Annotated in this window: 43 protein-coding genes (2 of these 43 cut by a window edge); 27 read left to right on the forward strand and 16 right to left on the reverse strand. The window is 63.4% G+C overall.

The genetic code is table 11. From position 1 onward, the window contains the following. From KZJ38_RS10705 to KZJ38_RS10750, 10 genes are all read left to right on the forward strand, one after another. Positions 1-521: the 3' portion of an undecaprenyl-phosphate glucose phosphotransferase gene (locus tag KZJ38_RS10705; RefSeq protein ID WP_219800005.1), read on the forward strand. The gene continues 904 nt to the left of window position 1, outside the view; the window shows 521 of its 1,425 coding nt (coding positions 905-1,425); its start codon lies off the left edge, out of view; the stop codon is at positions 519-521. A 170-nt stretch (positions 522-691) separates the two neighbouring features. Next, the gene (locus tag KZJ38_RS10710) at positions 692-2,110 is read left to right on the forward strand and encodes a UDP-glucose dehydrogenase family protein (protein ID WP_219800006.1); all 1,419 of its coding nucleotides are present in this window, start codon (positions 692-694) and stop codon (positions 2,108-2,110) included. A gap of 142 nt (positions 2,111-2,252) precedes the next feature. Next, positions 2,253-2,696 carry an arsenate reductase/protein-tyrosine-phosphatase family protein gene (locus KZJ38_RS10715; protein WP_219800007.1) on the forward strand — a complete coding sequence of 148 codons (444 nt, stop codon included), beginning with the start codon at positions 2,253-2,255 and terminating at the stop codon, positions 2,694-2,696. Continuing rightward, a complete protein-coding gene (locus tag KZJ38_RS10720) occupies positions 2,690-3,868 on the forward strand; it encodes a polysaccharide biosynthesis/export family protein (RefSeq protein WP_219800008.1) in 1,179 nt (392 codons plus the stop codon). Before KZJ38_RS10715 ends, KZJ38_RS10720 begins: the two co-directional genes overlap by 7 nt. Positions 3,869-4,065: 197 nt before the next feature. Then, a complete protein-coding gene (locus KZJ38_RS10725) occupies positions 4,066-6,300 on the forward strand; it encodes a polysaccharide biosynthesis tyrosine autokinase (protein ID WP_425518341.1) in 2,235 nt (744 codons plus the stop codon). A 68-nt stretch (positions 6,301-6,368) separates the two neighbouring features. After that, positions 6,369-7,313 (forward strand): glycosyltransferase family 2 protein, encoded by a 945-nt coding sequence (locus KZJ38_RS10730; RefSeq protein WP_219800009.1) that lies wholly within the window; start codon positions 6,369-6,371, stop codon positions 7,311-7,313. A 208-nt stretch (positions 7,314-7,521) separates the two neighbouring features. Continuing rightward, complete coding sequence (locus tag KZJ38_RS10735; RefSeq protein ID WP_219800010.1) at positions 7,522-8,730, forward strand: glycosyltransferase; 1,209 nt, start codon at positions 7,522-7,524, stop codon at positions 8,728-8,730. Positions 8,731-8,733: 3 nt separating this feature from the next. After that, entirely contained in the window at positions 8,734-10,200 is a 1,467-nt protein-coding gene (locus KZJ38_RS10740; RefSeq protein WP_219800011.1) for a glucose-6-phosphate isomerase, read from the forward strand. After that, on the forward strand, positions 10,197-11,423 hold the full coding sequence (locus tag KZJ38_RS10745; protein WP_219800012.1) for a glycosyltransferase family 4 protein: 1,227 nt from the start codon (positions 10,197-10,199) through the stop codon (positions 11,421-11,423). Before KZJ38_RS10740 ends, KZJ38_RS10745 begins: the two co-directional genes overlap by 4 nt. Positions 11,424-11,594: 171 nt before the next feature. Continuing rightward, positions 11,595-12,773, forward strand: coding sequence for a glycosyltransferase family 4 protein (locus tag KZJ38_RS10750; RefSeq protein ID WP_219800013.1), 1,179 nt, complete (start codon positions 11,595-11,597; stop codon positions 12,771-12,773). Between the two features lie 76 nt (positions 12,774-12,849). Here the strand turns inward: KZJ38_RS10750 and KZJ38_RS10755 are convergent, their stop codons facing one another. Together KZJ38_RS10755 and gmd are read right to left on the reverse strand one after the other, a co-directional pair. Continuing rightward, positions 12,850-15,558: a hypothetical protein gene (locus tag KZJ38_RS10755; protein ID WP_219800014.1), complete on the reverse strand. Its 2,709-nt coding sequence runs from the start codon at positions 15,556-15,558 to the stop codon at positions 12,850-12,852. Between the two features lie 356 nt (positions 15,559-15,914). Then, a complete protein-coding gene (gene gmd, locus KZJ38_RS10760; RefSeq protein WP_219800015.1) occupies positions 15,915-16,958 on the reverse strand; it encodes a GDP-mannose 4,6-dehydratase in 1,044 nt (347 codons plus the stop codon). Between the two features lie 734 nt (positions 16,959-17,692). On the opposite strand from gmd, the gene KZJ38_RS10765 reads away from it, so the two are divergent. The 3 genes from KZJ38_RS10765 (at position 17,693) to KZJ38_RS10775 (ending at position 24,127) form a co-directional block, all read left to right on the forward strand. Continuing rightward, the gene (locus tag KZJ38_RS10765; RefSeq protein ID WP_425518342.1) at positions 17,693-19,933 is read left to right on the forward strand and encodes an NHL repeat-containing protein; all 2,241 of its coding nucleotides are present in this window, start codon (positions 17,693-17,695) and stop codon (positions 19,931-19,933) included. Positions 19,934-20,057: 124 nt separating this feature from the next. Next, positions 20,058-21,536 (forward strand): oligosaccharide flippase family protein, encoded by a 1,479-nt coding sequence (locus KZJ38_RS10770; protein WP_219800017.1) that lies wholly within the window; start codon positions 20,058-20,060, stop codon positions 21,534-21,536. Continuing rightward, positions 21,533-24,127, forward strand: a complete 2,595-nt coding sequence (locus KZJ38_RS10775; protein WP_246641713.1) for a glycosyltransferase family 4 protein — start codon at positions 21,533-21,535, stop codon at positions 24,125-24,127. The genes KZJ38_RS10770 and KZJ38_RS10775 overlap by 4 nt, the downstream gene beginning before the upstream one ends. 166 nt (positions 24,128-24,293) lie before the next feature. Here KZJ38_RS10775 and KZJ38_RS10780 read toward each other — a convergent pair whose 3' ends face one another. Then, a complete protein-coding gene (locus KZJ38_RS10780; protein ID WP_219800019.1) occupies positions 24,294-25,517 on the reverse strand; it encodes an acyltransferase family protein in 1,224 nt (407 codons plus the stop codon). A 320-nt stretch (positions 25,518-25,837) separates the two neighbouring features. On the opposite strand from KZJ38_RS10780, the gene KZJ38_RS10785 reads away from it, so the two are divergent. Together KZJ38_RS10785 and galU are read left to right on the forward strand one after the other, a co-directional pair. Beyond that, positions 25,838-25,996 (forward strand): hypothetical protein, encoded by a 159-nt coding sequence (locus KZJ38_RS10785; RefSeq protein ID WP_219800020.1) that lies wholly within the window; start codon positions 25,838-25,840, stop codon positions 25,994-25,996. A 284-nt stretch (positions 25,997-26,280) separates the two neighbouring features. Next, positions 26,281-27,174: a UTP--glucose-1-phosphate uridylyltransferase GalU gene (gene galU, locus KZJ38_RS10790; protein WP_219800021.1), complete on the forward strand. Its 894-nt coding sequence runs from the start codon at positions 26,281-26,283 to the stop codon at positions 27,172-27,174. 235 nt (positions 27,175-27,409) lie between these two features. Here the strand turns inward: galU and KZJ38_RS10795 are convergent, their stop codons facing one another. Continuing rightward, on the reverse strand, positions 27,410-28,564 hold the full coding sequence (locus KZJ38_RS10795) for a glycosyltransferase family 4 protein (protein ID WP_219800022.1): 1,155 nt from the start codon (positions 28,562-28,564) through the stop codon (positions 27,410-27,412). A gap of 340 nt (positions 28,565-28,904) precedes the next feature. On the opposite strand from KZJ38_RS10795, the gene KZJ38_RS10800 reads away from it, so the two are divergent. Beyond that, positions 28,905-29,858 carry a glycosyltransferase family 2 protein gene (locus KZJ38_RS10800; RefSeq protein ID WP_219800023.1) on the forward strand — a complete coding sequence of 318 codons (954 nt, stop codon included), beginning with the start codon at positions 28,905-28,907 and terminating at the stop codon, positions 29,856-29,858. On the opposite strand, the gene KZJ38_RS10805 is transcribed toward KZJ38_RS10800, so the two are convergent. Next, positions 29,855-30,532, reverse strand: a complete 678-nt coding sequence (locus KZJ38_RS10805; RefSeq protein WP_219800024.1) for a phosphoribosyltransferase — start codon at positions 30,530-30,532, stop codon at positions 29,855-29,857. The genes KZJ38_RS10800 and KZJ38_RS10805 overlap by 4 nt on opposite strands. A gap of 345 nt (positions 30,533-30,877) precedes the next feature. Between KZJ38_RS10805 and KZJ38_RS10810 the strand changes: the two genes are divergently transcribed. Then, positions 30,878-31,159, forward strand: coding sequence for a DUF6723 family protein (locus KZJ38_RS10810; RefSeq protein ID WP_219800025.1), 282 nt, complete (start codon positions 30,878-30,880; stop codon positions 31,157-31,159). A 91-nt stretch (positions 31,160-31,250) separates the two neighbouring features. Here KZJ38_RS10810 and KZJ38_RS10815 read toward each other — a convergent pair whose 3' ends face one another. Beyond that, positions 31,251-32,642, reverse strand: a complete 1,392-nt coding sequence (locus KZJ38_RS10815; RefSeq protein WP_219800026.1) for a cation:proton antiporter — start codon at positions 32,640-32,642, stop codon at positions 31,251-31,253. A gap of 325 nt (positions 32,643-32,967) precedes the next feature. Here KZJ38_RS10815 and KZJ38_RS10820 point away from each other — a divergent pair, with 325 nt between their 5' ends. Next, positions 32,968-35,049, forward strand: a complete 2,082-nt coding sequence (locus KZJ38_RS10820; RefSeq protein ID WP_246641714.1) for a hybrid sensor histidine kinase/response regulator — start codon at positions 32,968-32,970, stop codon at positions 35,047-35,049. A 203-nt stretch (positions 35,050-35,252) separates the two neighbouring features. Further along, positions 35,253-35,540: a hypothetical protein gene (locus tag KZJ38_RS10825; protein WP_219800027.1), complete on the forward strand. Its 288-nt coding sequence runs from the start codon at positions 35,253-35,255 to the stop codon at positions 35,538-35,540. Between the two features lie 31 nt (positions 35,541-35,571). On the opposite strand, the gene KZJ38_RS10830 is transcribed toward KZJ38_RS10825, so the two are convergent. The 3 genes from KZJ38_RS10830 to KZJ38_RS10840 all read right to left on the reverse strand — a co-directional run bounded on the left by KZJ38_RS10830 (position 35,572) and on the right by KZJ38_RS10840 (position 38,671). Further along, the gene (locus KZJ38_RS10830) at positions 35,572-36,471 is read right to left on the reverse strand and encodes a heme-binding protein (RefSeq protein ID WP_219800028.1); all 900 of its coding nucleotides are present in this window, start codon (positions 36,469-36,471) and stop codon (positions 35,572-35,574) included. Positions 36,472-37,040: 569 nt separating this feature from the next. After that, positions 37,041-37,667 (reverse strand): flagellar biosynthesis sigma factor, encoded by a 627-nt coding sequence (locus KZJ38_RS10835; protein ID WP_219800029.1) that lies wholly within the window; start codon positions 37,665-37,667, stop codon positions 37,041-37,043. Then, positions 37,664-38,671, reverse strand: coding sequence for a DUF2515 family protein (locus tag KZJ38_RS10840; protein ID WP_219800030.1), 1,008 nt, complete (start codon positions 38,669-38,671; stop codon positions 37,664-37,666). The genes KZJ38_RS10835 and KZJ38_RS10840 overlap by 4 nt, the downstream gene beginning before the upstream one ends. Positions 38,672-39,542: 871 nt before the next feature. Between KZJ38_RS10840 and KZJ38_RS10845 the strand changes: the two genes are divergently transcribed. Both KZJ38_RS10845 and KZJ38_RS10850 read left to right on the forward strand, forming a co-directional pair. Beyond that, a complete protein-coding gene (locus KZJ38_RS10845; RefSeq protein ID WP_219800031.1) occupies positions 39,543-39,797 on the forward strand; it encodes a hypothetical protein in 255 nt (84 codons plus the stop codon). Between the two features lie 335 nt (positions 39,798-40,132). Next, on the forward strand, positions 40,133-40,591 hold the full coding sequence (locus tag KZJ38_RS10850; RefSeq protein WP_219800032.1) for an MEKHLA domain-containing protein: 459 nt from the start codon (positions 40,133-40,135) through the stop codon (positions 40,589-40,591). A gap of 76 nt (positions 40,592-40,667) precedes the next feature. Here the strand turns inward: KZJ38_RS10850 and KZJ38_RS10855 are convergent, their stop codons facing one another. Then, the gene (locus KZJ38_RS10855; protein ID WP_219800033.1) at positions 40,668-41,207 is read right to left on the reverse strand and encodes an Lrp/AsnC family transcriptional regulator; all 540 of its coding nucleotides are present in this window, start codon (positions 41,205-41,207) and stop codon (positions 40,668-40,670) included. Between the two features lie 155 nt (positions 41,208-41,362). Between KZJ38_RS10855 and mdeB the strand changes: the two genes are divergently transcribed. Then, complete coding sequence (gene mdeB, locus KZJ38_RS10860; protein WP_219800034.1) at positions 41,363-44,230, forward strand: alpha-ketoglutarate dehydrogenase; 2,868 nt, start codon at positions 41,363-41,365, stop codon at positions 44,228-44,230. Positions 44,231-44,433: 203 nt separating this feature from the next. Here the strand turns inward: mdeB and KZJ38_RS10865 are convergent, their stop codons facing one another. The 4 genes from KZJ38_RS10865 to KZJ38_RS10880 all read right to left on the reverse strand — a co-directional run bounded on the left by KZJ38_RS10865 (position 44,434) and on the right by KZJ38_RS10880 (position 48,725). Next, on the reverse strand, positions 44,434-45,153 hold the full coding sequence (locus tag KZJ38_RS10865; protein ID WP_219800035.1) for a J domain-containing protein: 720 nt from the start codon (positions 45,151-45,153) through the stop codon (positions 44,434-44,436). Positions 45,154-45,442: 289 nt separating this feature from the next. Continuing rightward, entirely contained in the window at positions 45,443-46,138 is a 696-nt protein-coding gene (locus tag KZJ38_RS10870; RefSeq protein WP_219800036.1) for a hypothetical protein, read from the reverse strand. A 318-nt stretch (positions 46,139-46,456) separates the two neighbouring features. Then, positions 46,457-46,900, reverse strand: coding sequence for a hypothetical protein (locus KZJ38_RS10875; protein ID WP_219800037.1), 444 nt, complete (start codon positions 46,898-46,900; stop codon positions 46,457-46,459). Positions 46,901-46,973: 73 nt separating this feature from the next. After that, positions 46,974-48,725, reverse strand: a complete 1,752-nt coding sequence (locus tag KZJ38_RS10880) for a cholesterol oxidase substrate-binding domain-containing protein (RefSeq protein WP_246641715.1) — start codon at positions 48,723-48,725, stop codon at positions 46,974-46,976. A gap of 477 nt (positions 48,726-49,202) precedes the next feature. Here KZJ38_RS10880 and KZJ38_RS10885 point away from each other — a divergent pair, with 477 nt between their 5' ends. Further along, positions 49,203-49,700 carry a nuclear transport factor 2 family protein gene (locus tag KZJ38_RS10885; RefSeq protein WP_219795924.1) on the forward strand — a complete coding sequence of 166 codons (498 nt, stop codon included), beginning with the start codon at positions 49,203-49,205 and terminating at the stop codon, positions 49,698-49,700. A gap of 29 nt (positions 49,701-49,729) precedes the next feature. On the opposite strand, the gene KZJ38_RS10890 is transcribed toward KZJ38_RS10885, so the two are convergent. After that, positions 49,730-50,299: a cytochrome b gene (locus KZJ38_RS10890; RefSeq protein WP_219795925.1), complete on the reverse strand. Its 570-nt coding sequence runs from the start codon at positions 50,297-50,299 to the stop codon at positions 49,730-49,732. 345 nt (positions 50,300-50,644) lie between these two features. Between KZJ38_RS10890 and KZJ38_RS10895 the strand changes: the two genes are divergently transcribed. Then, on the forward strand, positions 50,645-51,394 hold the full coding sequence (locus KZJ38_RS10895; RefSeq protein WP_219795926.1) for an acetolactate decarboxylase: 750 nt from the start codon (positions 50,645-50,647) through the stop codon (positions 51,392-51,394). 386 nt (positions 51,395-51,780) lie between these two features. After that, a complete protein-coding gene (locus KZJ38_RS10900) occupies positions 51,781-52,848 on the forward strand; it encodes a helix-turn-helix domain-containing protein (RefSeq protein WP_219795927.1) in 1,068 nt (355 codons plus the stop codon). A 100-nt stretch (positions 52,849-52,948) separates the two neighbouring features. Here the strand turns inward: KZJ38_RS10900 and KZJ38_RS10905 are convergent, their stop codons facing one another. Then, on the reverse strand, positions 52,949-53,662 hold the full coding sequence (locus KZJ38_RS10905; RefSeq protein ID WP_219795928.1) for a cation diffusion facilitator family transporter: 714 nt from the start codon (positions 53,660-53,662) through the stop codon (positions 52,949-52,951). A gap of 202 nt (positions 53,663-53,864) precedes the next feature. On the opposite strand from KZJ38_RS10905, the gene KZJ38_RS10910 reads away from it, so the two are divergent. Together KZJ38_RS10910 and KZJ38_RS10915 are read left to right on the forward strand one after the other, a co-directional pair. Continuing rightward, positions 53,865-54,101 (forward strand): AtaL-like protein, encoded by a 237-nt coding sequence (locus KZJ38_RS10910; protein ID WP_219795929.1) that lies wholly within the window; start codon positions 53,865-53,867, stop codon positions 54,099-54,101. 153 nt (positions 54,102-54,254) lie between these two features. Beyond that, on the forward strand, positions 54,255-57,671 hold the 5' portion of the coding sequence (locus KZJ38_RS10915; protein WP_219795930.1) for a trifunctional serine/threonine-protein kinase/ATP-binding protein/sensor histidine kinase. The gene runs 2,166 nt beyond the window's last position; 3,417 of the gene's 5,583 nt are visible here — the first part of the coding sequence; its start codon is at positions 54,255-54,257; the stop codon falls past the right edge of the window.

Here is a 57,671-nt window from a genome sequence, read left to right on the forward strand (position 1 = left end):
TGGTCGTGATCGCGCTGTTTGTGAAGCTGTCGTCGCCAGGGCCCGTGTTTTTCCGGCAGAAGCGCAAGGGCATCGACGGCAACGAGTTCGAGATCTACAAGTTCCGCTCGATGAAGATGCACAAGGAGCAGGCGGGCAAGGTGACCCAGGCGACCAAGCGCGATCCGCGCATCACGCCGGTCGGCGCCTTCCTGCGCCGTACGAGCCTCGATGAACTGCCGCAGTTTATCAACGTGCTGAAGGGCGAAATGTCGGTAGTCGGGCCGCGTCCGCACGCACTCGAGCACGACGACATCTACAAGGATCTGGTGCGCGGCTATATGCACCGCTACCGGATCAAGCCGGGCATCACCGGCTGGGCGCAGATCAACGGTTACCGCGGCGAAACGGACCGCATCGAAAAGATGATGGGCCGCGTGAAGCTCGATCTGTACTACATGCAGCACTGGACGTTCTGGCTCGATATGAAGATCGTCGTGCTGACTTTCTGGAAAGGTTTCGTCGGCAGCAACGCATATTGAAGCGGCTGAAACGGCCCACGGCGGCAAGCGCCGCCGACGCACGAATGCGTGGGACGCCCCGCGTTGGGACGCCCCGTGTTTCCGCTTCGACGCGGCGCCGTGACTTCATTCGTTATTCGGTTGTGTCATTCGTGTCCACGGTGGACTACTCACTATTTGAGGTGTGATTCATGAACGTGACGATCATTGGAACCGGCTATGTCGGCCTTGTGACGGGCGCCTGTCTTGCCGATATCGGCAACGACGTGTTCTGTCTCGACGTCGATCAGCGCAAGATCGATGTGCTGAACAACGGCGGCGTGCCGATCCATGAGCCTGGTCTTCTCGAGATCATCGCCCGCAACCGCAAGGCGGGCCGCCTCACGTTCTCGACCGACGTCGCGGCTTCGGTCGCGCACGGCGACATCCAGTTCATCGCGGTCGGCACGCCGCCCGACGAAGACGGCTCCGCGGACCTGCAATACGTGCTCGCGGCCGCCCGCAACATCGGCAAGCATATGGACGGCTTCAAGGTGATCGTCGACAAGTCGACGGTGCCGGTCGGCACCGCGCGCCGCGTCGCCGCGGCCGTGTCGGAAGAGCTCGCCGCGCGCGGCTCGAAGCAGATGTTCTCGGTGGTTTCGAACCCCGAGTTCCTGAAGGAAGGCGCGGCCGTCGAAGACTTCACGCGGCCGGACCGCATCGTGATCGGCTGCGACGAAGACGTGCCCGGCGAAAAAGCGCGCGACATGATGAAGCGCCTCTATGCGCCGTTCAACCGCAACCGCGAGCGCACGCTGTACATGGACGTCGGCTCGGCCGAATTCACGAAGTACGCGGCCAACGCGATGCTCGCGACGCGCATCTCGTTCATGAACGAACTTGCGAATCTCGCGGACCGCGTCGGCGCCGATATCGAAGCGGTGCGCCGCGGCATCGGCTCGGATCCGCGCATCGGCTACGACTTCCTGTATGCGGGCTGCGGCTACGGCGGCTCGTGCTTCCCGAAGGATGTGCAGGCGCTGATCCGCACCGCTAACGAACGCGGCGAGGGACTGCAGATTCTCGAAGCCGTCGAAGCAGTCAACGACGCGCAGAAGAAGATTCTCGCGAACAAGATCGTCGCGCGTCTCGGTGGCGATCTGTCGGACCGCACGTTCGCGGTCTGGGGCCTCGCGTTCAAGCCGAATACCGACGATATGCGCGAAGCGCCGAGCCGTCCGCTGATTGCCGAACTGCTCGCGCGCGGCGCGAAGGTCAAGGCCTACGACCCGGTCGCGATCGATGAAGCGAAGCGCGTGCTTGCGCTCGATCTCGAATCGATGCCGCAGCGTCATGCGCGCCTGTCGTTCGTCGACGAGGAAATGGAGGCGCTCAATGGCGCCGATGCGCTCGTGATCCTGACCGAATGGAAGGTGTTCAAGAGCCCCGATTTCGACAGCCTGAAATCGAACCTGAAGACGCCGCTAATTTTCGACGGCCGCAATCTGTATGAGCCCGATTCGATGCGCGAGCTCGGCATCGAGTATCACGCGATCGGCCGCCAGCACGCTCAGCAGGATGCGAGCGTGCGCGATGGATCGAAGGCGATGGCTGCGACTGCAATCTAGGCATCGGCGCCGGCGCCGCAGCCTTGCAAGCTTTCACGCATGCAAGGCTGCACCCAGGTTTTTTTGACAAACCGCTTGAGAACTTTTGACCACTATCGGACAAAGAACCGTTCAACCTAGCAAGACATCCACGGATATCGACATGTTCGCCAATGTCCTGATCGTCTGCCACGCCAACGTCTGCCGGTCGCCTGCGGCAGAAATGCTGTTCAAGGCGTGTCAGTACCGACAACCGGGCGCGCCAATTGCGTTCCACTCCGCCGGCATCCGCGCGGTGGACGGCGACGGGATGGATCCCATCATGCGGCGCCTGCTCGCCGAACGCGGCATCACCGCCGGCGAACATCATGCGCGGCGCCTGAACAAACGGATGGTGCGCGACGCGGACCTGGTGCTCGTGACCGAACGCCGCCAGGTCAAGGACGTCGAAGCGCTGGACCCGGCTGCACGCGGCAAGGTCCACGCGCTCGGCAAATGGGAGGGCTCCGACGTCGTCGACCCACACGGCGGCGAAGAGCGGGAGTACCGCGAAAGCCTCGTCCTTATCGAACATCTGGTCATGGGATGGCTCAACAAAATATGCTGAAGCGAAATATCACCTTTGTTTTTCTCCTTGTGCTGGCGTCCTTTTTGTCAGCGTGCTCGATTGCGCCCGGTAACCACCTCGACACGTCGCGTCTGAACGAACAGGCGCCGACCGGCCCCGCGCCGACCTACGACGTGAAGCTGATCGACGCGCAACTGATCGTCGAGCAGGCCAAGTTCACCGCGGCGATGGCGCCGCCGCCGCTGCCGCCGTCGCAATACACATTGCAGGACTATGTCTATCACGTCGAGCCGCAGGACATTCTCGGCGTCACCGTGTGGAATCACCCGGAGCTGACGACGCAAAGCGGCACATCGCTCTCGACCGGCGGCAATACCACGCAGACCATCTCGAGCGTGCTGCAGCAGCCGTACACGACCGCGCTGCCGGGCCAGGCCGATCCGTTCGGCCAGACCGTGACCCCCGACGGCACGATCTTCTTCCCGTTCGTCGGACGCATTCGCGCGGCCGGCAAAACCACCTCGCAGATTCGCGACGAACTCTCGATCGGACTCCGGCCGTTTATCAAGGACCCGCAGGTCGATGTGCGCGTGCTCGCGTTTCGCAGCCAGCGCGTCGACGTGACGGGCGAAGTGAAGACGCCCGGGCCGCTCGCAATCAGCGACGTGCCGCTGAAACTGGTCGATGCGATCACGCGCTCGGGCGGTACGAACCCCGATGCCGACCTGCAGCGCGTGCGCCTGACGCGCGCCAAGAAGCTCTACATCCTGAACGCGGACGCGATGCTCGATCGCGGCGACACCTCGCAGGACGTGCTGCTGCAACCGGGCGACGTGATCAACGTGCCGGACCGCACCGACAGCCGCATCTTCGTGATGGGCGAGGTGAAGACCCCGGCCACGCTGAATATGCTGAAGGGCCGCTTCACGATCGCCGATGCGCTGACCGGCGCGGGCGGCATTCTCGATACCGATGCGAACCCTCGGCAGATCTTCGTGATGCGCGGCATGCGCGACAACCCGACCTCGCCGCAGATTTTCCGGCTCGACATGACGCAACCCGACGCGGTGATGCTGAGCTCGCAATTCCAGCTGCAGCCGCTCGACGTGGTGTATGTCGGAACTGCCGCCGGCGCAACGTTCAACCGCATGATCCAGCAGATTCTGCCGGCCCTGCAGTCCGTGTTCTTTATCAAGGAGCTGACGAACTGATCGCCCCTTGCGGCCGGGGTTGCGCCGCCCGAAGCTGATTCGACGATGGTCGAACCGACGACGGCGGCAGCCTGAATACGCAGCTAACGGGCACACGCAACCCGATCGCCGGCGGCCGGGCCCTGCATCGCGCAGGCCGGCCGCCCCCGAAATCGCAGTACCCCGAACCGAGCGGGGATTAACCCGGGGATTGAACCGTGAGTACTCAAGTCAACACGCATCTGGCCATTCAGGGCCGAACCGAGGAAGAGGACGTCGTCCTCGGTCAGCTGATCCAGACGATCATCGACGACGTCTGGTGGCTGGTCGCGATCGCCGCGACGATCGTCGCGATAGCGGGCGTGTACTGCTACATCGCAAAGCCGGTCTATTCGGCCGACGCGCACGTGCGCGTCGAACCGCAGGACAACACGTCGCAGGCGCTCACGCAGAACCAGACCGGCGCGGCCATCACGACCGGCGCCGGCGGCGGCTCGGCCGCGCTGCCGACCGATGCCGAGATCGAAATCATCAAAAGCCGCGGCGTGCTCGGGCCCGTCGTGCAGCAGATGAAACTGAACTTCTCGGTCACGCCGAAGACGTTCCCGTTTCTCGGCCGGCTCGCCGCGCGTCTGCATCATGCCGATGGGCTCGCGAAGCCGTGGTTCGGTCTGAACTCCTATGCATGGGGCGGCGAGCAGGCGACCGTCGACTCGGTTGAAGTGACGCCCGCGCTCGAAGGCAAACAGCTCACGATGACCGCGCTCGCAGGCAATCAGTACGAGCTGCGCGCACCGGACGGCCAACTGCTGTTGCACGGCCAGGTCGGCGAAACCGCGCAGGGCGGCGGCGTGACGATCGTGGTCGACAAGCTCGTTGCGCGGCCGGGCACGCAGTTCACCGTGGTGCGCTCGAACGATCTCGACGCGATCGCTGGTTTCCAGGGGGCCATCAAGGTGGCCGAGCAGGGCAAGCAGACGGGCGTGATCCAGATCTCGCTCGAAAGCGGCGACCCCGATCAGGCCGCGGCAATCGCGAACGCGGTTGCGCAGTCGTACCTGCGCGAGCATATCCAGACGAAGCAGGCCGACGCGAGCCGCATGCTCGACTTCCTGAAGAGCGAGGAGCCGCGCCTGAAGTCCGAGCTCGAGAATTCCGAGGCCGCGCTGACCGCCTATCAGAGCAAGTCCGGCTCGATCAACGCATCGGATGAAGCGACCATCTACCTGAACGGCGCGGTCGACTACCAGAAGCAGATCGCCTCGCTGAAGATGCAGATCGCCTCGCTGCAGCAGACCTACGCGAACGATCACCCGATCCTCAAGGCCGCGCGCGAACAGATGGCCGAACTGCAGGCGCAGGAAGCCCGCTATTCGGCGCGTTTCCGCGATCTGCCGGCGACCGAAGTGCGCGCCGTGCAGCTGCAACGCGATGCGAAGGTCGCGGAAGACATCTACGTGCTGCTGCTCAACCGCGTGCAGGAACTCTCGGTGCAGCGCGCCGGGACCGGCGGCAACGTGCATATCGTCGATGCGGCGCTGCGCCCGGGCGAGCCCGTCAAGCCGAAGAAATTCCTGATCCTGTCGGCGGCGACCATTCTCGGTTTGATCGCGGGAATCGGCTTTGTGCTGGTCCGCCGGAACATGTTCAAGGGCATCGACGATCCTGAACACGTCGAGCGCATCTTCCATCTGCCGGTGTACGGTCTCGTGCCGCTGTCGGCCGAGCAGGCCGTGCTCGAAAACCAGGTTTCGCGCGGCGCCTCGCGCGAGCGCCAGGTGCTCGCCAACGCAAAGCCGAAGGACGTCTGCGTCGAAGCGCTGCGCAGCCTGCGTACGTCGATCCAGTTCACGCTGATGGACGCGCGCAACCGCATCATCATGCTGACCGGACCGATGCCGGCGGTCGGCAAGAGCTTCCTGACGGTCAACCTCGCCGTGCTGCTCGCGCACTCGGGCAAGCGCGTGCTGATGATCGACGGCGATATGCGGCGCGGCTCGCTCGAGCGGCACCTCGGCGGCACGCAGGCGAACGGCCTATCGGAACTGCTGTCCGGGCAGATCTCGCTCGAAGAGGCGATTCGCCAGACCGACACGCCGGGCCTGATGTTTATCTCGTGCGGCGTGCGTCCGCCGAACCCGTCGGAGCTGCTGATGTCGCCGCGTCTGCCGCAGTATCTCGACGCGCTGCAAAAGCGCTACGACGTGGTGCTGATCGATACGCCGCCGGTGCTCGCGGTGACCGACGCGTCGATTATCGGCGGCTATGTCGGCTCGACTTTCTTCGTGGTGCGCTCGGGCATGCATACCGAGAACGAGATCAGCGATTCGCTCAAGCGTCTGAGCGTGGCCGGCGTGCACGTGCAGGGCGCGATCTTCAACGCGATGCCGACCCGCGCGCGTGGCGGTTACGACCGCAGCTACGCGGCCGTTCAGGAATACCTGAGCACGTGATCAAGACAGGGTGAGGTTGAAACTGAGCTTGCAACCGAGCTCGAGACTGAGCCTGAGCGGAGGAAAGGATGAAAATTACGGTGCTGGTTCCGACCTTTCGCCGTCCGGACGATCTGACGCGCTGTCTTGCCGCCCTCGAGCGGCAGCACCGCGCGCCGGACGAAGTGGTGGTGGTCGTGCGTCCCGACGACCACGCGACGCATGCGTGCCTCGACGCGCATGTGGCAAAGAATGTGGCCCAGCATGTGGCCAATAAGCGGCTGCCGCTCGTGGTCGCGCCGGTGGAGCTGCCGGGACAGGTGGCCGCGCTGAACCGCGGCCTCGATGCGGCGATGGGCGACGTGATCGCGATTACCGACGACGACGCGGCGCCGCACGCCGACTGGCTCGCGCGCATCGAAGCGCACTTCGCCGCCGACCCGAAGCTGGGCGCGCTCGGCGGGCGCGACTGGGTGCACGAGAAGGGCGGCGTGCTGAACGGCTCGCGCGAGCAGGTCGGCAAACTGACGCGCTCGGGCAAGCTGATCGGCAATCACCATCTCGGCGTGGGCGGCGCGCGCGAAGTCGACATGCTGAAGGGCGCGAACATGAGCTACCGGCGCGCGGCGATCCGCACGCTGCGTTTCGATACGCGGCTGCGCGGCGCGGGCGCCCAGGTTCACAACGACATGGCGTTCAGCATGAGCGTGAAGCGCGCGGGCTGGAAGCTGGTCTACGACCCGCACGTGGCCGTCGATCATTTCCCGGCCGAGCGTCACGACGATGACGGCCGCGACGCGCAGACGATGACCGCGCTCGGCAACGCCGCCTACAACCTGCATCTGATTTTGCGCGCGCACCTGACGCCGTTGCACCGCGAGACCGCATGGTGGTGGTATGCGCTGGTCGGCACGCGCGCCTACCCGGGCTTCGCCCATGCGCTGCTTGCGATGGCATCGCGCAAGCGCGTGCAACTGTCGCGCTGGAAGGCGGTGCGCAGCGGCGCACGCGAAGCGCGCCGCGCCTTGCCGTAACGGCGCGCGGCGAACCGCCGCCCTGGTGAACTGCCGTCCGGCGGATCGCCGCCCGACGGATTCGCCGCGCGACGGATCGCCGCGATTGTTTTGTCGCTGTCGCGTATTCCTGCATCGCGTGGTTCACATCGCATTTTCGTTGCGCGCCGTTGCGCCGATCGTGCCGATGTCCGCGATGTGCCTCTGAACACGCAGACCGGGAGCCTGCATGAGCATCAATGTCAACGTCCATCTTTTTTACGGCGCGGACCCCCGCACTTATCGCAAGGGCGACAACATCGGCTGCCTGTACGGCTATCACCATGCCGAATCCGACGAGTTCCGCCTGACGTACTCGGAGGACGCGCGCGAAAGCAAGCCCGTGAAGCTCATGCGCCGCGCACTGAAGGCGCTCGCCGGCTTCGACATGATCCACACGTGGCGCAACCGCGAGCAGATTCTCGGCTCGGACGTCGTCTGGACGCACACCGAGCACGAGCACCTCGCCGTCGCTTTGCTGCTGATGCTGCACGGCCAGCGTTTTCGCGGGCGCGCCGCGCCGCTGCTGCTCGCGCAAAGCATCTGGCTGCTCGACAAATGGGCCGACTACGGCATGCTGCGGCGCTGGTTCTACCGCAAGCTGGTCGCGCGCGCGGACGTGCTCACGACGCACTCGAGCGTGAATGCCGCGCTGTGCCGCCGCTACCTGCAGCGTGAAGCGACCCAGGTGTTCTACGGCCTGAACACGCACGATTTCCCGGTGCACCAGCCCGACGCGTGGCAGCCGCATACGCCGCTGCGCATCGCGGCGATCGGCAACGACCGCGACCGCGACTGGCGCACGCTGATCGAAGCGTTCGGCAACGATGCGCGCTACGAAGTGAAGCTCGCGACGCGGCGGCGCATTCCGTCGTCGCTGCGCGCGCCGAACGTCGAGATCGCATCGGCATCGGGTATCGCCAAACAGCGCGATCTGTATGCGTGGGCCGACGTGATCGTGGTGCCGCTGCGGCATAACTCGCATGTCTCCGGGCTGACGGTGACGCTCGAGGCCGCGGCGGTCGGCAAGCCGATGATCGTGACCGACGTCGGCGGCCTGAATGAGTATTTCTCCGCGCAGGCGGCGAGCTACGTGCCGCCGTTCGATCCGCGGGCGCTGCGCGAGGCCGCCGATCGCCTCGCCGCGTCGCCGGACGCGGCCGTGCGCCAGGCGCGCGCGGCAGCGTCCGAATTGCTGGCGCGCGATTTCACGACGCAGCAGTTCGCGCAGCAGCATGTGACGATCACACGCGATCTGCTGCAGCGTCGCATGCGCGCATCGGGCAGCGGCGTGTCGGCAAGCGGCGCGGGCGGCGGTGTCGGTGGTGGCGTCGGCGGTGGTGTCCGCAGTGGTGTCGACAGGGCCGCCGCAGCGCGCGGCAATCGCGGAGGCGCGTAAGCGATGGCCTCGCTTCTGCATGCCGGCGCGTCGGGCGCACGCGGTCTCGTCAGCGGCGATCGCACTGAATGGATGCCGCCGGCGCTGCTGTGGCTGATCACGGCGGTGCTGATCATCGGCCACCAGGGCACCGCGCTTACGTACGGCTTTCCGCTGCTGTCGGTGCTGGTCGGCGCATGGCTCTATTTCCGGAGCCCGGCGCGCTATGTCGGTTTCGTCTGGTGGCAGTGGTTCCTGAGCCCCGAGGTGCGGCGTCTTGCCGACTGGTCGAAAGGCTCCTACACGCCGACCAGCCTGATCCAGATCGCGCCGCTCGCCGTCACGATGATCTGCGGCCTGTCGCTGTTGCGCTACTACCCGATCCTCGCGCAGCGGCGCGGTCTTCCCGTGCTGCTGATCCTGTTTGGGCTCGCGTATGGCCTGCTGATCGGCATCGTGTCGGCGGGGCCACTCGCCGCACTGTACGACCTCGCGAACTGGCTGTATCCGATCCTGATCGGCTTCCACATCATGGTGAATACGCGCGACTACCCGAAGTTTCGCGAGACGATCGTCAATACGTTTATCTGGGGCATGCTCGTGATGGGCGTCTACGGCGTCGTGCAATTTTTCATCATGCCCGCATGGGACGTGCTGTGGATGCTCGGTTCGCAGATGAGCTCGCAAGGCGACCCGGTGCCGCAGGGCGTGCGCGTGTTCAGCACGATGAACTCGTCGGGCCCGTTTGCGCTCGCGATGCTCGGCGCGATGGTGTTCGTGCTCGCCGCGCAGCACAAGGTGCGCTGGATTGCCGGCGCGTTCGGCTTTATCTCGTTCGCGCTTTCGCTCGTGCGTTCGACATGGGGCGGCTGGATCATTGCGCTCGTCATGCTGCTCGTCAAGTCGAACAACAAGGTGCGCTTTCGCATCATCGCGAGCGGCGTGCTGCTGGTCGGCCTCGGCGTGCCGCTGCTCGCGATCGGGCCGGTTGCCGACCGCATGCAGACGCGTCTGCAGACGCTTACCGATCTCGACAGCGACCCGAGCTATCAGGCGCGTAACCAGTTCTATGCGACCTTCGCGAAAACCGCGTTTACCGACGTGGCCGGCGAAGGGATGGGCGCCACCGGTACCTCGACCAAGCTGGCGGCCGGCAACGACGGCCAGCAGGGCCAGTACGGCAGCTTCGATAGCGGCGTGATGAACGTTCCGTTCGTGCTCGGCTGGCCCGGCACGCTGCTGTATGTGATGGGTATCGCGTGGCTCGTGATGCGCGCGGTATTCGCCACCTTCAAGCTCGGCGACGACAAGTTCGTCGCGTCCTGCCTGTCGCTGTCGCTCGCGATTCTCGCGATGATCGTGTTCACGAACACGCTGGTCGGCACAGGCGGCGCATTGCTATTCATGAGTCTGTTTTCGATCCTCTCCGCGGCGCATTACGACAAGCAGCACCGCAGGGCGAGGGTCGTTCTTCACGGAGTTACCGATTGAGAGTCGCGATTGTCACGCATGTCGTGCGTCATAACGACGGACAGGGCCGCGTCAACCACGAGATCGCGCGCGCCGCGCTCGACGCGGGCATCTCGGTCACGCTCGTGGCGTCGCATGTGGCGCCGGAACTGCTCGAGCATCCGCTCGTCCGCTGGGTGCCGATGAAGATCGGCCGATGGTGGCCGACCAATCTGCTGCGTCAGCAGGTGTTCGCGCTGAAAAGCGCGCAGTGGCTGCGCGCGCATCGCAGCGAATACGACGTATTGCATGTGAACGGCTTTATCTCGTGGACGGAAGCCGACGTGAACACCGCGCACTTCGTGCATAGCGGCTGGTTCGCGAGCAAGTACTACCCATTCGGTATTACCAAAGGCGCGTGGTCCGGTTACCAGTACGTGTACACGCGGGTGAACGCGATGCTCGAGCGCTGGGCGTACCGGCGCTCGCGCGTGATTACGGCGGTGTCGCAAAAGGTCGCCGCCGAAATCCGCGCGATCGGCCTTACGCCGCGCAACCGCGTCGACGTGATCTACAACGGCGTCGACACGCGCGGTTTCGCCGCGGCGAGCGGCGATCGCGCGAAGTTCAGGCTGCCGGCGCACGCGTTTCTGCTGCTGTTCGTCGGCGACCTGCGTACGCCGCGCAAGAATCTCGGCACCGTGTTGCGCGCGTTGCAGCACCTGCCGCATCACGTGCAGATCGCGGTGGCCGGCTATCTGCCGGGCAGCCCGTATCCCGAAGAAGCGCGCGCGCTCGGCATTGCAGACCGCGTGCACTTTCTCGGGCTCGTCAAGGATATGCCCGTGCTGATGCATTCGGTCGACGCGTTCGTGTTTCCGTCGCGCTACGAAGCGATGAGCCTGTCGCTGCTCGAAGCGATGGCCGCCGGTCTGCCGGTCGTCACGGCGCGCACCGCGGGCGGCGCGGAAATCATCACGCCCGAGTGCGGCATCGTGCTCGACGACCCCGACGATCCGCGCACGCTTGCGGACGCCATCGGACGTCTTGCCGATGACGACGACATGCGGCGCGCGATGGGCGCGGCCGCCGGCGAACTCGCGGTCGGCTTCGGCTGGGCGCGCATGGCTGAGCAGTACATCGCGCTGTACCGGCAGATCGCCGGACCGCGCGAGGACCGCAGCCGCAACGGCGCAAGCCGCGACGCCGACATCACGACGCCGGGGCTGCTCGCGGGCACGCCGCGCGGTGTGGATGGCGCATGAGTAGGACACATACGCAGACACACTCGCGGGCGCCACAAGCGGCGCACATAAGCGCGCGAACCCGAAGCGCATGAACCCGAAGCGCATGAACCCGAAGCGCATGAACCCGAAGCGCATGAACCCGAAGCGAATGATCCTGAAGCAACACGACGAACACCTATAGGAATGGCCATGACTCACACTTCGATCAAATCTTTGCAGATCGGCATGCACTGGTTTCCCGAGCGCGCGGGCGGCCTCGACCGGATGTACTACTCGCTGATCGGCGCGCTGCCCGGTGCGGGCGTAGAGGTGCGCGGCGTGGTGGCCGGCTCGCCGCGCGTCGCGGCCGACACCAACGGTGCGATCCAGGGCTTCGGGCCGGCCGCGCAATCGCTGCCGCTGCGCCTGATGGCCGCGCGCCGCGCGCTGCGCCGCGAAATCCAGACGCAGCGCCCCGATGTGATCTCGTCGCATTTCGCGCTCTATACGTTTCCGGGGCTCGACGTCACGCGCGGCATTCCGCAGGTGTCGCATTTCCAGGGACCGTGGGCCGACGAAAGCCACGTGGAAGGGGCCGACTCGCTGGGCCAGCGCGCGAAGCGCTATCTCGAGCAGACGGTCTACGCGCGCTCGTCGCGGCTGATCGTGCTGTCTGACGCGTTCGGCAAGATTCTGACGTCGCGCTTCGGCATTTCGCCGGATCGCATCCGCGTGGTGCCGGGCTGTGTGAACGTCGACCAGTTCAATCTGCCGCTCACGCAGAACGAAGCGCGCCTGAAGTTGCAACTGCCGCTGGGCCGGCCGATCGTGCTCGCGGTGCGGCGTCTCGTGCGCCGCATGGGCCTCGAGGATCTGATCGACGCAATGAAGATCGTCAAGCGCCGCGAGCCCGAGGTGCTGCTGCTGATCGCGGGCAAGGGACGCCTCGAACTCGAACTGCAGGAGCGCATCGACGAAGCCGGTCTCACCGACAACGTGAAGCTGCTCGGCTTCGTGCCTGACCACCATCTGGCGACGCTGTATCGCGCGGCAACGCTCAGCGTCGTGCCGACCGTCGCGCTCGAAGGCTTCGGGCTGATCACGGTGGAATCGCTCGCGTCGGGCACGCCGGTGCTGGTGACGCCGGTCGGCGGTTTGCCGGAGGCCGTCGCGGGCCTATCGCAGGATCTCGTGCTGCCGTCGACCGGCGCGGATGCGATCGCGGAAGGCGTCTCGAAGGCGCTCGACGGCACGCTGAAGTTGCCGGACGCCGATGCATGCCGTGCCTACGCGCGCGCGCATTTCGACAATCCGGTGATCGCGAAGCGCGTCGCGGCGGTGTATAGCGAAGCGATCGGCGAAGCGAACGCGTCGGGTTCGGTGCATTGACGCGACGGGGGCGGCTCGCCTTGCATCACGCGCTGGACGGGCGCCTTTGCATTTGCGCTGCCGAGCGGGCAACCGGTCACGCCGTTTTCTGTTTTTTTGCGGGCGGTGGACCGGCAACGACTTCCTCTGCGGTCGGTCCTTCAGGCTTCACCTCCACCGTTTCGCCGCTGTAAATATTTTTCGCAACCTCCTTTTTGGTCACCGGTATTTCGACGAGACGCAAGCCGATGCGAGGTTTCTCCTCCGGACTGGTCGGAGGGCGGAGTCCGACTTCCTCGACCCGAAATAGCGAGTTGGGACGAAATAGCCATTCCCGTTCTGCCGGAGCCTTCGTGGTCATTCCGTATATGAAGGGCCGCGGGGACGTGGCGCGAATGTCGTAGACGGCGATCGCGGGTTGCTCGGTGCCCGCGACCGCGGCCTGATCCCACATGGCATAGGTCGCGAATTGCTTGTCACTTGATGCGGACATGAAGGCCGGACTGTTCGTTACCAGATCACCTGGCTTGAATCGACTTGCATAGTCCGCAGGAACGTCGGCCACCCGGAGAAGTTTTACCTCTTTGGGCGACGCCGGCAGAGCGGTAAGACCATCCGTCAGGTTTTTCACGTCCTTTGCCATGCCCTCGTACGGTTTGTTCGTGTAGAGCGCCTGGTTCAGCTCGTAGTTCTTTGAACTGCCCGCGCTGCCGCCGCTGGTGCCGCTGCCGGTACTGGAGCCGCTGTCGCTGTCGCTGCCACTGCCGCTTTCACTGCTGCTGCCTTCATCTACTGCAGTCCATTGATTGATGATCTTTTTCTGATCGGCGGACAGCCTCTGGTACGCGTTCTTGTATGTCTGTTTGTAGACTTCGTCGTCGAGAAGGGCATCCGAATCTGATTTCCAGTCTTCAACTTCCAGCGCGGTCCTGAGGTCGTGCGACATGCCGGACGACGAAGAAGTCCCGGCTCCGGCCACTCCTGAAGAGGGCCCGGCTTGAGCATCATCTCCTGCTCCTCCCTTGAGGCCGATATCACCATTGACTTCCCACTGGTTGTTCGCATTTCGGCGAACCGGGTAGCCATACCTGAACCGGTTGTCCGGATCGTAAACCCGGTACGTCTGGTAATCGTTGTCCTTGTAGACGGGATAGGCACGGCCGTCGATGGGCACATAGGTCTGGTTGTTATCGTCGACAAGCAATCCGGGCACGTCAGAAGACGGCTTCATTGAGCTGGGGGCGATCTCGCTCGCGTATTCCGTCGGAATGCCGATCGGCCGGCCGGCGATGCGCTGCTCGAGGCCGATATCCCGCGACAGGAGAGCGGGCGAGAGCGGCTGATTTGCCTTCGCTGCCGCCCCCGCGATTTCCTTGGCGCCACCGCCGATTTCGGTGGCGGCATGGTCGATCTGCTTGATCGCCTGCGAGAAGAGCTTGCCTTCGGAGAAGGCCTCGCTAGCCGCATTGGCCGGGTCGATTGCCATACCGACTACGTTTGCTGCCAGATCAATGCCGATGCGCGCGCCCGGCGGCAACAGCGAATGCTCGTCGAGCGCCGAGGACAATGGAGCCAATGGCGTCATCCCGAGCAGAACGCGAGCCGTTCCCTCGAGGATCTGCCCGGCCAGTTTCTTCGCGCGTTCCTCCGGCGTGATCGAGCGGTTCTTTGTTGTGGCGTCGTTGAGCACCGCGTCGTAACGGTCCGCGAGATCACGCACGTAATCGGGGCCGGCGGCGGGCAGATCGTCGAGGATGTCCTGGTAGCGCTTCGGTCCACCGACCGCATAACTGTTGAGCGGTTTCGCCGCGTCGGTATACCACTTCGAAAGCTTGTCGCGCAGCGCCGGGTCGTCTTGCATGCGCTGCGTGAACGCGAGAATGCGCCGGTCCTCGAACGGATCTTCACCGCTGCCCGGGTTCGACGTATGGAGTTGACGCGCAATGACCTCGTAACGCTTGCCCGGATCGTTCGTGATGGCCTCGGCTTCCTTCAGGATACGGTCGACGTCTTTGTCCGCTTCCTTCCAGCTTGCCGCTTCCTTCGCGCTGTAGCGGCCAATGGCATCGGAAGCCTGCGCCTGCAACCTTGTTTTGAGCGACAGCGCCGACTTGAGCACGCTATCGCGCTGTTCCGGCGTGGTGGCCCCGAGGAAGCGATGGCGCATATTCGCGAGCAGGCTGATTCTGTATTGCCCCTCCTTATCCAGGTAGCCGGCGCCGGCGGGCTTGTTGAATACGCCCAGCACGCGTTGCAACGGATCGCTGATCGCCCGGTTGTATTCATCGTGAACCGCTTTTTCCAGTTTGCCGAATTGATCGCTCAGCGTCGCGCGTTCTTCGGGCGTCGCAATCTGATAAGCGGAGTGCAATGTTGCGGCACTGGCCCCGTAAGCCTGTGTTTCGTTCGCAGGCAGTACAGCGATCTGCCCGAGCAGATCGGCAAAGCGTGGCTCGAAGCGTGCAATGTCGGGCGGATAGCCCTTGAGATCCTGGACCGCCGCATCCGCCATCTTTTTCGCGTTTTCCGCGTCGGCGACCAGCAGCGGCGTCTTCGACCGGTCGTCCTGCTGGCCTTGTATCCCATAGGTCTGAGCGAGGTGATCGAGCTCGTTCGAGGTCAGGCCGCGCAGCGGGCCGGTCCCGGCCCCTTGCGCCGGCGTCGCGGGTGGTGAATTTTTCTGCGGGGCGTTGCTCTTCGCGCGCGGCGTGCCGGTAGTTCGAGCTGCCCGTGTCGGATTTGCTGAATCTTCGTAGTACCGCGCATCTTGCTCTATGGGCCGACGCATTGCCGATGTGAGATCCATCTTCTATGTTCTCCACGATAGTTAAACGATGCTGCCTTCTCGTCTGCGAGCAGCGATCTTCAACCGGCGTACATAAAGACGGGTCATGCATGCGCACTGTCTGGACAGTCGCAGCGCGACGAGCCCGACGCGGCGTCAGGCCGCGCGGGCTTCGTGTCGAACGAATGCAATGAAAAGAGGAAGGAATGAACGCCCGAAGATGAACCGATCACCGAGCGAGGATTGCGCGGCGGCGATCCTGCAGGGCGGGCGCCGGGCCGGGAAGCGTGCGGCAAAGGTCTTGCTGGCCGGCGCGTCCTTCGCAGACACACGACCTTAAAAGAGCGCACGCATGGCGGTGTTTATGTCACGCGCGCTCAGAACGTTTCGCGAATCCGGTTACGCGCAATATCGGCGTTGACCATCATCTGGCACAACTGCTCGAGCGTGGTTTGCGGTTCCCAGCCGAGCTTCGCCTTCGCTTTATCGGCGCAGCCAATCAGCAGATCGACTTCGGCCGGCCGGTAGAACCGCGGATTGATACGCACGAGCGTTCGGCCCGTTGCGACGTCGATGCCGGTTTCGCCCTGATTCTTGCCTGACCACTCGAGCTGCGTGCCGGCCGCGGCGAAGGCCATTTTCACGAAGTCGCGTACGGTCTCGGTGCGGTTTGTCGCGAGCACAAAGGTGTCTGGTTCGTCGATCTGCAGCATGCGATGCATGCCGTCGACGTATTCGAGCGCGAAGCCCCAGTCGCGCTTCGCATCGAGATTGCCGAGCTCGAGCACATCCGCCTTGCCGAGATGGATTTTCGCCACCGTATCGGTGATCTTGCGCGTCACGAATTCGCGGCCGCGCAGCGGCGATTCGTGATTGAACAGAATGCCGCTCGTCGCGAAGATGCCATAGGACTCGCGATAGTTGACCGTGGTCCAGTGCGCGAACAGCTTCGACACACCGTACGGACTGCGCGGATAGAACGGCGTGTCTTCGCGCTGCGGAATGGCCTGCACCATGCCGAACATCTCGGAGGTCGACGCCTGGTAGTAACGCATCTTCGGGTTCAGGATGCGGATGCCTTCGAGCAGATTCAGCGCGCCGACGGCCGTAACCTGTGCGGTAGTCGCGGGCTGATCGAACGACACGCCGACGAAGCTTTGTGCGGCGAGGTTGTAGAGCTCGTCGGCCTGCGCGGATTCGAGCAGGCGCAGCGTCGAGCCGAGGTCGGTCAGATCGTGTTCGACGAGCTTCAGGTTCGGATGGTCGAGCACGCCAAGTTCTTCCATGCGCCAGAAGTTCACCGAGCTCGTGCGCCGGTAAGTGCCGGTCAGCTGATAGCCCTTGCCGAGCAGCAGCTTGGTCAGGTAGGCGCCGTCCTGGCCGGATACACCGGTAATGATGGCTTTGCGTTGGGTCGTCATCGTTTGCCTTTCTCGTTGCCTGGAAACCTGATTGATGCGCGGATGGATGCGCGAGTTGATGCGCGGCTAATCGCGCGTCACCGCCATGAATGACCACACTGATTGACCACCATGAGTGGCCAACATAAGTGACCATTCATTCTAGAAAGAGAAAATCGATGAAAAAATTGGAAGGAAAACGATTATTCATCGACCATGCGAATCGATCGACGTCGGACCGCAAAAGCGTGCGTCGTAGCGCCCTTTAGCTGCTCTTTACGCACGCGGCCGGCACAAAGTATCCAATCGAGAGGAGTGCTGCGAGAGGTAACTTCTACTGCCGGATATTTGTCTGGCAAAAGATACGGATTACGAAAGGCTTGGTAGCCGTATTTTCGGCCGCGAATTTAAACATTAAGTTCGCAATATGCCGCTTGCGGTGAGGCCCGTTACCGCTTGTTTGTGGCTCGATTTGCCGGTTAAGTTCCGCTTCGATTGGCGCTGAATTATTTTGAATTTTTTGGATTTATTTTGCGCAGTCGCTTTCCGCTTAATCTGAAGCGCGGACTTCCCTGCGTCCGCCAGTGCTTTTCGCGCTGTTTGCGTGCTGTTTTGCGTGCCATGAAGCACGCTGTTTCGCGGTGTTTCGTGAGCCGCGCCTCAAACGCAGCAACATCTTTCGTTCATCAAGCAATCCGGCGCGGCGGCTGCCGCAAGGTGGGTCAGCCCCGGGTTCCGACTGTGGAGAAGTGCCTTTGATCCGAGCCCTGTTTGCCGGAGCGCTTTGCGTTTGCGCATCGCTGGTCGCGATTTCGGGTGTGTGCGGACAAAACCCCGTGCAGGAGTCGCCGGACGGCGCGGCGACACTCAACGCACAGACATCGTGGATCGGCAACACCTTCGGCTACGGCAACGGCACCTGGACGCAGATCAATATGACCGCGATCGCGGTCGCGCCCGACGGCAAGGTCTATACGGACGCGCCGTGGGATGAAAGCGGCGCCGAATCGGGTATCTATCAGGACGGCAAAATGCTCGGGTACGCGAACGGTACGCATGGTTGGGGCAACGGCGGCGGCAACGCGGTCGCGGTCAACCATCGCTATGCGTTTATCGCCGTGAGCGTCAACACTGAACGCGATCACCTGATCGGCAAAGGTGTGTGGCCGCAGAAGGGCCATATCTGGTACGGCGTGTCGCGGCGCGAGATCGGCGACCCGCAGCGCACGGCGCCGTTCCAGCCGGTCGCGAACGCAACCGATCCGCGCGCGCGCCTCGCGGCGAGTCTCGCGATCGTCAGCGATGTCGCATGGAACGTGCATAACGAAGTGACGGGTCTCGCGGCGAACGACAAGGTGCTGTACGTCGCGACCGCCGCGCTCGACCGCGTCGATCTCTACGATCCGGATTCGATGATGCGCAAGGGCTCGTTCAAGGCGCACGAGCCCGGTCATCTCGCGCTCGCGGCCGACGGCTCGCTGTGGGTGCTGACCGATACGCTCTCCGGCAAATCGAAGCTCGTGCATTACTCGGCAAGCGGCGAGGCACTCGACGACACCTTGCCGCTGCCATCGGACAGCGTGCCGGCCGACGTCACGATCGACGCGCAAGGGCGCGTGCTGGTCGCCGACAACGGCCCGCGTCAGCAGGTGCTGTTCTTTAGCCGCCAGAACGGCCGTTACGTGGCGTCGGGCTCGCTCGGCGAGCGCGGCGGCATTTTCTCGGGCGTGGCGGGACGGCCGGGTCCGCAGCGTTTCAACGGCCTGACCGGTGTCGGTGTCGATCAGCGCGGCAATATCTATGTATCGACCAACGGCATCGGCCCGAATTTCTCGCCGCCGGGATCGGGGTTCGGCGCCGCGCTCGGCGCGGGTCTCGGCACGACGCTCGAGAGCTATTCGCCCGACGGCAAGCGGCTATGGATCGTGCAGGGCCTGCTCTTTGTCGACGGCGCATGGATCGATCCCGCGCGTCCGAATAGCGTCTATACGGGCAACAAACGCTTCGAACTCGATCTGTCGAAGCCCGCGGGCCAGCAGTGGACCTACGTCGGCTTCCTGTCGAACCGCTTCAAGTATCCCGAGGATCCGGTCTTCCACACCGACCAGTGGCCCGGCATGCCGATCGCGCGGCAGGTGAAGGGCCATACGTTCCTCTATCTGACCGACATGTACGCCGATCACCTGAAGATCTACCGCTTCGATGCGGCGCGCGATGGCGAAACGGCGATTCCATCGGGCCTGTTCGGCGGGCGCGGCATGCGCGACCCGAAGGCGATTCCGGCCGCGCCGCCCGGCGGCGACTGGATCTGGCGCGATTCGAACGGCAACGGCCGTTTCGACGAGGGCGAATTCTCGCGCAATACGACGGGCAAGCGGCTCGTCGGCGGCTGGGGCTGGTGGGTCGATACAGCCGGCGATGTCTGGCGCACGGTCGATTCGCACGGCATCTACCGCTTCCATTTCGGCGGGCTCGATAAGGCGGGCAACCCGATCTACTCCTACGACGACATGCAGGCGTATGCGGTGCCGGCGCCGTTCACGCAGGCGCAGCGCGCGATCTACGACGCGTCGACCGATTCGCTCTACGTAACCGGCTATACCGACGATGCGCCGCCGCAGAAGCAGCAATGGAAGGAAGTCGGCCGCGTGCTCGTGCGCTACGACAAGTGGTCGAGCGGCAAGCCCGACGCGCGTTACACGCTGAAGCTGCCATGGGACACGAATGCGAAGCCGATCTTCACGATCATTGGCCTCACGGTGGAAGGCAAATACATCTTCGCGGTCGAGCCCGCGGGCGTCGTGCACGTGTACGACAAGGACAGCAGCAAGCAGATCGGCGTGATCCGTCCGGGCCCGGAAATAGGCCGTGCATCGGGCTGGGTCGACGTGGCGAACGGCGTGAGCGCGGCGCGCCGCAGCGACGGCGAGTATCTGATCTTCGTCGAGGAAGATGCGCGCGGCAAGGTGACGATGTATCGCTGGAAGCCGTCGTAATGGTGCGGTGCGCTACTTGCTAACAGAGGCCAATGCGACGATTTTTTTCGCGCTGCACAAGCGCTGCGGCGCCCATTTTTAACATGGGACGATTGACGTTGACGACTGACGCAAAGGGTACCGGATGGATAAGAGCATCCTGAAGAACATAGGGATCAACTTCATCGGCCTGATCCTGCCCACGTTCGTCTCGCTCGTGACCGTGCCGGCGTATATCAAGGCGCTCGGCGTCGAACGGTACGGCGTGGTGAGCCTCGTCTGGGTGCTGATCGGTTACTTCGGCATTCTCGATCTGGGCATGAGCATGGCCGCGCAGAACCAGATTTCGAAGGCGCGCGCGTCGGCGGACAAGGAAGAATGCGCGCGCGTGTTCTGGAGCGCGACGTGGCTCAATCTGGGCACCGGTGCGGTCGGCGGTCTGCTGATCTATTTCGGCACGTTCATCTATACGGCGTACTTCTCGAAGGTGCCGCCCGAACTGCATCACGAAGTGATCGGCGCGTTGCCGTGGCTCGCGCTCGCCATTCCGATCGCGAATGTGTCGTGGGTGTTTGCCGGCGCAATCAGCGGCGCCGAAAAGTTCGGCAGCTACAACACGAACCAGACGATCGGCACGTTCCTGTTTCAGTTGCTACCGCTCTTCGCCGCGTGGTGGATCGGCCCGACCTTGCCGAATGTGCTCGCGGCCGCTGTGGCGGCGCGCATTATCGCCGCGGTCATGCTGGGCCGCTCCGCGCTGAAGGTGCTCGACATCCGCAAGATGCTGCCGCCGCAGTTCGGCGTCGCGAAGGGCCTGTTCAGCTTCGGCGGCTGGATGCTCGTCACGTCGACGCTGCAGCTGATGGGCGATTCGATCGACCGCGTGCTGGTCGGCTCCGCGCTTGGCGCGCGTTTCGTCACGTATTACTCGGTGCCGCAAAACCTCGTCTGGCGTCTCGGCGTGATCCCGAGCGCGATGATGCGCACGCTGTTTCCGCGTCTGTCCGCGCTCAATCGCGAGAACGCCGACATGGTCCTGCGGCAGTCGATCGAATTTCTGAACGGCGTATTCACGCCCGTCATGCTGGTCGCGATGCTCGTGCTCGAGCCGTTCCTGCATCTGTGGGTCGGCAATGAAGTGGCGAGCGCGGGCGCGCCCGTGGGCCGCATTCTGATCATCTTCGTGTGGCTGACGGGCCAGTCGAACCTCGCGCGCATCATGATCCAGGCGCAAGTGCATCCGGCTGTGGCGGCGCGCGTGAGCATCATCGAAACGCCGCTGTTCGCGGGCGCGATCTGGGCCGGCGTGCATTACTTCGGGCTGACCGGCGCGGCGCTTGCGGTGGCCGCGCGCGGCTTCTTCGATTACTTCGTCCTGCTCAGACTGTCGCGTGTGCACGCGCGGCCGATCGTGATGGATATGCTGCCGCACCTCGCGTTTCTCGTGGCGGCGATGTGGATCGCCACGATCGCGACGACCATCCCGCTCGCGGCCGCGGCGGTGGTGCTGATGGGCAGCGCGAACGTCGCATGGTCACTGACGATGACACCGGCGCTGCGCGATCTGGCGCGCTCCGTGCTCGGCAGGCTCTCGAGACTGTATTCAAGGAAGAGCGCATCATGAACCACGATACCGCTGAAGACACACGCGTGCCGAACCGAACGCGCACGCTCGCGGATTCCGCCGCGTCGGCGGCGCGGTCGGTGCCATTCGCGCCCGCGGGTCACGCCACCCTCGACCGGCCGGTAACGGTCCCGCCACCGGTCTCGACACCGGTCCCGACGCTGCGCGCGACGCCGCATGCGGGGCATGCCGCGCAACGCGTGCGCGTGGCGATCGTGCACGACTGGCTCGTCACCTATGCGGGCGCCGAGCGCGTGCTCGAGCAGATCATCGCGTGCTTTCCCGATGCGGATCTGTTCGCGCTGGTCGATTTTCTCGAGGACCGCAGCTTTATTCGCAGCAAGCCGGTTACGACCTCCTTTATCCAGAAGCTGCCTAAAGCGAAAACGAAGTACCGCTCGTATCTGCCGCTGATGCCGCTCGCGATCGAGCAGCTCGATCTTTCGGCCTACGACGTGGTGATTTCGAGCAGCCACGCGGTGGCGAAGGGCGTGCTGACCGGTCCGGACCAGGTGCACGTGAGCTATGTGCATTCGCCGATCCGCTATGCGTGGGATCTGCAGCATCAGTATCTGAACGAGTCGAAACTGACGGCCGGGCCGAAGTCGGCGCTCGCGCGTGTGATCCTGCATTACATCCGCAACTGGGATGTGCGCACGGCCAATTCGGTCGACTCTTTCGTATCGAATTCGGACTTTATCGCGCGCCGCATCAAGAAGGTTTATCAGCGCGACGCAGACGTGATCAACCCGCCTGTCGACGTGGAAGCGTTTTCGGTGCTGGAGGAGAAGGAAGACTTCTATCTGACCGCATCGCGCATGGTGCCGTACAAGAAGATCGATCTGATCGTCGAAGCGTTTGCGAAGATGCCGGAACGCCGCCTCGTCGTGATCGGCGACGGGCCGGACATGCAGAAGATCCGCGCGAAAGCGGCGCCGAACGTCGAGATCATGGGCTATCAGCCATTTGCGGTGCTGCGCGACCGCATGCGCCGCGCGAAGGCCTTTGTGTTCGCCGCCGAGGAGGACTTCGGTATTTCGGTGGTCGAAGCGCAGGCCTGCGGTACGCCGGTGATCGCGTACGGCAAGGGTGGCGCACTGGAAACGGTGTGCGATCCGGCCGATCCGCGGCCGACGGGCCTTTTCTTCGACGAGCAGACGGCCGAAGCGATCATTGCCGCCGTTGAGAACTTCGACGCGCAGCCGGGTCGCTTTATGTCCGCGCATTGCCGCGCGAGCGCCGAGCGCTTTTCGGCGGCGCTGTTTCGCGAGCGTTTCTTCGCCCACGTGCGTGGGCACGTGCCCGCGCTGCAGGGCGCGACGCTGCCGCCGTACGATCCGCCGGTCAAGGGCGCGGCCGCAAATCCGGCTTCGTCGCTGCGCGTGCTCGCGGTCGACCAGAGCGGCGTGCTCGGCGGCGCGGAGCTGTCGCTGCTCGAAATCGTCAAGGCGCTGCGCGCGCGCATGGACGTCGTGCTGTTCGACGACGGTCCGTTTCGCGCGGCGCTGGACCACGCGGGCGTGCCGGTCACGGTACTCGACGCGGGCGCGACGCGCGATATGCGCAAACAGGGCGCCTCGCCGCCGCTTGGCCGCGCGCTGAAAAGCGTCGGGTCGCTCGTGCGCGCGACGGCCGCGCGCGCGCGCAACAACGACGTGATCTATGCGAATACGCAGCGCTCGATGGTGGTTGGCGTGCTGGCCGGCAAGCTCGCGCGCAAGCCTGTGGTCTGGCATTTGCGCGATATCGTCAGCGCCGAGCATTTCGGCAAGCGTCAGCTAGCGGTGATCAAATGGTGCGCGCGCTTCGGGCTCGCCCACGTGATTGCGAACTCGGGTGCTTCCGCACGCGCGTTCAAGCAGCTGACGAAGTTCGACGACGACAAGGTCGACGTCGTGTTCAACGGCATTGCGAGCGCGCCGTTCGATGCGCTGCGCGATACGCCTCAAGCGGCCGTGCGTGCGCGCCTGAACCTGCCGCGCGATGCGTTTCTGGTCGGCTCCTTCAGCCGCCTTGCGCGCTGGAAGGGGCAGCATGTGCTGCTCGAGGCGCTGGTGCGTAGCGACGCCCGTTTGGACCCGCAACTGCACGCGGTATTCGTCGGCTCCGCGCTCTTCGGCGAGGATGCCTACGAGGCGGAACTGCGCGCGTTCGTCGCGCAGCATGGGCTCACGGAGCGCGTGCATTTCCTCGGCTTCCAGCACGATATCGCGGCCTGCATGTGCGCGATGGACGTCGTCGCGCATACGTCGATCACGCCGGAGCCGTTTGGACGCGTGATCGTCGAAGGGATGCTCGCGCGGCGGCCGGTCGTCGCGGCGCGCGCGGGCGGCGTGACCGAAATCGTCCACGATGGCGAGAACGGCATGCTCTGCGAACCGGGCGACGCCGGCGCGCTCGCTGAAACGCTTGCTGAGTTGCACGCGAACCGGACGCTGCGCGACCAGCTCGTTACGCACGGCTATCAGACCGCGATCGAGTCGTTTGGGACGACGGCGTATGTCGACGGAGTCGAGCGGATTCTGAAGCGGGTGGCCGCGGAGGGGCGGCGTGGTGGGCGAGGGCAGGCGGAGCGGAAGAAGGTCGCCTGATCGAGAGGTTGGCTGCGCTTGAGCAAGACCGGCTGAGGCGCAGCGAGATTGAGTTGAGCGTGAGGCCGTGAGGCGCGAGGCGCCCGACACTGTTTGAGCGGCGCGCTCATCGCGAAGTTGGCCGTACCAGTTGCCGCGCTTCAGGTATCCCGCTCAGGTAACGTGCTCACGCAACCCGCACGCCCGAGCCTTCCACCTTTGCGCGCGACTTCGGCTTCAGGCTCGCCGACCACTTCATCGCGGGCAGCTCGACGAGCCGGTAAAACCCATACGCGACCGGAATCGCCACGCACATATAGCCGAACGACGGCCAGATCGACATCTGCAGCTCGGAGCGGTAGATCAGCGACGACAGCAGCACAAACACCGGCAGGTGGATCAGATAGAGCGAGAAGCTGAAGTCGCCGAGGCGCGATAGCAGCCGCATCGGCGCCGCCGGCGCGGCCAGGCGGCGCGTTTCAAGCGCCTTGTACAGATAGCACGCGAAACCGATCGCCCACAGCTGGAACGCAAGGTACTGGCCGACATAGAACGCGGCGCAGCCCGCGAGCGTGAAGAGCGCCGCAAGCCCGTACCAGACCAGCGCCGAGCGCGGCGGCCGCGCGCGTGTCGCGCCGGCCTGCGCCTCCGCAATCCATGCGCCGAGCAGCCACGAAAACCAGTACGACGGGAAGAACTGGATATCGTGCCGCTCGAGCACGAGCGCCGACACGATATTGACGAGCGCGACCCCCACCAGGATCGCGTTCATGCCGAAACGGCGGCGCAACGCGAACAGCAGCGGATAGACCGCATAGAACTGCACTTCGAGCGACAGCGTCCAGAGCGCGCCGTTCGAACCATACGTATGGCCCGCCACGCCTTGCAGCGAGAACAGATTGACGAGGAACGGATAGAGGCCGATCTCGCGGATCTTGTGGTTGACGGGCGGCAGAGACAGGCTGACCGCATCGAGCACAAGCGTGAGCAGCAGCGCGGCGAGCAGCACCGGATAGATGCGCGCGAAGCGGCGCATCCAGAAATTGCCGGCATCGAGCCGGTATCTCGGGTCCTGCGCGAGCTTGAACGCGGCGCCGCGGTGGATGCAGTAACCGCTGATCACAAAAAAGATTGGCACACCTGCGGAACCCCAGGCAATCGGAAACGTCGCATACGCAATGAGCGAGCTCGGCGCGAGCGACGTGCCGACAGCGTGGTGAAAGCTCTGCATACCGACCCATACCACCTGGCGGCAGTGAAAGTAAGCGACGAGCAGGGCGGCGAAGCCGCGCATCGCGTCGATCACATGTTCTTTGCCGGCGCTTGCGACATGCGCGTCGCCGGAAGGCGCGGTGGAGAACGTCAGCGATTCTCGGGCGGCCGTGGTGGCGTTCAGCGCGGTGTCACTCATGCGGTCCTCGTGACTGCGTGCCGGCACGGTGGCGCGACAGGTGGATGAAAGCGGGTGCGCGCGGTATCGAGTTCGATCGATGCGGCGGCATCGGCGCGGGCCAATAGCTCAGGCCGCGCGAGCCGCACGTTCCTATGCTAATGCACCATGTTTGAAATAAAAGCGATAAAAAAGTGCTGGAAAATATGCGCAATTGATCTACAACGGACACTGTCACGGCAGTGTCAAGATTAAATATTGCGGGTAAATACTGTTCGCGTTATCCACTACTTTTTTTGTGATAACTTGGACTAGCCAAATTCTTGACGAGGGGGTTGTCAATGAGCGTACATGTGCTGGCTGGAGTCATCGTCCTGCTCGTGCTGGTAGCAGTCTCGGCATACCGTGAAGCGTTGCGCAACGAGCCCATCGGCCGTTTCCGCATCAACCCGGGGAAGCTCCCGCAGTTCGATGAAAACGAAGAGTCCGCTCTTCAATAATTTCCGATGGAAAGTCGGCGGTCGGCAATATTTACATAATTGCCGACCGTCGGCCAGCGTTTATGCAGTAAGCAACGCGGCATTATCGGTTTTTATGAGTACGGCTGCGGTAAATCTGCGAAAGCCACTCGAAGAAATTAGCGTGTCTTTAACGAAAATCCTATTATTTTTCCGCTACGCTTCTTTCACATCAGATTCTGCGCCGGGTCTGCGCGGAGGCGGGTCGATGCCCGCTCCGGGAACCGGCGGCTGCCAACGTCATCAACCGAGTGGGAATGCATACCATGCTGAAAGTCACCAAAGCCGTGTTTCCTGTGGCGGGTCTCGGCACGCGCTTTTTGCCTGCCACCAAGGCGAGTCCAAAGGAAATGCTGCCGATCGTCGATAAGCCGCTGATCCAGTACGCGGTTGAAGAAGCGATCGAAGCCGGCATTACCGAGATGATCTTCGTGACGGGCCGCAGCAAACGCGCGATCGAAGATCACTTCGACAAGTCGTATGAGATCGAAGCGGAACTCGAAGCGCGCGGCAAGGAAAAGCTGCTCGAACTCGTGCGCGGCATCAAGCCGGCCAATGTCGACTGCTTCTACGTGCGCCAGGCGGAAGCGCTCGGCCTCGGTCACGCGGTGCTGTGCGCCGAGAAGCTGGTCGGCGACAGCCCGTTCGCCGTGATCCTCGCGGACGACCTGCTGCACAGCGAAAAGCCGGTGATGAAGCAGCTCGTCAACGTGTTCAACCACTATCACAGCTCGGTGGTCGGCGTCGAAACGATCGCGCGCGAAGATAGCCGCTCGTACGGCGTGGTCGAAGGCCGCGAGTGGGAAGAAGACGTGATCAAGCTGTCGGGCATCGTCGAAAAGCCGGCGCCCGAAGTCGCGCCGTCGAACCTTGGCGTGGTGGGCCGCTACGTGCTGATGCCGACCATCTTCCGCCATATCCGCGCGCTCAAGCCGGGTGCAGGCGGCGAACTGCAGCTGACCGACGCGCTCGAGTCGCTGCTGACTGAGGAACAGGTGCTCGCGTATCGCTACTTCGGCACGCGTTTCGATTGCGGCAGCAAGCTCGGCTATCTGAAGGCGACCGTCGAATTCGCGCTGCGTCACCCGGAAGTACGCGCCGATTTCGAGGAGTACCTGCAGAGCTATCTGCCCGCGCATCTTACAGCGGCCGCCGCCTGACTGGCAGCGCCGCCGTTGCTTTGCGTCCATCTGTCTACGCCTGGCCGGGTCAGTTACCGGCCCGCGCGCGCCCGGCGCCGCTGGGCGCGCATGCGCATCGCGCGTGCGCGGCGGCGCGCGTCATTTCGTTAAAGTAAGGTAGTCGCGCAACTAGCCGACACACCAGGCCGACACGAGCATACGGCGGGGCGGCGGCGTGAGTGCGCCGCCTGCCATACCGCCGCCCGCGGTTGGTTCAGATCTGCGATCCCGCCAGCACCCGTTGCGCGTCGTGCGGCGCCGCGACCGATCGAAAGACTTCGAACACGCGCCGCGTGTTGGTCCTCGCGTTGAATTCCCGTACCGCCTTTTCGTAACTCGCGTGGCGCATCCGCGTGCGCATGGCGGGGTTGTCGATCAGCGTGCCCAGATACTGGCGCAACGCGTTTCGATCGCCCGGCGCAATCAGAAAGCCATTGGCGTCATGGTCGATCATTTCGGGAATGCCGCCGATATGCGTTCCGATCAGCGCGAGCCCCGATGCGGCCGCTTCCTGGAACACCATGCCGAGCGCTTCGGCGTGGCTCGTCATGACGAAGATTTCGGCTTCCTCATAGAGCCGGTGCCACTCGGGCGTATAGGACGAGACACCCCGATGGACGAACACCGACTTGCCCGAGGGCACGTCACGGTCGTTCGTCATCAGATGCAGCTCGGCCTTGTGCGCAAAGTGCTCGGAAAATACGGCGATCAGATCGTCGCCGCCTTTGCGGCGGAATTCATTGCCCACAAACAGGATTTTCGGTTTCTCGACTGAGCCCGATTCGAATTGCGGCTGATGGAAGGCTTCCTTCAATACGCCGGGCGTGATGACCGACACGCGCTCCGGCGCAATGCCGTGCTCGTTGATCACGGAATCGCGAGCCCAATCGGAAAACGCGACGATATGCGCCGCGTGCTCGAACACATGGCGCTCCATCAGCACGTTCGGGCGATACGTCCACCCGGGGCCGGAGCCATGCTCGCGCATCAGCTGGAACGCGGTCATATCGATGGTGATGACCGTCGGGATGGACTTCATCAGGCTCACGCTGCCGAACGCCGCGGTTTGCGTGTGGAAGTGCAGTACGTCGTAGTCTTTCAGATCGGCCTTTTTGCGCGCCAGCTTGGAACCCATGTTGCCAGTCGCCCACTCCGCGCGCGCGCGGCGGAAATCGAGGTTGCGCCGGTTCAGCCTCGGCACGCGGAATTCGGCCACTCTGCGCACGACTTTCGTCATGGCGGAGCGTTCGTCATCGACCCAGAACGAATCGACATGGATATCGGTTTCATAATCGGACGTGTCGCGAATCAGTTTCGCGTAAGTTTTATGACCGACTGCACGCATCTGGATAGACAGTACTCCAGTCATGTGTGTATCCATATAGAAATTACCGCGAGTCAGTTGAGAGTGATGCGTAAAAGATTCAGCCAGAATCTAGCCGTATTCGGCCAGGATCGGCCTTGATTCGCGCAGATCGCCCGCAACAGCGGGGCAGGAAGCGGGGAGCGCCGCGCAAGGCGTCCCGGCAATGACACGCCGAGATTAGTTTATGGAAAAAATAAATCGACCCATCAAAGAAAAATTAAACAAATTGTTGCTTGCGTTGACGCACTTCCATGCGCGAATCATACTCAGCCACGCTGATATATATGGCGTAACCGCCATTCAGCCTGAACAACGGCATGACGAAGCATAGGGGGTCGCATTCATGACAACAGGAATCAAGGTTTCGATTTGCCTGCCGACCTACCAGCGCCCGGAGCTGATCGCGCAATGCCTCGATTCATGCCTGTCGCAGACGCACACGAACATCGAGGTGCTGATCGGCGACGATTCGAAAGACGATCGCACCCGGGCGCTGATCGCTTCGCAGTACGCGGCGGATCCGCGCGTGCGCTACTTCAGGAACACGCCGTCGCTCGGACAGGCGCGCAATGTCGATAGTCTCTTCACGCATGCGACCGGCGACAAGATCCTGCTGATTCACGACGACGATTTCCTCGCCGAAAACGCGGTCGAACGGATGCTGTCGGCCTGGCGTGCGCATCCCCAGGTTCAGGTTGCGTTCGGCGATCAGTATGTGACCGATTCGCGCGGCACGGTGCTTCCGGCCGCCAGCGCGCATCTGAATCGCGCCTATCACCGCACGCGCGATGTGGCGGGACTGCAGCAGCAGCCGGGGCGCACCGGGCTCGTGCAGATGTTCCCGAATAACGGCTGGATGGGCGATGCGGATCTCGTCAAGCGCATCGGTTACCGGGAACAGAACGGCGTCGCCTGCGACTACGTGTTTGGCACCGAGATCTGTCTCGCAGCAAAGGGCGTGTATTACCTGAACGAGTACGTGTCGTACAACCGCCGCACGGAAGTGTCGATTACCACGTCGACGCGCACCTCGACGAGCGCGTCGACGCTCGTCGCGTACAACTTTCTCATGGCGCTAACATTGCCGCCGCAACTCGAACCGGCGCGCCGGATTGCGCTACGACGCATGGTGCCGATCGTCGTGTCGATTCATGCGCGAAATCACGCGCCGCTGGAAAGCCTCAAGATCGCGCTTTCGCATCTGTCCGCGTACAACTACGGCTTTAGCCGGCGGCTTTACTTTCATCTGCTAATCATGGCGAAAGCGTTGCTGACGCAACGTAAAAGCGCGTTCTAGCCACACGGCGAGGTACACGGCACGCCGCGCGGGTCGGTTTTCGCAAGCAATGCGCGTACGTCGTCATCGGTGGTTTCGCTGAAGTCGGCATAGAACTGGCCGACCGCATAGAAGTTCGCCGGCGTGAGTGCGCAGACGAATTCATCCACGTCTTTTTCGAGCCTTTGCGTCGCGCCTGGCGGCGCGACCGGCAGCGCCGCGACGATTTTCGCGGGCCGGCGCGCGCGCAAGGCGCGCACCGCCGCTTTCATCGAGGCGCCGGTGGCCACGCCGTCGTCGACAACGAGCGCGACGCGGCCTTCGATTTCAACCGGCATTCGATGCTGCACGCGATACGACTGCTCGCGCCGTTCGAGTTCGGCGCGCTCGCTCGCGAGCACGCGATCGAAGGCGGTCTGCGGCAAACCGATCTCGCGCACGAGCGCTTCGTCGACATAGAGCGCGCCGCCCGATGCGATCGCGCCCATCGCGAGTTCGGGCTGCCACGGCACGCCGAGCTTGCGGACCACGAGCACGTCGAGCGCGACGCCGAGCGTACGTGCGACTTCATAGGCGACCGGGACGCCGCCGCGCGGCAGCGCGAGCACGACCACGTCATTGCGCTGCGCATAGGCGTCGAGCAGACCCGCGAGTGTGCGGCCGGCCTCGGCGCGATCGGTAAATGCACGTTCCATGATGCTGTGCTCCCGTCGCTGCGGTGATTGACAGTGTGCCACGCCGCCCGGGCGCTGCGATCAGCCTGGCCGTCACGCGTTGCAAACATAGGCGACCGATGTAACTTTTCGCGCAAGCCCGCCGCCGCTCGCCCGAGCGCGATACGGACGGTGGTCCGGCCGGCGCGCATGTCCCGTCACGCTTGTCTGGTGCGGCGCATCCGGCGATCCCGGCGCGTTGCCGCGCGAATCCGCTTATTGCCAGCGGCCGCGTACGCGATACGGGCACATCGCTTGCGGTCCGTTTGCAAAGCCCTTTCTGCTGGCGGGGGACGCCGGCGTGCGTATTGGATGCGGAGCGGCAACATGACGAGGCCACGAATGATTTTCCCCAAGTCGCGAGACACTGCGACTTCGCGTGCCGAATCGGAAACGGATTATGAGATCTATGCAACCTATCGGCGGACGACGGAAGGCGCTTTCGTCGGACTGCTGAAAGTCGTGCGCAAGACCGACGGCCGGCTGCTGTTTCCGTTCGCCGGCGCGCCCGATATCGGCCCGTTCGACAGCGGCCGGGAGGCGCGCGATGCGGCGCGGCGCTATGGCGAAAACGTCGTGACCGGCGATCTGCAGAATCCCGAAGCATAGGCAGTACGCGTCGAGTCACACTCGGGGGCGCAAAACCGTCGCGCGTTGCGACTCGTTGCGAGTGCAGGTTCGTCGCTGTGCCCGCAACGCATCACGGTTCGCGCGGCGCGCGCAGATACCGTTCGAGCAGCAGCGTCGCCGACACACCGTGCAGCAGCACCGACCCGACGATCGCGGCCATGACGACCGCCAGCGCCGCGTCCTGCGCGACGCGCCGCAGGTGTTCGATGGCAAACAGCAGGTAGTAGAACGCGCCGACACCGCGTATGCCGAGCCATCCGGCAAGAAACCGCTGCGGCCAGGTCGCGCTCGAACCGGCAAGCGCGACGAGCGTGCAAAGCGGCCGCACGACAAACAGCAGCGCAAGCGCAGGCCAGATAGCGTGCCATTGCAGCAATTCGCGCCAATGCGCGGACACGACGCTGCCGATCAGCAGCATCAGCACGAGCTCGACGGTCTGCTCGATCTCGACCGCAAACGCCATCATCGATTCCGCGACATAGGCATGTGCGAGTTCCGGTGTGCGCGCGGCCTTGTCGCGCTCGCCGTGCTCGACCTTTTCGAGCGCGGCGGTGGGCGCCGTGTGCTTGCCGGTTGCGCGTAGTTCCTGATGGCGCAGCGCGACGCCGGCGACGAATACCGCCACGAACGCATAGCCGTGCAGCAGTTGCGCGGCGCCATAGCACGCTGACATGAGCCCGAGCGCGAGAAAGCCTTCGACGCCGAGTGCGAGATCGAACCGCAGCCGCAGGCGCGTCACCAGCGCGACGACGCCCGCGCCGAGCACCCAGCCGATGGCGAGCGCGCTGACGACGCCCCAGGCGACGCTCGCCGCGAAGCCCGTAAAGCTGAGGATCTGACCGTTCGCGTTGCCGCTGTGCGCGCCGCCGAGGATGACGCCGGCGAGGTCGATGCCCGTCACGCCGGTCATGCCGCCGACTTCGACGCCGCATAGCGCGAGGCCGAGCAGCATGAATGGCCACGCGGCGCCGTCGTTGCAGCCGCCTTCGCCCGATAGCGCGAAGCGCAGCGGCTCCGAATCGCCAGCTGCGCGCGGGCGCAATTCGTTGGCGAGCACCGGATCGGTCGGCGCGAGCGCGGCTGCGACGATCAGCGCGAGGCCGGGCGCGAGCCCAAGCCCGTAATAGCCGATCGCGGTCATCGCGGCGATCGTCAGCAGCATCGCGCCGACGCCGAGGCGCAACGGCAGCCGCCACAGCCGGTCGCGCAGCGGCACGCGCAGATGCATGCCGATCGCAAACAGCGAGATGACGAGTCCGGCCTCGGTGACGATGCGCAGCACCGACGCGCCGCTCGTGACGTCGAATGTCAGTAGGCCCGTGCCCGTCGGGCCGAGCACGAAGCCGACCGCCAGATAGACCATCGCGCCCGTCATCGGCAGGTGTGCGATCAGCTTGCGCGCGAGCGCCATCGCGATCAACAGGGCGCCGATGATCAGATACCACGTCGCTTCGATGGTCATGAGTGCGTGGGGCCTCGTGCGAAATGCCCTTTTAGCTTCCCGTCAGTTAGATAAGAATGGTGTGAGTGCTGCAAGCAAGGGCCGTACCGCTTGCGTGTAACTTGCTTGCAAATTGCGTGCAACTGGCGCGCATACCGCGCTGCAAAGCAGAACGAGGCAAGGCGAGGAGAGGGCGAGTGCGTGCCGACCGGCGTGTCCGGACATTGATGACTCAAACGACTGACGAATATGTCGTTTGCCGGAAACAAGGTTCGCATTCTTCAAAAACCGGATCGGGTTCGCGTGATATCTTCCGCAACTTGACGCAACATCGCATGACACACGCTTGAACACGACAATAGCGCCCGAAGCCGGGCCATATGCGGATCTCGCAGTACATATTCGCTTCAAGCGCTGGCGCATTACCCGCCGCTGGCTGCGCGCGGTCCGCTCCGACCCGTCGATCGAACCGGCGGACCGGCTGACGAACCGGCAACTGATCGACCTGCTCCCGCAACTTTATGGCGAGATCTGCTCCGCGCTGACCGCGGTGCCGAATTCCGCGCTCAATGCGCGGATCGATTTCGATGCGCGCCAGTATGCGCGCAAGCGCTGGCTGCACGGCTACCAGCTCGACGAGCTGTATCGCGAACTCGATCTGCTGCAGGTCAGCGTGCAACATGTGGTGCGCGAATATTTCGCGAACACGCTGTCGCCGCGCACCGAGCAGGCCGGCGCACACCAGATCATCGAAAGCTTTTTCAGCGCGACGATCCACGGCGCGATCCGCCAGCTGCTCGACGAGCAGAACCAGCGGATCGGCGCATCGCTGCGCGAGCGCGACCGGGCGCTCGCCGCGCGTCAGGAAAGCGACGAGCGGCTGCGTATCGCGGCGGGCGCGGCGGGCCTCGGCATCTTCGAATGGAATGCGGTGACGCGCTCGGGCGTCTGGGAAAACGCGCGCATGTATGAAATTACCGGGCAGCCGATCGACGCCGGGCCGCTCACGACCGAAGATTTCATGCGCGATTTCATGCATCCGGACGATGGCGCCGGATTCGTCGAACGCTATACGGCCGACGAGCAGGCGCACCGGCCGTTCCATACGGTGTTTCGCGCATTTCGTATCGGCGACCGCGCGCTGCGTGTGCTCGAAATGCACGGACGTTTTCGCTACGACGTGCATGGCGTGCTGTATTCGTTTGTCGGCACGCTCGCCGATATCACCGCGCGCGCCAATGCGCAGGAAGCGCTGAAGGAAGCGGACCGGCGCAAGGATGTGTTTCTCGCGACGCTGGCGCACGAACTGCGCAATCCGCTTGCGCCGATCCGCAACGCCGCACATGTGCTCAAGCAGGACAGCGAAGATCTGCCGCCGAAAATCCGCTGGGTGCAGGCGGTGCTCGAGCGGCAAAGCCACCACCTCTCGCATCTGATCGACGATCTGCTCGACGTGTCGCGCATCACGACGGGCCGCATCAATCTGAAGCGCGAAGTGCTCGACCTGCGCGACGCGATCGGCCGCGCGATGGAAATCAACGGGCCGGCCGCGGAGCAGCGCCGCCACCGCATTTTTCTGAACACGCGCGCCACACCGATTCCGGTCGACGGCGATCGCACGCGGCTCACGCAAATCCTCTCGAATCTCGTCGATAACGCAATCAAGTACACGGACGACGGCGGCGAGATTCATATCCGCGCGGAAGTCGTGAACGGCCGCGCGCGCGTCGCGGTGAAGGACAGCGGCATCGGCGTCGCGGCCACTGAGCTGCCGGCGCTGTTCGACCTGTTCATGCAGGCGACGCCGCCCGCGGGCCGCGCGCGCGATGGCCTCGGGATTGGCCTCTTCGTGGCGCGCAAGCTGATCGACATGCATGGCGGCACGATCTCGGTGGCCAGCGACGGCGTTGGCAAGGGCTGCGAATTTTCGATCACGCTGCCGCTCGCGATCGCACCGATGCCGGCCGCGGCGCCAGCCGATATGCCGCTGGCCGACGAACGCTACGCGGACGGCGGCCGCTACACAGATGACGCGTATGCCGAGGCGACTCGACGGCGCCTGCGTATCCTGATTGTCGACGACAATCGCGACGCGGCCGAGTCGCTTGCCCTCGTGCTCGATATGCACGACACGCGCACGGCGGCCGATGGTCCGTCAGCGCTCGCGCTTGCCGAGCAGTTCGATCCCGATGTCGCGTTGCTCGATATCGCGCTGCCGGGCATGAGCGGGCACGAGATTGCGCGGCATCTCGCGGCGAAATCGCAGCGCGTGTGCCCGGTGCTGATCGCGTTGACGGGCTTTAGTCAGCCCGAGGATTTCGCGCGCTCGCGTGCGTCGGGCTTTGCGCATCACCTCGTGAAGCCGGTGAACCCCGATGCGTTGATCGAGTTGATGCGTACGATTGCGCGGACGCGGCAAGGGCAGTGAAGGGTTGTGAAGCCGCGCAGCGTGGCATCCGAAGTTCCGAACAACGACACGTTGCACGTGATTTGCCGCGCGCTCACGGGAATGGGTATTGCATCGCTGGGGTACGCGTATTCGTTAACGCGCGTTAATACTCGTTAATACCCATTAGTGCGCGTCAATGCATCCTGATGCGCGCCGATGCGTTTTTCGTGAGGAGCAACGCCATGACACGAGCCTCGAGCACGCCGCCGTCGCGAACCCAGTCGCACGCGCGGCCAAACAGGCAGCCCAACGTGAAGCCCAACGATCCGGCAAACACGATGGATGAGCCGGGCGGACCGGAAGCGCCGCTCGCCGAACAGGAGGCTGAAGAAATTGCACGCGCGGCGGCCAAACGTACGCGCGAGGAAGGCTCGCGCGACCGTTCGCGCGAGCCGGCACGGCACGACGAGATCGATCCGGATTTCAAGCCGCCGATCACACCGGATCCGTCGGGCGACAATGAAGGTTAGACCCTCGACCGCCTTGCTTATTGCCCGAAGCTTATTGCCTGAATAGCGTCGCCACCGAAATATGCGGCCAGTCGATGCCGAGGAAGTTCAGCGTCACGATTTGGGAATACTGCAGAAGCTGAAACGGGTGACCCTTATCGGGCTGCACGGTCTCGATCCAGAACGTCGCTTCGATGGCCGTGGCTGCCGCGTTGTTGTTCGTCGTGTTCTGCAGGAACGGAATGTTGAGCACGCCGCCCGCGGTCTTGCTCGAAATGCTGAGCACGGTGGTGGCCGTCATATGTTCGATAAACGGCTGGATTGCATCGGCGAGCACGACATTCGGGTTCTTCACCGCGTCCTTGTTCGTGATGCGCGCGGGCAGGGTGGCGGTGGTCAGCGGTTCGAGATAGTTGCTCGAGAGCGCGGCGCCGGCCGGATTGCGTTGCGGCGTCGAATCGAGCGTGGCGAATTTCGGCTTGCCGTCCTGCGATTCGAAGGCCTTGCCTTGCGCGAGAATCGACGAGCCGTGAGGGATCGAGCCTTGTCGCACGATCGAGGGGTCTTCCTTCGGAATCGCGCTCGACGGGACGTTGAGCCAGAAGCCGTTTTCGATGTGCAACGGCTCGTGCGAATCGACATCGTTGATTCGTTGCAGATAGCGCAGGCCGAAGAGGGTGATGTCGGGTTGGCCAGTGGTGGGGGCGGCTTGCGATTCCGAGCCGCGGTTCGGGACGTGGGCGCCGATCGGTTCGAGTTCGAGTGTTTCGTGGGTGGCCGAGAGCAACACGCGGAATGGTTTCGGGCCCGTGCTCGGGGGCGTTGAATCGAAGTCGGGGAGCGAGATCAGGTTGAAGCCGCGGCCGGACCAGCGGCCGGATAGGTCGGCCAGTAGGCCGAGTTGCTCGACTTGTTCCTGTAATGAGGGGCCGGGGCGGAAGCGGGTCAGCATGCGGGATTCTCCTTCGGGGATGTGGGGGCCGTGGGGCGGGTGCGCGTTGCGCGTTCGCCGTATGCGTGGTCGCCATGCGATGCGAGTGAGTGCGCTCAGGGCGCATCGTTGGCTTCACTGTTTAACATCCGTTTGGATGGGGATATTCCCGGGGTGTGGGTTTTTGTGGTTTGGCTGGTTTTTGGTTTTTTTGGTCTGCCTTGCCCGACGTGGGCATCCGCGATTCGCCTCGCGGCGCAAGCGTTGCCCCTGTGCGGGGCGGCACCTACTTTTCTTTGTCTTGCCAAAGAAAAGTAGGCAAAAGAAAGGCGCCTCGGGTCCTAAGCGGGAACCCCGCACAGTAAAGATAGTGGTGCGCGGACCCACTGACCCATCGCACCACTTTCCCCAGTGACAAGGCGCTCATTCATCCCGCTCCGCGTGCTACGCACGCGTCTCGGTTGGGCATAAAGAGGCGCGGGACGCGAATGACTTCGCGTGCGTCGCAGTGGCGCAGTCTTCCTGTGCTGGTTGTTCTCGTTTCCTGATCGGTGTCCGGATGACGAAGTTTTTCTGTCGGATGGCGCCGTCTATTTTTCCGGCTGGATCTCCGTCAATGGCGGGCCGCTCAGTTCCAGCGTAACGAGGTAGCGCTCGTCGACCGGCCGATTTTCATGAACGAATCGGCGGATATCCAACGTCACCTGGTATTTTCCGGCAACCTGCCAGACGCTGTGCGGATCATCGCCACGCCGGATCCTCTCTACCATCGCGGGCGTGTTGCTGATCGGTGCGAAGCCGCTCGACCGGATCGGATGCCAGCCGCGCCGGCCTAACTGCTGCTGCAAATCAAGGGCGATTGCCATGGCCTCTGCAAGAGGTAGCGTCTGCGTTTGTGGCGAAAGGGTGACGATCGACACATCGCCATGCTGACTCGTATAAATACTCAGCAACCGGGCCACCGGCGTAACAAACCCATGCTCCGGGTCGCTGAAACGCAAGGAAGCGGGCCGCGCGACGCGTAGATCAATCGAGTTTTCGTCCGTCGCGACTGGTAACGTCGACCGCGATTGCAGTCGCACCTTTTCATAAGGTTCGCCGAGCCTCACCACCACGACATCGGGAGGACGCGTCACCGTATAGACGCCCCAGACGGCCACGGAGCCCATCAATAAGACGGCGAAATACCGAAGCCATTTTCGACGGAGCGTATTCATCTTGGCGGTGCAATCAGACGATGGGAATTTTCCACGGAATGTCGCTCAATCGGATCTTGCAACAGATTATGGAACCGCTCCGCTGCGCGCATGACGAACGCCATTCTCTGATTAGGATCGGCCAGGTTTGCGAGAGGCTGCTTGCTGAAGATTTCGATTTGTGCGTTTGCTCCTGCCACCGTGCACTGATTCGCTAGCGTGAGCTGAATTTCTCGCGCGGATCCGGTCGGAATGTTCAATGCCCATGCAAACTGGTTTGCGCGCATGAGCATCTCGAATCCGGAGTCGTCGTACATGGCCGGTTGAAGGATGTTGATCTGCTCATGTCGGGCCAGAAGTCTAACGCTCTCGGTGACATTGCCGGCGTCGATCGACCGGAAACCCTGTCTGACTTCGGCCCGTATTGCGGCGAATGGAACGCGATTAGCGATGGGCCAGATAACCGAGCCGCGAAGTTGAGCTCTTTCCTCAAGGCACTGCTCGAAGCGCGCAAGCCCGAACTCCTTATAGAGCATATGCAGCGGCCAAATATCGAGAAATAGTGACATGTTTCCCTTTACCAGCATCCGATAAGCGTTCAGTGCGCTTTCTCCCGAAATCTGGTTTGGTATGGGCATGCGCGGCGACGCATAGGGCGATAGCCGCTCAAGCGGCAAACTGCCTCGTTCCCACTCTTGATAGGCGTCGCGTTGCCGATTCGATTTGTTGATCATTTCGGCCGCGTGAAGCAGGCCACAGCCGACCTGCTTCGATGCGAAGGCGGCCAGTCCAGCCCATTCAAAGCGGCGGTCGTCGAGCCACAAGCCCGCGTAGGCCGCATTGATCCTGCGGTTGCGCGCAATGGGATCTTCGACGGCCACAATCGTTTCGGCCAGCTTCTGGTAGTGACGCCAGTAATCGACGCACTTCTGTCGATCGTCTTCAACCCGCTTTTTTGCAGCGGCTTCTTCTTCGCGCCAGTTCGGATAGCACACAGGACAGCGGGGATTGTCGCATTTGGTCATTGTTTATTCGCGTTTTCGAGCGTAGCGAGGCGCCGCGTGATGAGGGTACGTGCGGATAGAGAAAGGAGGATAACTAATTGGCTATCTCATAAAAAATTTCTTCATTGGGGATGCGGAGGGCATGGAGTTATGGGAAAGGGGCCATGGTCATGGTTTCGCGTTTTTTTTGGTTTGCCTTGCCCGGCGTGGGCATCCGCGATTCGCCTCGCGGCGCTGGCGTTGCCCCTGTGCGGGGCGGCACCTACTTTTCTTTGTCTTGCCAAAGAAAAGTAGGCAAAAGAAAGGCGCTTCGGGTGCTAAGCGGGAACCCCGCACAGTAAAGGTAGTGGTGCGCGGACCCACTGACCCTTCGCACCACATACCCCAGTGACAAGGCGCTCATTCATCCCGCTCCGCGCGCTACGCGCGCCTCTCGGTTGGGCACAACACCTTCTTTTAAGGCTCGTTGTGATGCGCTGTTTCCCTACGTATTTTTGCTGAATCTCGGGCTGGCGCGTTTTAGCCAGGGCGGTTGATCTCTCAAAAAACGGTCCGCCTATACTGGCCTGGCCGTCGAAACAGCGACGGCCGGGTTGGGAAACCCGCTCACCAGAAACCGCACGGCGCCTGCTTCGCAGGCCCTGCGCTTGCCATCGCCTCCGCGTCAATGGGCGGGCCGTGGTGAGGGAGCCGAGAGGCTCGCCGGTCTGTTGCTGGTGCCGGTTTTCCCACCTCATCACTGTGCCCGCTCACCTTCTCCAATCAGGTACTCCGGGTCTCGCTCCAAGGAGGCGCTATGTCGAATCAAATCACGCTCGAAGCTCTTCAATCGCTAACTCACGATCAGATCGCAAGACGCCTTGTCCTGCTCAACCGCGTCAACGCAACCGCGATGGAGAACGCCGAACGCTTTAGCGATCAAGCCGCAAAAATCGCCGCCCTCGCGCGCGCGATCCGCCGCGCCGGCGTGTCACTCATCGATCGCGTCGCCATGCTCGAAACCATCGAACAACTCGCCACCCTCGCTGAATCGGAAGCCGCTCTCGATAGAAACTGCATCGAATACTTCTGCGACTGCCCGCCCGATCAGTGGGACTGCATCGAATATCAACTCAACAACGAATCCGATCCAGTAACGAAACACTAGCGCTTCAGCCAACGGGAACCAACCAGTAACTCAGCAATAGAGGTCGGACCGGCAACCACGCATCCGCCTGCCGGAAGTGATCGTGTCGGTCTGCCATTTCGTGTTGCGTCTGCTGCACTCGTTCCGGTCAACGTGCATTGAAGTCAGAAGTAGTGCGCTACATATCGCGCAGATACGTAATCTCAACAAGTGCTGTAACGTTCGCGCGCGCGAACGCGAAATGGCTTCGCCTGCCTCGCTGCAACGCGAGCAACGCTACGCTAGTATGAAGACCGATGCGCACTTTGCTTCGCAACTTCGCGCTTACCTGTTCGTATCTCATACCCGCACGCGCCATGACTTCCCTCGCCACCGATCCCGCTTTCGCCTCGCTCCTCACCGACACCTATCAACGCCTCGTCGGCAAACCACTGGTTCCACATGATGTCCCCGCCGCCGACCTCGCGCGATGGCTCTACGAAGACGCGCCGTTCGTCGTGCTCTCCCACAACACCGACGCCGACCCGCGCTTCGTGTACGCCAACCGCACCGCGCAACGCTGCTTCGAGTACAACTGGGATGAGTTCGTCACGCTTCAGTCACGGCTCTCCGCCGAACAGCCCAATCGCGAAGAACGCGCGCGTCTGCTCGACGATGTCCGCACCAAAGGCTTCTCCGCCGACTATCGCGGTCAACGCATCGCCAAGTCCGGACGCCGCTTCTGGATCGAAAAAGCCATCGTCTGGAATCTAGTCGATCAAGACGGCAACTACCGCGGTCAGGCCGCCACGTTCGCCGATTGGGTCGATGTTTGACGCGAACGTCAAACGCAACCTCAACCCAAGCCTCAACCGCGAAGCACAAAGGACGAGAACGAACGGCGAAGCCGTCTCACGCGTCGTTTTCGTCTTCCCGCCCATGCAGCGTCAGCCCGCCCGCCGGCAACGGCAGCGCCGTCTTGTAGCGCACCTGCTTCAACGCGAAGCTCGATCGGATGTTTGACACGCCTGGTATCTTTGTCAGGTGATCGACAATAAACCGCTCGAGCGCCTGAATATCCGGCATCACGACCCGCAGCAAATAGTCCGCGTCGCCCGTCATCAGATAACACTCCATCACCTCCGGCCGCTCATCGATCGCCTGTTCGAAGCGCCGCAGCCCGTCTTCGACCTGCTTTTCCAGACTCACCTGAATAAACACGTTGATCTGCAAACCCAGCACCTCCGGGTTCAGCAGCGTGACCTGCTGCTTGAAAAGCCCAAGCTTGTCGAGCGCCCGCACCCGGTTAAAACACGGCGTCGCCGACAGGTTCACCGCGCGCGCCAGCTCCGAATTCGTAATGCGCGCGTTCTGCTGCAGCTCGTTCAGGATGCCGATATCGATGCGGTCGAGTCGGCGGGACGTGACGTTGGGGCGATTGGGCGTGGTCATAGTGTGTTTATTCCGGTTGTGGCGCGAGTTTAAGAATAAATACACTATCCAAATCCGAAAACGCAAGCAAATGAGACGCACATTTTGTGGGCTCCCCGCTAACATGTTCCTCATCCCGATGAACCATCGATCGGCAACCGGATGTGGAGTGTGCGATGACGGACTTGTCCAATGGCAATGAGCAACTGCGGCGGCTCAACGAAGACGCCGACCCGCAGGAAACCACCGAATGGCTCGATGCGCTGCAAGGCGTACTCGAACACGCCGGCAAGGACCGCGCACAGTTCCTGTTCGATCGTCTCGCCGAACACGCGCGCTCGCTCGGCGTGCAATCCGCCCGCACGCGCTTTACGCCCTACCAGAACACGATCGCGCTCGAACAGCAGGGCCGCTATCCGGGCAATGTCGAACTCGAGGAAAAACTCGCGGCCGCCTTGCGCTGGAACGCGCTCGCGATGGTGGTGCGCGCCAACAAGGCGTATGGCGAACTGGGCGGCCATATCGCCAGCTACGCGTCGGCGGCCGATCTGTTCGAAGTCGGCTTTAACCACTTCTTTCGCGCATCGGCGGCCCATATCGAAGGCGCTGCCGACGGAAAAAGCGAAGGGAACAGCGAAGCAAACCGCGACGGAAGCGGCGGCGACCTCGTCTACTTCCAGCCGCATTCGTCGCCGGGCGTCTACGCGCGCGCGTTCCTCGAAGGCTTTCTCGACGAACAGCACTTGCGTCACTATCGCCGCGAAATCGCAGGCCCCGGCCTCTGTTCGTATCCGCATCCGTGGCTGATGCCTGATTTCTGGCAGTTTCCGACCGGCTCGATGGGCATCGGTCCGATCAACTCAATCTACCAGGCGCGCTTCATGCGCTATCTGCAAAACCGCGGTCTCGCGCAAACCGACGGACGCACCGTCTGGGGCTTTTTCGGCGACGGCGAGATGGACGAGCCCGAATCGATCGGCGCGCTCTCGCTCGCCGCGCGCGAAGGGCTCGACAATCTCGTGTTCGTCATCAACTGCAATTTGCAGCGGCTCGATGGACCCGTGCGCAGCAACGGCCGCATCGTCGACGAACTCGAAGCGCAGTTCAACGGCGCGGGCTGGAATGTGATCAAGGTGCTGTGGGGCTCCGACTGGGATGCGCTGTTCGAGCGCGATAAAAGCGGCGCGTTGCTGCGCGCGTTCGCAGAGACCGTCGACGGCCAGTTCCAGACCTTTTCGGCGAACGACGGCGCCTACAACCGCGCGCATTTCTTCGGGCAGAATCCGGCGCTCGCGGCGCTCGTCGAGCAGATGATCGACGACGATATCGATCGCCTGCGCCGCGGCGGCCACGATGCGCGCAAGCTGTTTGCCGCGTATCAGCAGGCGCGCCGTCATCGCGGCCAGCCAACCGTGATTCTCGCGAAGACCATGAAGGGCTTCGGCATGGGCGCGGTCGGGCAGGGCCGCATGACGACGCATCAGCAGAAAAAGCTCGGCGTCGACGAACTGAAGGCATTCCGCGACCGCTTCCGTCTGCCGCTCTCCGATGACGATGTCGAGCAGCTGAAGTTTTACAAGCCCGCCGCGGACAGCCCCGAAATGCAATACCTGCACGCGCGCCGCGAATCGCTCGGCGGTTATCTGCCGCGCCGCCGCCGTACCGCGACGCAAGGGCTCGCGGTGCCTGCGGTGCAGGACTGGGCGCAATTCGCGCTCGACTCGAACGACCGCGAAATCTCGACGACGATGGCGCTCGTGCGCATGCTCACCGCGCTGCTGAAAGACCGCGCGCTCGGACCGCGGATCGTGCCGATCGTCGCCGATGAAGCGCGTACCTTCGGCATGGCGAACATGTTCCGCCAGGTCGGTATCTATTCGCCGCTTGGGCAGCTCTACGAGCCTGAGGATCTCGGCTCGATGCTCTATTACCGCGAAGATACGAAAGGGCAGATTCTCGAAGAAGGCATCTCGGAAGCGGGCGCGGTGTCGTCGTGGATCGCGGCGGCGACGTCGTACAGCGTGCACGATCTGCCGATGCTGCCGTTCTACATCTACTACTCGATGTTCGGCTTCCAGCGCATTGGCGACCTGATCTGGGCCGCGGCCGATCAACGCGCGCGCGGCTTCCTGATCGGCGCGACAGCGGGCAAGACGACGCTCGGCGGCGAAGGGCTGCAGCATCAGGACGGCACGAGTCATCTGGCCGCATCGACCATTCCGAACTGCCGCGCGTACGATCCGGCCTTCGCTTATGAAGTGGCGGCGATCGTCGATGCGGGGATGCACGAGATGGTCGACGCGCAGCGCGACGTGTTCTATTACGTGACCGTCACCAACGAAAACTATGTGCAGCCGTCGGTGCCGGCCGCGACGTTCGATGCGTTGCGCGAGCCGATTCTGAAGGGGATGTACCGGTTGCCCGCGGCCGCTTCCGCTTCCATTTCCGGCGCCGATCGGGATCATGATCGCGATCCTGATCTTGCGCACACGACGCAGCAGAAAAGCGCGCGCGTGCAGCTGCTCGGCTCCGGCGCGATTCTGCGCGAGGCGATCGCCGCGCGGCAAATGCTTGCCGACGACTGGCAGATCGACGCCGCGGTATGGAGCGTGACGAGCTTCACCGAACTGCAGCGCGACGGCATGGAAGCGGAGCGGCAGGCGCGCAACAGCGGCACCGCGCCCGGCACATCGAACGACGCGCCCATCCCGTATGTGACGGCCGCGCTCGACGCAACGGAAGGTCCCGTGATTGCAGCGACCGATTACGTGCGAGCGGTGCCCGAGCTGATTCGCGCCTACGTGCCCCGTCGCTATGTGACGCTCGGCACCGATGGCTTCGGCCGCAGCGACACGCGCAGCGCGCTGCGAGCGTTCTTCGAAGTGGACCGCGTGTCGATCGTGATCGCCGCGCTCAATGCGCTGGCCGATGACGGCGACATCGACCGCGGCATTGTGCGCGAAGCGATTGCGCGTTATCGCGGCGAAGCGGATGGCGGGCAGGGTGGTGGCGATGCGGCGCAGGTCGCGCCGTGGCGACGCTAAGGGCTCACGACAATGTTCGCGCTATCACGTTTCGTCATACGGTTGGCTGGCGGGAAGCGGCGGTGCCGTCTTGCGAGCATGGCAAGCGCCGCGACCCGGCGTGACTAAACATGACCAGGCGCGACTAAACGAGACCGAACGTGACTAAACGGGGCCGAACGATGACAGGGCGCCGCGTTGCAGCGCAACGCGCGCGCCCGTCCTTACGAGCGCACGCCGAAGAAGCTATGCCACAACGAATCGAAGAAGCCTGACGGCTTTTTGCCGTGCGCGTCGGTCTTGTTGCCGCCTGCCGCCGTGCGCGGCGCGGTGCTTGTGGTCGCGGTGTACGCGCGCGGGGAGGGTCGTTTCTTGCGCGTAGCCGCCGCGGCGCGTGCCGCGCCGACCCGCGCCTGCTGCAGCGCCCAGACGCTGTCGGCAATGCGCGCCGCGACCTCGGGCGGGCATTCGCGGCCGAGCAGCACGCCTAACAGCACATCGCGGTTATGGCCTTGTTCGGCGAAGCGCATCGCAAAGCTCACGCGCTCCTGGTACTTCGCTTCGGCCGCGATCTGCTCGGCGCGTTCGCGCCTTGCCCGTTCGGACCTTTCGCGCTCGCGCTGCTGCTGTTGCTGCTGCGCGTGCTGCTGATGCGCATGCTGCCGATGCTCGTGATGTTGCCGCTGCTGTTCGTGACGGCGTTGCTGCTGCGTTTGCCAGCGATGCATTTCGGTCGCATAGACCGAGTCGTAGACCTTGCGCTTGTCCGGATTGGAGAGGATCTCGTACGCATCCTTGATTTCGAGGAAGGTCGCGCGAGCGGCTTCTTCGTTGCCGGCATTGCGGTCGGGGTGCCACTTCATCGCGGCCTTGCGATAGGCGCGTTTGATTTCGGCGGCGCTCGCGTCTTCCGCTACGCCTAGCTTTGTGTATAGGGTTGCCATGTCGGGTCGATGCTCGATACGGTTCCGGGCATCGTAGCATGGACGGCATGCCTGCCGCGTGGGCGGGCGTACATGGCGTGGCGGGAAAGGAACACGGGAACACGCCGCGGCGCGTGCCGCGGGCCGGTTTGCCGGTAGACGCGTGCAATTGTGGGCGGCAACGAACGAAGCTGCTTGCGCGTCGAGGTAACGTGTCGCGTGACTGGATACGTCGATCTCTGTGTGCATGCCGGGCGGTTAGCCCGGCATGCACACAGTTAGAAGCGGCAATGCATAACGCGCAGAGCGCTTACGCGGCCTGCCTGTTTCCGAGGCCGAGCATATCGAGGAAAAACTTCGGTCCGATAATGGCGGCGAACGACATCGACTTCCCGGAAGACAACGCCCCCGAAGACAACGCCTCCGAGGATGGCAACTCGCCGAAGCCGCGGCCCAGATTCCATGCGCCGCTAGCCGCGCTCGAATAGCCGAGGCTACCGAACTGTCCTTCGCCAGTGCCGTAGCCAGCACCGTAGCCGTAGCCGCCCGAGCTGCTGACTTGCGTCGTCGTTTTCGTCACGGTGCCGTCCGGGCTGACGCTGGTGCTTGTGCTAGTGGCCGTCTTGCCGTCGCCGCCATAGCCGCTATACAAACCGTTGGCGCCGTATGTATTGCCCGTGCCGTAGCTGCCGTAACCGCCTTGGCCGCCGTAGGCGCCGCAGCCACCGTGGCCACCCTTGTGCTCACAGCCGCCACGTGTGCGGCCCGCCGTCCAGTCGCTCGCGTTCGTGTTCGTGTTGGTGTTTGTGTTGCCGCCCCCGCTCGCGGCCACGTTCGAGTTGGCGTTGGCGTTCACGTTGATGTTGATGTTCGTATTTTTGGAGCCTGAGGATTTCTCCGTGCCGCCGAGCAATGCGCCGATCAGGCCCGTGGCGCTCCTGACCTCAGTGTGGGCTGCGCCGGCGAAGTCGCCCTTTAAAGCTTGCCCTATTGCTGCAATACACATAATGGTTGTTCCTTAAGATGTGGATACCAGATTTCCCGTCTGGCCGGGTGTTGGCCGGCGCATGCGATCGGCATGCCCGGTCAAAATCTGCCTGCGCGCATGCGCTACCGTGAACAGCTGAACAGGCTGACGCGACGCTCAGCGCGCAGTGCACCTGCGGCCGGATGTCGAGGTCCGGCCGCTCACGCTCATGCCGCTTGCGGGCGGCCGGTGCATGCGCAACACCGTGGCAGTGAAACTTCGGGTTCACTGCCGTTGGCGGTCGACGTTGCCTGCGACCTGTTCCAGGTAGCGACCGGTTCGGTGTCTTTGTTGCGATCAGTACTCTCCTTCGCGCTGTTCCCTTTCGAAGTGCGTTTCGACCTTGCCGGTGTCGCCGAGCATATGAGCGAGCATTTCGCCGCCTTTCGACAAGAGGTGGCCGATAAAGAAATCGGGTATGAAGTGAATCAATTGACCGATCGGGCCCATCTTGCTCAGCGTTTCCCCGACAACCTTCAAGGCAGGGTTGTCCAGCATCTCGTTGGCACGGTTAATCGCGTCGGTCATTTGCGTATTCGACTTACCGGCCGCTTTTGGCGCGGTCTTTTCGTTGTTACCTTGGCTTCCGCTTGCGTCTTCACTTTTGCTCACGCTGACGCTATAGCCGTAGTTGTACGTTTGGTTGTTTGAAACACCTGAGAGCACAATGGCCTCCTTGTCGTTGAATGCGCCAGATGTCCCGTCTGGCCGGGTATCGTTGGCGCAAATGGCCGCCACCAAAAGGGATTTGAGCAGGATTAAGCGGGATCAAGCGCGCGAGTTCGCGCCGCGCGCATGCCGATACGCACCGTCGTCACGGCAACAGCCGCTCGAGCAGCGGCGACGTAAAAATCCGCTGCGGGTCGTATCGGTTCAGCACCGCACGCGCGGCGTCCCATCTGCCGCCGGCCGGCTGCCCTTCGCTAAACGCAGCGGGAATCGCCGAGCCGATCAGCGGCATGTCCTGCCACGCAGCGCCGTCGGTATACGCCCAGCCCTTCGACCACTCGGGCCGCACCGTCGCATACGAGCCGGCGTAGTTCGACAGCATCCATTGCTCAATCTCGCGGTAGAAGCGATTCGCGCCGGGCGTACCGGGCATCGTCAGGATGTCGAAGTAGACCGCGATATTCCAGTCCGGCCGGTCGGGACGCGGCCGCAGCGGCGAGAGCAGCGGTGCGGCTGCGCCGCTGCCAGCGTCGGCCGGCTGGTCGAGGCCCGTCACGCGAATCTCGACGGGCCCGTTCATCGGGTACTCGCCACGCGCGCGATAGACGTCGACGCGGTTCTGGTAGAACTGCACGAATTCCGCGATCACGCGTTGCACGTCGCTGCGCCGTGCCAGCACCGCGTAGCCGTTCGCGGTCACGCGCAGCGTGGACGGCCGGATGTACTGCAGCACGTTGCGCGACCAGCCCCAGATATCCGACGAGAACGTCAGCGCGAGCCCGGCGCTGACGATCGACATCTGGGTTTGCCCGAACAGCGGCGTCAGCTGGCATTCACCGCGCGTGACAATGCGCTTGATAAGGTCCGAGACCGGCTGCGTAATCGAGTCGGAGAACGGATAGTTGAACGGCTGGTTCACCGTGCGCGAGAAAAGCGGTTTTACCGGTTGCACGGTCCAGACCTTGAGCCACGGGCACGTGGTGAACGGAAACCAGATCACTTCCATACGGCCCGACTGATCGAGAAACGACGCGACCGTGCGACCGCGCGATCCACCCGCGGCGAACAGCTCCGAGGCGGGAATATCGACAAAGCTCTGGCAGCGCAGCCGCTGGTTCGTGCCGGCTTCAAGCGTCACCTCGACAATCAGCGCGCGGCCGACATGCACAAGGAACGCCCCGATTTCCGGGTCGCTGCGCGTGAAGGTTCGCAGCACGTATTGCTGCTTGCCCGCATCGAACACGACGGCGGTCAGCGAGAGAATCAGATTGCTTAGCGAGCCGTACGTATGGCCCGGCAATTGCGTTTCACGCGCGGCCGGAATCGCGGTGCCATGCCCCCCGATCGCGAGCGCGCCACCGAGTGTGATGTCGCCGGGCGCCGGACACGCCGTGACGCCGAGGCCATGCGTCTCGAGCTTCGCCAGCAGCGTTTCGAGCGATACGCCTGTTTGCGCGGTGACGCGCGCCGGCCGCGATGAGGTATCGACCCATACCTTCGTAAGCGACTTCGTCATGTCGAGCAGCACGACCTGCTGGGCCGCGTTGCCTGCTTCGAGCGTCAGCGGCGACCAGTTGTGCATATAGCCGCGCGGGCGCACGCGATAACCGCTCGCGCGTGCCCAGTTGACGATCGTCGCGACGTCGGCGGGCGTCTCGGGCGCCGCGGTCCACACATTCGCGACCGCAATTTCGCCGCTCCAGTTCTGAAATGCCTGGCGATACAGCGTGATGCCGGCGGGAAAGCCCGGCGGCGTCGTGCCCGCACCTTGTGCATGCGCCGCGATCTGATAGATCGGCGTCCATCCGCCGACGACGCCGGCCGCGGCCAGCCGGGCCATGTCGGCGATAAAGGTGCGGCGAGGCGTAACGGATGTGTTCGGGTGGTATTGGGCCATGTTCTGTTGGAATTGCCTGTAGTTCGATCGATTAAGACGTAGGAGCCGAATGCTTCGCATGCCGGGCCCGCACAACGGCGCGCGGCGCGACGTGCCGGGCTGTTGGACGTCGCGGATACATGCTAGGGATCCGTCTGTATCGATGGTCATGACTATCCATCGCGACGCGCGCGGCGGGCGTGGTGTGCGGGCGCGCGGGCGCGCGAAGCACGCCGAAGTACCCCGAAGCATGCGTTCGGTCGGTGTTACTGGAATACGGCTCTCGCTTCGCGTGTTTTCGGTAGCGGAGGCACTTTGCAGTACGAGCGGGCAGTCAAGCTGCGCGCGAGCGCCCGTTCGAGCCTCCCTTATTCGAAGCTCACCGGTTCAACGCCGGGCGCTTATTTCAGGCGCTTTTGCCAGGCGCTTATTCCACGATTCGAAGCCTCATCGGCACGAGGCAAAACGGCTTACACAGTCAAGCAAAGGGCAAAAACAATGAACGATCTGCAGACGCCTTGCGCCGGCAGCGCGAGTCGTGCCGACAGCGTGGACGCGATTTTGTCGCGCCGCTCGACGACCGAAAGTTATGAGGAGCGATGCCAGTACGCGCTCGACCTGGTCTGCGTTTACCTGCAGGAGGAGAATGCGCAACGGCTCGATCAATGCCTGCGCCTTTGCGCATTCGATGCGGTGTGGGAAGCGCCGTTGCGCAATGTCAGCTACGACGGGCTCAGCGCAATCAGCGCGAACTATCAGAAGTTCTTTCGCAACGTGCGCGATTTGCGTTTTGCGTTGCTCGAGCAGTTTGCGACGCCCGAGCGCGTATTCGTCGATTCGTGCGTGAGCTTTACGATGACCGGCGACGCCTTCGATAAAAGTCCGCTGCCGGTCGGCGCGCATGCGCGCGTGCGGCGCCTCAACACCTTTCATATTGCAGACGGGTTGATTCGCCGCGTCACCGGCTACGAGATCTGGGAACAGGATGCCGCGTGAAGTGCGCCGGCGCGGTCAGCCGTTCGCCGTCAATCGTCCTTAGAGGCCTTTAGCATGCGCGTAAGCGTCGCGTCCTTGAACACCGTGTGATGCACGATCGCGGCAAGCGCATGCAAACCGATCAGCCAGAATGCTGTGTTGCCAATCAGAAAGTGTGCGTCGTGCAGAAACTGATGCGCGACCGGATCTTTCGCGAAGAGCCGCAGTTGCACGCTGGTGCCAGCCAGTTGAACGGCGCTGCCGCTGGTATTGACCATCGCAATGCCCAGCAGCGGTTGCACGAAGATAAGCAGATACAGCGCGAGATGCACGGCCCGCGCGAGAAAGAGCTGCACGCGGCTATGCGGCAACTCGCGCGGCGTACCGTGCCACAGCATCCATAACACGCGCAGCACCGAAAGACACAGCACGATCGTGCCGGCCCACATGTGGATGCCGGTCCAGAACACGCGGCTGGCGGAACCTTTAGGTCCGCGTATTTCGATGGCTAGAAGGCCGATAGCAATGGCGAGCGCAGTGGCCCAATGAAAGAAGATCGCGAGCCGCGACCACGAAGCGGAGATGGAGGAGGAGCGGGTAGCGCTTTCGGATACGAGCATAGTGGCGTAATGAACAGAACAATGGAAAAGAAGCGGAAAAGAAGCGGAAAAGAAGCGGAGAAGAAGCGGAAAGAAAGCAGTAAAGAAGCAGAAAAAGCGGAGAAGAGCGCAAGCTGAATGACGCAAAAAGAAAACGCAGCAACACGGGCGCTTATTCCTGGTTCGCATCGGCATTGCCGGACTGTTTTGTAATGCTTTGTGTCGGCATGCTTTATCACGGCGCACGCGCGTCCCTTAACCCGCGGCACACCCATTTCGTGCCGCGTTGAAATTTTCGTGGCCCGCGAAAAGATCATCTGAATACGCGAAGGCACACTGGCCCATCCTTGCCGATACGAGGGCGCAATGGACCAGCAGACTCCCGATGGGAAGCCGCCGGCCGATCAGCCGGTTCATACGGTATTCCAGGTATCGACCGCCGGCGCGCTCGTTGCGGGCCGCTCCGGCGGTGCGGTCAGCACCGCGGCTATCCTGCAGCATGGCGACTTCGGTCTCGGCACGTTCGCGGCGCTCGAGGGCGAGATGATCGTGCTCGATGGGCGCGTCTACCGGGCGAATGGCGATGGCGATGTGCGCGAGGCGGAACGCGACGCGCTGGCGCCGTTCGCGGTCGTCACCCGTTTCGAGCCCGATATCGACACGACGATTGCCGCGGCATCGACATTGCGGCGCCTTTACGAGCTATGCGACCTCGCGCGCGTCTCGAACAACCTGTTGTTCGCCGTGCGGCTCGATGGCCGCTTCGATAGCGTGCTCACGCGGGCAGTGCCGCCGCAGCAGCAGGACAGGCACTTCGTTGACGCCGCAAACGTGCGGCACGCGCTTACGTTTAACGATGTCGACGGCACGCTGGTCGGCATCTGGTCGCCGGGCGTGTCGAGCGCGCTTTGCGAGCCCAGCTATCATTTTTATTTCTTATCGCAGGATCGCACCAAAGGGGGGCATCTGGTCGAATGCGCAAGCCGTGAACTGCGCCTGAGATTAGGGAAGCTGACCGGCTTTCATGTTGCACTGCCGTCAGACGGAACGCTTTCGAAACGCGGCATGAACGGTCACGCAAATAATGAATGCTTGTACGCCGCGCGATCTCCATGAGAAACGCAAAACCTGCACGAGTCGTCGTTCGACTGCCGTGTCAACCATAGGCGCCTTGCGATGGTTAAAGAGCCACGCATTCCTTGAAGCGTCAAGCAAAACAGTTTTATTTTGTATTCGTTGAAAACCACGCGGGCGCGGGGCAGTGTGTCCGCTGTGGCGCAATACAGCCGTCACGCTTTTACGTATTGCCGCTCGCGATATTTTTCAGATACCTTTCGCGCATCTGACGAATAGACATGCTTTGCGCATCGCGCCGCGTCGTCTAGCATCGAAGCTTGTGCCTAACGTCGCGCGATTGCGCTCGTACAGGCAGACGCGGTGCGCTATGTACCTGCCGCGTCGCCGGTTTCGCGCGGCTTCGTACGTAGTCACGGAGCCCCAACATGAACATCGAGAAGAACGGTATCGGCGCCGACGGGCAAAGGCCCGCATGCTGCGTGCAACAGGACAGCCCGAATGGGACGCAGGGTTTGAGTGTGCCTGGGCCGCGGCGCGTGCTCGTCGCAATGGAGGAACGCTGGCGCGTGCCACCGCCGTATCAGTACGTGCCCGATGCGAACGCGATGGTGGATCCGGGCGGCATGCACGGCCTTATCGAGGCGGTCGATGCGCACGACGCGCGCCGCGATCTGGTGATTGCCTCGCGCTGGACGCAGCATGAAATCGACGGTGTCGAGCACATGAGCCGCAGCGCCGCCGGTCAGCACACGGTCGGCATCGTGCTCAAGCCGACCACCGTGCATTTTCGCTCGGGCTCGCTGGTGTTCGACGGGCAACTCGCACCGGGCTCGATGCATGTCACTGGACCGGGCGAAAGCGCCGCAGCCGTATTTCGCGCCGCCAGCGACGCCATTCATCTGTTTATTCCGCAGCGCGTGCTCGAGCAGCATTACGAAGAAGCGTTCGGCCGCCCGCATGCGGGCGAACTGGCGCTCGGCGTGTCGCAGATCACGCGCGATACGTCGCTCGAACGGTTGAGCCGCGCGCTCGCGGACATTCAATATGCCGACGCGACGTTCGCTTCGCTATACGTCGACAGCATCTGCATCGCGATCGTTGCGCGCCTGCTCGAGCGGCACTTCACGCGGCGCGCACCGCCGACGGTCACGCGCGCGACACCGCTGCCGCAATGGCGGCTACGCCGCGCCTTCGACTTTATCGATGCGCATCTCGCCGAACCGGTGCGGCTCGGCGATATTGCCGCGAGCGTCGGCTTGACGCGCATGCATTTCGCCGCGCAATTCCGCTGCTCGACCGGCTATACGCCACATACGTATCTGTTGAGACGGCGTGTCGAACATGCGCAGCGTTTGCTGCAACGTTCGGAGAAAACGCTGCTCGATGTCGCGCTCGATTGCGGATTTCGTAGCCAGGCGCATTTCACGACCGTGTTCAGGCGGATGGTTGGCGATACGCCGAACCGGTGGCGCATCAAGGCGCGGCTCGATTGAGCGGCGGTGAAGAAAAGGCGATGGTTGAGCGCGCAACGAAACGCGGGCGGACGTGTGCAGCGGTGCGTGGCACTTTGATCGCGCCGCCGCTAAAGAGCGGCTAGCCGCTCTTTTTTGCCGCCACGCCAGGCGCAATTGCCTTCGACAGGCGGCGCAGCACCCCGGCGACCGGCGGTACCACGAGCCGCACGCCGCTATATGCGATCACGAGTCCGATCAGGGCGGCTGCGATCGCGTCGAGACCCGTATAGCCCAGCGACGCCGTCGCGATGCCGACGGTGGCCACGAGCGACGACAGCGCGTCGGCGCCGACATGCCACGCCGCAGCCGATAGCACGGACGAATGCGCCGGCGAATGCGACCGCCGGGCCTTCAGCGACAACGCGCGGTACAACAGGCCACGGCTCACTGCGGAAAACGCGGCAATACTTAACGCGACTGTCGTGGCGGATCCGGCGAGCGGTGGACGGTCTTGCGCATAGAGCGCGATCTCGATGCCGGCGATCACCAGCACCACACCGACCACGGGCGGCGCCGCGTTCTGCACGAACCCGGCATATCTGCGCCAACGTGCCGACCTGCCGGCGCCAGTGCCCACGCGATTGCCAAGACCCGCAAACCAGCATGCGGCAAGCAGAATCAGATCGACGCCGATGTCGGTTATCGCATGCAACGCATCGGCCATCAGACCGGACGAATGCGCGGAATAACCGGCGGCTGCCTGCACGGTCGCCAATACCGCGTTCAACGCCGCACTCGCGATAATGATCCGTGTTGCACCTTCCTGCGACGCGTGGCTCGTCTGATCGGCCATCGGTATCGGTCCACCCTGGCAGCGAAAACCGTACGATAGGGGCGCCACATTGCGACGATGTGACAGACCGGCTGCCGGCTAACCGCAATCGGTGGTGAGTCCGCGATGAATCTGCGGCGAATTTGCGCTATCCGCGCGCGCCGCGCACGGGAACGGTTACTTCTCGATCGGAGGATTTACCGTTCGACGTGGAGCATCTCCGATGATCTATTCAACCGCAACCGTCCCGGTCAATCCACAAGGCGAGAGCGCACTGACGCGCGACCCGCTATGGCAAGGACTCGTGCTCAAGGCGCGCGATGCGCGCCTGTTTCTTCCGCCCGGCGTCTGCACAAAATGCGACGTGATCGTCGACGCGCAGGGTGCGCGAAGGCAAGATCCGGCCGTAGGCTCAGGCCCGTTGTTCCCGCAACGATTCGTGCGGCAGCGCAGGGCATAGTCAAGCGCAATTAGTTACCCTGATAAACGTAGGACACAGCACAGCGGGGCCTATCTCTGCTGCTATGCTGGAGTCTTTATCAGGGAAGGCGATTCCCTTCACCATGGAGGCCGCGCAGTGAACCGGTCGCCCGATCCACCCGGTGCGTTTGGAGTGACATCAGACGCCTCGTCGTCAGAAGTGCTCTGGGACGACGGCGAGCGTGTGTTGTGCAGGGAATGGCGCGTGCAGCCCGGCGGCGGCCGCGGGTCTGTGTTGACCGTGCGTCCGGTTGCGGAGCAGCCTGCGCCCGCTGCGTTGAGCCGCCTCGAGCACGAGTTCGCGCTAGCGGAAAAACTTGCCGGTGCGCCAGTTGCGCGACCGCTGGAATTGCTGCATGAACAGCGGCGCCTCGTGCTCGTGCTCGAAGACGCAGGCGATGAGCCGCTCGCGCGCGAGCCGGTGCCGATGGCCTTGCCCGGTTTCTTGCGGACTGCGATTCATGTCGCCCACGCGCTCGGCAGGCTGCACGCGGTCGGCGTCATCCATAAGGACATCACGCCGGCCAATATCCTGATCAACCGTTCAAGCGGCGCCGTGCGCTTCACGGGGCTCGGCATCGCCACGTTTCTCGCGCGCGAGCGCCAGGCGCCGTGTCCGCCCGAATCGATTGCCGGCACGCTCGCCTACATGGCGCCCGAACAGACCGGACGGATGAACCGCTCGGTCGATTCGCGCAGCGACCTCTACTCGCTCGGCGTCACGCTATATCAACTGCTGACGGGCGTGCTGCCGTTTTCCGCGCAAGATCCGATGGACTGGGTGCACAGCCATATCGCGCGCAAGGCGGTGCCGCCGAACCAGCGCGTCCCGACCGTGCCGGCCGTGCTGTCGGACATCGTGATGAAGCTGCTCGCGAAGGCCGCGGAAGACCGCTACCAGACCGCGGCCGCGCTCGAGCGCGATCTCAAGGAGTGTCTGCTGCGCTGGGAAGCGCGCGGCGCGAGCGAGCCCTTCATCGAACCATTTCCGCTGGCCCAACACGACACGCCCGACCGTCTGCTGATTCCCGAAAAACTGTACGGCCGCGCGCGTGAGGTCGAGACGCTGCTCGCAGCGTTCGATCGCGTGATAGCCGGCGGCCGTCCCGAGCTGATTCTGGTGGCGGGCTACTCAGGCATCGGCAAATCGGCGGTGGTGGGCGAACTGCAAAAGGTGCTCGTACCGCCGCGCGGCCTGTTTGCGGCCGGTAAATTCGACCAGTACAAACGCGACATTCCGTACTGGACGCTCGCGCAGGCATTTCAGGGGCTGCTCAGGCCAATTCTCGGCAAGCGCGACGCCGAACTCGAAGATTTGCGCGAACGGCTGCGCGAGGCGCTCGGCCCGAACGGGCTGCTGATCGTGAACCTCGTGCCCGAACTCAAACTGATAATCGGCGAGCCGCCGCCGATCGCCGATCTGCCATTGCAGGACGCGCAGCGCCGCTTTCAACTGGTGCTCAAGCGTTTTATCGGTGTCTTCGCGCGCGCCGGGCATTCGCTGGTGCTGTTTCTCGACGATCTGCAGTGGCTCGACTCGGGCACGCTCGATATGCTCGAAAGTCTGCTGGTCGATGCCGATCTGCGCCATCTGCTGCTGATCGGCGCCTACCGCGACAACGAGGTCGACCGCAGTCATCCGTTGATGCGCAAGCTCGACGCGATTCGCCGCCAGCACGGCGCCGTGGAGCAGATCGTGCTGCAGCCGCTGTCGAACCGCGATCTGCAGCAACTCGTTGCCGATGCGCTGCGTTGCACGCCGGAGCGCGCGGAACCGCTTGCGCGCATCGTGCACGAGAAGACCGCCGGCAACCCGTTCTTCGCGCTGCAGTTTCTGACCGCGCTCGCAAGCGAACGATTGCTCGCTTTCGATCATGCGTCGGCCGCATGGGGGTGGGACGTCGATCGCATTCGCGCGAAGGGCTACACCGATAACGTCGTCAATCTGATGATCATGAAGCTTGCGCGTCTGCCGCCGGCGACGCGCACGGCCTTGCAGTGCCTCGCGGCAATTGGGCACGCGGCCGGGTCCGACACGCTCGCGCTCGTGTTCGAGAAGCCCGAGGCGCAGGTCCATGCGGATCTCTGGGACGCGGTCCGCGAGGAATATGTGTTGCACCAGGAGGGTGCATACCGCTTCGTGCACGATCGCGTGCAGGAAGCGGCCTATGCGCTGATTCCGCAACCGCAGCGCGCCCAGACGCATCTGCGCATCGGCCGGCTGCTGGCCGCGCGCACGCCGCCCGACAAGCTCGAGGACGCCGTCTTCGAAATCGTCAACCAGTTGAACCGCAGCGCCGCGCTGATCGACGAGAGGGCCGAACTCGACCGCCTCGCCGAACTGAATCTGATGGCCGGCAAGCGCGCTCAAGCGTCGGCCGCGTATGCCTCGGCGCTCGACTATCTGAAGGCGGGCAGCGAAGCGCTCGCCGACGATCGCTGGCAGACGCAGCACGCGCTCGCGTTTTCGCTCGAGCTGCACCGCGCCGAATGCGAGTTTCTGAGCGGCGATCATAGCGGCGCGCAGGCCCGGCTGATCAGGCTCTTTCCTCGCGTGAGCGGCCTCGCCGAGCACGCCACGCTGGCGTGCCTCACGATCGACCTCTATATCACGCTCGACCGGTCCGACGAGGCCGTGAGCGTCGGTCTCGACTATCTGCGCCGTATCGGCATCGAATGGTCGCCGCATCCGTCGGACGAAGAAGCGCGCAGCGAATATGCGCACCTTGCAGCGAGGCTCGGCCAGCGGTCGATCGAATCGCTGATCGATCTGCCGCTAATGAGCGATCCGAATTCGCTTGCGACCATCAGCGTGCTCAACGTCCTGACACCGGCCGCCATCTTCAGCGATGCCAATCTGTTTGCGATGGCCGTATGCCGGGCCGTGAACCTTTCGCTCGAATACGGGAACTGCGGAACGTCTCCGCCTGTTTACGTCGACTTCGGCATGACCGCCGGGCCGCGTTTCGGCGACTATCAGACCGGCTTCCGGTTCGCGCGTCTCGGTTACGAACTCGTCGAGCAGCGCGGCCTGAAGCAGTCGCAGGCGAAGGTCTATATGAACTTCGGGAGCCTCGTGACACCGTGGGCTCATCATGTGCGCACCGGGCGAGACCTGATTCGCCGCGCGTTCGATATCGCGGTCAAAACCGGTGATCTTACTTTTGCCGGTTACAGCTGCAACAACCTCAATGCGAACCTGCTTGCGGCCGGCGATCCGCTCGACGACGTGCAACGCGAGGCTGAACGCGGGCTCGCGTTCGCGCAGAAGACGCACTTCGGGCTGGTCGTCGATATCATCGCCACGCAGCTCGCATTGCTGCGCACGCTGCGCGGCTCGACGCTCAAATTTGGCCTGCTCGACGACGGGAATCTGAGCGAAGCGCAGTTCGAAAGCCGTCTGTCGCGCGATCCATCGCTTGCGATCGCGGAGTGCTGGTACTGGATCCGCAAGATGCAGGCGCGGTATTTCGCGGGCGATTTCGCGGCGGCCGTCGACGCCTCGGTCAAGGCGAGCGCGTTGCTGTGGACCTCGGCGTCGTTCTTCGAA

Source organism: Paraburkholderia edwinii (assembly GCF_019428685.1).
Lineage (GTDB): Bacteria > Pseudomonadota > Gammaproteobacteria > Burkholderiales > Burkholderiaceae > Paraburkholderia > Paraburkholderia edwinii.

Bases quoted from the DNA above. Each gene is read 5' to 3' on its own strand.
- KZJ38_RS10815 (WP_219800026.1), bottom strand. From the start codon at position 32,642: ATGACCATCGAAGCGACGTGGTATCTGATCATCGGCGCCCTGTTGATC.
- KZJ38_RS10870 (WP_219800036.1), bottom strand. From the start codon at position 46,138: ATGTGTATTGCAGCAATAGGGCAAGCTTTAAAGGGCGACTTCGCCGGC.
- KZJ38_RS10900 (WP_219795927.1), top strand. From the start codon at position 51,781: ATGAACATCGAGAAGAACGGTATCGGCGCCGACGGGCAAAGGCCCGCA.
- KZJ38_RS10770 (WP_219800017.1), top strand. From the start codon at position 20,058: ATGGATAAGAGCATCCTGAAGAACATAGGGATCAACTTCATCGGCCTG.
- KZJ38_RS10880 (WP_246641715.1), bottom strand. From the start codon at position 48,725: ATGGCCCAATACCACCCGAACACATCCGTTACGCCTCGCCGCACCTTT.
- KZJ38_RS10845 (WP_219800031.1), top strand. From the start codon at position 39,543: ATGGAGAACGCCGAACGCTTTAGCGATCAAGCCGCAAAAATCGCCGCC.
- KZJ38_RS10755 (WP_219800014.1), bottom strand. From the start codon at position 15,558: ATGGATCTCACATCGGCAATGCGTCGGCCCATAGAGCAAGATGCGCGG.
- KZJ38_RS10750 (WP_219800013.1), top strand. From the start codon at position 11,595: ATGACTCACACTTCGATCAAATCTTTGCAGATCGGCATGCACTGGTTT.
- KZJ38_RS10905 (WP_219795928.1), bottom strand. From the start codon at position 53,662: ATGGCCGATCAGACGAGCCACGCGTCGCAGGAAGGTGCAACACGGATC.
- mdeB (WP_219800034.1), top strand. From the start codon at position 41,363: ATGACGGACTTGTCCAATGGCAATGAGCAACTGCGGCGGCTCAACGAA.
- gmd (WP_219800015.1), bottom strand. From the start codon at position 16,958: ATGACGACCCAACGCAAAGCCATCATTACCGGTGTATCCGGCCAGGAC.
- KZJ38_RS10795 (WP_219800022.1), bottom strand. From the start codon at position 28,564: ATGACTGGAGTACTGTCTATCCAGATGCGTGCAGTCGGTCATAAAACT.
- KZJ38_RS10810 (WP_219800025.1), top strand. From the start codon at position 30,878: ATGACGAGGCCACGAATGATTTTCCCCAAGTCGCGAGACACTGCGACT.
- KZJ38_RS10855 (WP_219800033.1), bottom strand. From the start codon at position 41,207: ATGACCACGCCCAATCGCCCCAACGTCACGTCCCGCCGACTCGACCGC.
- KZJ38_RS10825 (WP_219800027.1), top strand. From the start codon at position 35,253: ATGACACGAGCCTCGAGCACGCCGCCGTCGCGAACCCAGTCGCACGCG.
- KZJ38_RS10830 (WP_219800028.1), bottom strand. From the start codon at position 36,471: ATGCTGACCCGCTTCCGCCCCGGCCCCTCATTACAGGAACAAGTCGAG.
- KZJ38_RS10740 (WP_219800011.1), top strand. From the start codon at position 8,734: ATGGCCTCGCTTCTGCATGCCGGCGCGTCGGGCGCACGCGGTCTCGTC.
- KZJ38_RS10720 (WP_219800008.1), top strand. From the start codon at position 2,690: ATGCTGAAGCGAAATATCACCTTTGTTTTTCTCCTTGTGCTGGCGTCC.
- KZJ38_RS10885 (WP_219795924.1), top strand. From the start codon at position 49,203: ATGAACGATCTGCAGACGCCTTGCGCCGGCAGCGCGAGTCGTGCCGAC.
- galU (WP_219800021.1), top strand. From the start codon at position 26,281: ATGCTGAAAGTCACCAAAGCCGTGTTTCCTGTGGCGGGTCTCGGCACG.
- KZJ38_RS10910 (WP_219795929.1), top strand. From the start codon at position 53,865: ATGATCTATTCAACCGCAACCGTCCCGGTCAATCCACAAGGCGAGAGC.
- KZJ38_RS10840 (WP_219800030.1), bottom strand. From the start codon at position 38,671: ATGACCAAATGCGACAATCCCCGCTGTCCTGTGTGCTATCCGAACTGG.
- KZJ38_RS10730 (WP_219800009.1), top strand. From the start codon at position 6,369: ATGAAAATTACGGTGCTGGTTCCGACCTTTCGCCGTCCGGACGATCTG.
- KZJ38_RS10865 (WP_219800035.1), bottom strand. From the start codon at position 45,153: ATGGCAACCCTATACACAAAGCTAGGCGTAGCGGAAGACGCGAGCGCC.
- KZJ38_RS10835 (WP_219800029.1), bottom strand. From the start codon at position 37,667: ATGAATACGCTCCGTCGAAAATGGCTTCGGTATTTCGCCGTCTTATTG.
- KZJ38_RS10780 (WP_219800019.1), bottom strand. From the start codon at position 25,517: ATGAGTGACACCGCGCTGAACGCCACCACGGCCGCCCGAGAATCGCTG.
- KZJ38_RS10715 (WP_219800007.1), top strand. From the start codon at position 2,253: ATGTTCGCCAATGTCCTGATCGTCTGCCACGCCAACGTCTGCCGGTCG.
- KZJ38_RS10890 (WP_219795925.1), bottom strand. From the start codon at position 50,299: ATGCTCGTATCCGAAAGCGCTACCCGCTCCTCCTCCATCTCCGCTTCG.
- KZJ38_RS10775 (WP_246641713.1), top strand. From the start codon at position 21,533: ATGAACCACGATACCGCTGAAGACACACGCGTGCCGAACCGAACGCGC.
- KZJ38_RS10800 (WP_219800023.1), top strand. From the start codon at position 28,905: ATGACAACAGGAATCAAGGTTTCGATTTGCCTGCCGACCTACCAGCGC.
- KZJ38_RS10735 (WP_219800010.1), top strand. From the start codon at position 7,522: ATGAGCATCAATGTCAACGTCCATCTTTTTTACGGCGCGGACCCCCGC.
- KZJ38_RS10710 (WP_219800006.1), top strand. From the start codon at position 692: ATGAACGTGACGATCATTGGAACCGGCTATGTCGGCCTTGTGACGGGC.
- KZJ38_RS10785 (WP_219800020.1), top strand. From the start codon at position 25,838: ATGAGCGTACATGTGCTGGCTGGAGTCATCGTCCTGCTCGTGCTGGTA.
- KZJ38_RS10895 (WP_219795926.1), top strand. From the start codon at position 50,645: ATGGACCAGCAGACTCCCGATGGGAAGCCGCCGGCCGATCAGCCGGTT.
- KZJ38_RS10805 (WP_219800024.1), bottom strand. From the start codon at position 30,532: ATGGAACGTGCATTTACCGATCGCGCCGAGGCCGGCCGCACACTCGCG.
- KZJ38_RS10850 (WP_219800032.1), top strand. From the start codon at position 40,133: ATGACTTCCCTCGCCACCGATCCCGCTTTCGCCTCGCTCCTCACCGAC.